This window comes from Amycolatopsis ultiminotia (assembly GCF_039536925.1).
Taxonomy (GTDB): domain Bacteria; phylum Actinomycetota; class Actinomycetes; order Mycobacteriales; family Pseudonocardiaceae; genus Amycolatopsis; species Amycolatopsis ultiminotia.
In genome coordinates, this window is record NZ_BAAAZN010000027.1 from 1 (window position 1) to 55,724 (window position 55,724).

At 69.2% G+C, this 55,724-nt stretch carries 56 protein-coding genes and 1 pseudogene (1 of these 57 running past the window's edge); 28 read left to right on the plus strand and 29 right to left on the minus strand.

Features of this window, described 5'->3' with window-relative positions:
* Positions 1-217: 217 nt before the first annotated feature.
* A complete protein-coding gene (locus ABD793_RS38560) occupies positions 218-895 on the minus strand; it encodes a response regulator (protein WP_344868511.1) in 678 nt (225 codons plus the stop codon).
* Positions 896-2,080, minus strand: coding sequence for a sensor histidine kinase (locus ABD793_RS38565; RefSeq protein WP_344868512.1), 1,185 nt, complete (start codon positions 2,078-2,080; stop codon positions 896-898).
* 191 nt (positions 2,081-2,271) lie between these two features.
* Here ABD793_RS38565 and ABD793_RS38570 point away from each other — a divergent pair, with 191 nt between their 5' ends.
* Together ABD793_RS38570 and ABD793_RS38575 are read left to right on the plus strand one after the other, a co-directional pair.
* Positions 2,272-2,538, plus strand: a complete 267-nt coding sequence (locus tag ABD793_RS38570) for a hypothetical protein (protein WP_344868513.1) — start codon at positions 2,272-2,274, stop codon at positions 2,536-2,538.
* 27 nt (positions 2,539-2,565) lie between these two features.
* Entirely contained in the window at positions 2,566-3,996 is a 1,431-nt protein-coding gene (locus tag ABD793_RS38575) for an alpha/beta hydrolase (protein WP_344868515.1), read from the plus strand.
* Positions 3,997-4,805: 809 nt separating this feature from the next.
* On the opposite strand, the gene ABD793_RS38580 is transcribed toward ABD793_RS38575, so the two are convergent.
* A complete protein-coding gene (locus tag ABD793_RS38580; protein ID WP_344868517.1) occupies positions 4,806-5,654 on the minus strand; it encodes a TetR-type transcription factor C-terminal domain-containing protein in 849 nt (282 codons plus the stop codon).
* Positions 5,655-5,769: 115 nt separating this feature from the next.
* A complete protein-coding gene (locus ABD793_RS38585) occupies positions 5,770-6,252 on the minus strand; it encodes a MarR family winged helix-turn-helix transcriptional regulator (RefSeq protein WP_344868518.1) in 483 nt (160 codons plus the stop codon).
* A 61-nt stretch (positions 6,253-6,313) separates the two neighbouring features.
* On the opposite strand from ABD793_RS38585, the gene ABD793_RS38590 reads away from it, so the two are divergent.
* A complete protein-coding gene (locus ABD793_RS38590) occupies positions 6,314-7,162 on the plus strand; it encodes an LLM class flavin-dependent oxidoreductase (protein WP_344868519.1) in 849 nt (282 codons plus the stop codon).
* 63 nt (positions 7,163-7,225) lie between these two features.
* Here ABD793_RS38590 and ABD793_RS38595 read toward each other — a convergent pair whose 3' ends face one another.
* The 4 genes from ABD793_RS38595 to ABD793_RS38610 form a co-directional block, all read right to left on the minus strand.
* Complete coding sequence (locus ABD793_RS38595) at positions 7,226-8,182, minus strand: VOC family protein (protein WP_344868520.1); 957 nt, start codon at positions 8,180-8,182, stop codon at positions 7,226-7,228.
* A gap of 19 nt (positions 8,183-8,201) precedes the next feature.
* Complete coding sequence (locus ABD793_RS38600; protein WP_344868521.1) at positions 8,202-9,269, minus strand: 4-oxalomesaconate tautomerase; 1,068 nt, start codon at positions 9,267-9,269, stop codon at positions 8,202-8,204.
* A complete protein-coding gene (locus tag ABD793_RS38605) occupies positions 9,266-9,970 on the minus strand; it encodes a 4-carboxy-4-hydroxy-2-oxoadipate aldolase/oxaloacetate decarboxylase (protein ID WP_344868522.1) in 705 nt (234 codons plus the stop codon). The genes ABD793_RS38600 and ABD793_RS38605 overlap by 4 nt, the downstream gene beginning before the upstream one ends.
* 111 nt (positions 9,971-10,081) lie before the next feature.
* The gene (locus ABD793_RS38610; protein WP_344868524.1) at positions 10,082-10,759 is read right to left on the minus strand and encodes a GntR family transcriptional regulator; all 678 of its coding nucleotides are present in this window, start codon (positions 10,757-10,759) and stop codon (positions 10,082-10,084) included.
* A gap of 75 nt (positions 10,760-10,834) precedes the next feature.
* Here ABD793_RS38610 and ABD793_RS38615 point away from each other — a divergent pair, with 75 nt between their 5' ends.
* The 7 genes from ABD793_RS38615 to ABD793_RS38645 all read left to right on the plus strand — a co-directional run bounded on the left by ABD793_RS38615 (position 10,835) and on the right by ABD793_RS38645 (position 17,648).
* Entirely contained in the window at positions 10,835-11,602 is a 768-nt protein-coding gene (locus ABD793_RS38615; RefSeq protein ID WP_344868525.1) for an NAD(P)-dependent oxidoreductase, read from the plus strand.
* 83 nt (positions 11,603-11,685) lie between these two features.
* On the plus strand, positions 11,686-12,996 hold the full coding sequence (locus tag ABD793_RS38620; protein ID WP_344868526.1) for an MFS transporter: 1,311 nt from the start codon (positions 11,686-11,688) through the stop codon (positions 12,994-12,996).
* Positions 12,997-13,095: 99 nt separating this feature from the next.
* Entirely contained in the window at positions 13,096-14,121 is a 1,026-nt protein-coding gene (locus ABD793_RS38625) for an amidohydrolase family protein (protein WP_344868528.1), read from the plus strand.
* Positions 14,118-15,032 (plus strand): amidohydrolase family protein, encoded by a 915-nt coding sequence (locus ABD793_RS38630; RefSeq protein ID WP_344868529.1) that lies wholly within the window; start codon positions 14,118-14,120, stop codon positions 15,030-15,032. The genes ABD793_RS38625 and ABD793_RS38630 overlap by 4 nt, the downstream gene beginning before the upstream one ends.
* Before the next feature lie 25 nt (positions 15,033-15,057).
* Positions 15,058-16,413, plus strand: a complete 1,356-nt coding sequence (locus ABD793_RS38635) for an MFS transporter (RefSeq protein WP_344868530.1) — start codon at positions 15,058-15,060, stop codon at positions 16,411-16,413.
* Between the two features lie 107 nt (positions 16,414-16,520).
* Entirely contained in the window at positions 16,521-17,129 is a 609-nt protein-coding gene (locus ABD793_RS38640) for a TetR/AcrR family transcriptional regulator (protein ID WP_344868531.1), read from the plus strand.
* 81 nt (positions 17,130-17,210) lie between these two features.
* A complete protein-coding gene (locus ABD793_RS38645; protein ID WP_425548842.1) occupies positions 17,211-17,648 on the plus strand; it encodes a hypothetical protein in 438 nt (145 codons plus the stop codon).
* A gap of 112 nt (positions 17,649-17,760) precedes the next feature.
* Here the strand turns inward: ABD793_RS38645 and ABD793_RS38650 are convergent, their stop codons facing one another.
* On the minus strand, positions 17,761-18,489 hold the full coding sequence (locus ABD793_RS38650) for an AraC family transcriptional regulator (RefSeq protein ID WP_344868532.1): 729 nt from the start codon (positions 18,487-18,489) through the stop codon (positions 17,761-17,763).
* A 53-nt stretch (positions 18,490-18,542) separates the two neighbouring features.
* Between ABD793_RS38650 and ABD793_RS38655 the strand changes: the two genes are divergently transcribed.
* Positions 18,543-19,829 carry an MFS transporter gene (locus ABD793_RS38655; protein WP_344868534.1) on the plus strand — a complete coding sequence of 429 codons (1,287 nt, stop codon included), beginning with the start codon at positions 18,543-18,545 and terminating at the stop codon, positions 19,827-19,829.
* Positions 19,830-19,890: 61 nt separating this feature from the next.
* Here the strand turns inward: ABD793_RS38655 and ABD793_RS38660 are convergent, their stop codons facing one another.
* From ABD793_RS38660 to ABD793_RS38685, 6 genes are read right to left on the minus strand one after another with little or no spacing between them, the layout of a single operon-like run.
* Positions 19,891-20,781, minus strand: a complete 891-nt coding sequence (locus tag ABD793_RS38660; RefSeq protein ID WP_344868536.1) for an SMP-30/gluconolactonase/LRE family protein — start codon at positions 20,779-20,781, stop codon at positions 19,891-19,893.
* On the minus strand, positions 20,778-22,259 hold the full coding sequence (locus ABD793_RS38665; protein WP_344868538.1) for a CoA transferase: 1,482 nt from the start codon (positions 22,257-22,259) through the stop codon (positions 20,778-20,780). The genes ABD793_RS38660 and ABD793_RS38665 overlap by 4 nt, the downstream gene beginning before the upstream one ends.
* Positions 22,256-23,116 carry a 3-hydroxyacyl-CoA dehydrogenase NAD-binding domain-containing protein gene (locus tag ABD793_RS38670; protein ID WP_344868540.1) on the minus strand — a complete coding sequence of 287 codons (861 nt, stop codon included), beginning with the start codon at positions 23,114-23,116 and terminating at the stop codon, positions 22,256-22,258. The genes ABD793_RS38665 and ABD793_RS38670 overlap by 4 nt, the downstream gene beginning before the upstream one ends.
* 15 nt (positions 23,117-23,131) lie before the next feature.
* The gene (locus ABD793_RS38675) at positions 23,132-24,295 is read right to left on the minus strand and encodes an acyl-CoA dehydrogenase family protein (RefSeq protein WP_344868542.1); all 1,164 of its coding nucleotides are present in this window, start codon (positions 24,293-24,295) and stop codon (positions 23,132-23,134) included.
* A 9-nt stretch (positions 24,296-24,304) separates the two neighbouring features.
* Complete coding sequence (locus ABD793_RS38680) at positions 24,305-25,477, minus strand: acyl-CoA dehydrogenase family protein (RefSeq protein ID WP_344868543.1); 1,173 nt, start codon at positions 25,475-25,477, stop codon at positions 24,305-24,307.
* Between the two features lie 3 nt (positions 25,478-25,480).
* The gene (locus ABD793_RS38685) at positions 25,481-26,671 is read right to left on the minus strand and encodes a CaiB/BaiF CoA transferase family protein (protein WP_344868545.1); all 1,191 of its coding nucleotides are present in this window, start codon (positions 26,669-26,671) and stop codon (positions 25,481-25,483) included.
* A gap of 127 nt (positions 26,672-26,798) precedes the next feature.
* Here ABD793_RS38685 and ABD793_RS38690 point away from each other — a divergent pair, with 127 nt between their 5' ends.
* From ABD793_RS38690 to ABD793_RS38725, 8 genes are all read left to right on the plus strand, one after another.
* On the plus strand, positions 26,799-27,665 hold the full coding sequence (locus tag ABD793_RS38690) for a LysR family transcriptional regulator (protein ID WP_344868546.1): 867 nt from the start codon (positions 26,799-26,801) through the stop codon (positions 27,663-27,665).
* A 91-nt stretch (positions 27,666-27,756) separates the two neighbouring features.
* Positions 27,757-29,157 (plus strand): fatty acid desaturase, encoded by a 1,401-nt coding sequence (locus ABD793_RS38695; protein ID WP_344868547.1) that lies wholly within the window; start codon positions 27,757-27,759, stop codon positions 29,155-29,157.
* Entirely contained in the window at positions 29,157-29,345 is a 189-nt protein-coding gene (locus tag ABD793_RS38700; protein ID WP_344868548.1) for a ferredoxin, read from the plus strand. Before ABD793_RS38695 ends, ABD793_RS38700 begins: the two co-directional genes overlap by 1 nt.
* A 25-nt stretch (positions 29,346-29,370) precedes the next feature.
* Positions 29,371-29,988: a TetR/AcrR family transcriptional regulator gene (locus ABD793_RS38705; protein WP_344868550.1), complete on the plus strand. Its 618-nt coding sequence runs from the start codon at positions 29,371-29,373 to the stop codon at positions 29,986-29,988.
* A 67-nt stretch (positions 29,989-30,055) separates the two neighbouring features.
* Positions 30,056-30,457 (plus strand): VOC family protein, encoded by a 402-nt coding sequence (locus ABD793_RS38710; RefSeq protein WP_344868551.1) that lies wholly within the window; start codon positions 30,056-30,058, stop codon positions 30,455-30,457.
* Positions 30,458-30,615: 158 nt separating this feature from the next.
* Positions 30,616-31,590 (plus strand): zinc-dependent alcohol dehydrogenase, encoded by a 975-nt coding sequence (locus ABD793_RS38715; protein ID WP_344868553.1) that lies wholly within the window; start codon positions 30,616-30,618, stop codon positions 31,588-31,590.
* A 12-nt stretch (positions 31,591-31,602) separates the two neighbouring features.
* Positions 31,603-32,001: a 6-pyruvoyl trahydropterin synthase family protein gene (locus ABD793_RS38720; protein ID WP_344868556.1), complete on the plus strand. Its 399-nt coding sequence runs from the start codon at positions 31,603-31,605 to the stop codon at positions 31,999-32,001.
* Positions 31,998-32,741 carry a class I SAM-dependent methyltransferase gene (locus tag ABD793_RS38725; protein WP_344868558.1) on the plus strand — a complete coding sequence of 248 codons (744 nt, stop codon included), beginning with the start codon at positions 31,998-32,000 and terminating at the stop codon, positions 32,739-32,741. The genes ABD793_RS38720 and ABD793_RS38725 overlap by 4 nt, the downstream gene beginning before the upstream one ends.
* Here the strand turns inward: ABD793_RS38725 and ABD793_RS38730 are convergent.
* The 3 genes from ABD793_RS38730 to ABD793_RS38740 form a co-directional block, all read right to left on the minus strand.
* Positions 32,724-33,689: a DNA polymerase domain-containing protein gene (locus ABD793_RS38730; protein ID WP_344868560.1), complete on the minus strand. Its 966-nt coding sequence runs from the start codon at positions 33,687-33,689 to the stop codon at positions 32,724-32,726. The genes ABD793_RS38725 and ABD793_RS38730 overlap by 18 nt on opposite strands.
* Positions 33,690-33,842: 153 nt before the next feature.
* Positions 33,843-34,640, minus strand: a complete 798-nt coding sequence (locus tag ABD793_RS38735; RefSeq protein ID WP_344868561.1) for an oxygenase MpaB family protein — start codon at positions 34,638-34,640, stop codon at positions 33,843-33,845.
* A 42-nt stretch (positions 34,641-34,682) separates the two neighbouring features.
* Entirely contained in the window at positions 34,683-35,573 is an 891-nt protein-coding gene (locus tag ABD793_RS38740; RefSeq protein ID WP_344868562.1) for a LysR substrate-binding domain-containing protein, read from the minus strand.
* Positions 35,574-35,643: 70 nt separating this feature from the next.
* Between ABD793_RS38740 and ABD793_RS38745 the strand changes: the two genes are divergently transcribed.
* A complete protein-coding gene (locus ABD793_RS38745; RefSeq protein WP_344868564.1) occupies positions 35,644-36,798 on the plus strand; it encodes an FAD-binding oxidoreductase in 1,155 nt (384 codons plus the stop codon).
* A gap of 137 nt (positions 36,799-36,935) precedes the next feature.
* Positions 36,936-38,093: an acyltransferase family protein gene (locus ABD793_RS38750; protein WP_344868565.1), complete on the plus strand. Its 1,158-nt coding sequence runs from the start codon at positions 36,936-36,938 to the stop codon at positions 38,091-38,093.
* 12 nt (positions 38,094-38,105) lie between these two features.
* On the opposite strand, the gene ABD793_RS38755 is transcribed toward ABD793_RS38750, so the two are convergent.
* A complete protein-coding gene (locus ABD793_RS38755; RefSeq protein WP_344868566.1) occupies positions 38,106-38,513 on the minus strand; it encodes a nitroreductase family deazaflavin-dependent oxidoreductase in 408 nt (135 codons plus the stop codon).
* 94 nt (positions 38,514-38,607) lie between these two features.
* Complete coding sequence (locus ABD793_RS38760; RefSeq protein ID WP_344868567.1) at positions 38,608-39,273, minus strand: GNAT family N-acetyltransferase; 666 nt, start codon at positions 39,271-39,273, stop codon at positions 38,608-38,610.
* Between the two features lie 41 nt (positions 39,274-39,314).
* Here ABD793_RS38760 and ABD793_RS38765 point away from each other — a divergent pair, with 41 nt between their 5' ends.
* On the plus strand, positions 39,315-40,157 hold the full coding sequence (locus ABD793_RS38765) for a PaaX family transcriptional regulator (RefSeq protein ID WP_344868568.1): 843 nt from the start codon (positions 39,315-39,317) through the stop codon (positions 40,155-40,157).
* Here the strand turns inward: ABD793_RS38765 and ABD793_RS38770 are convergent.
* Positions 40,147-40,539, minus strand: coding sequence for a RidA family protein (locus ABD793_RS38770; RefSeq protein WP_344868569.1), 393 nt, complete (start codon positions 40,537-40,539; stop codon positions 40,147-40,149). The two genes, ABD793_RS38765 and ABD793_RS38770, sit on opposite strands and share 11 nt — an antisense overlap.
* A 66-nt stretch (positions 40,540-40,605) precedes the next feature.
* On the opposite strand from ABD793_RS38770, the gene ABD793_RS38775 reads away from it, so the two are divergent.
* On the plus strand, positions 40,606-42,954 hold the full coding sequence (locus ABD793_RS38775; RefSeq protein WP_344868570.1) for a bifunctional salicylyl-CoA 5-hydroxylase/oxidoreductase: 2,349 nt from the start codon (positions 40,606-40,608) through the stop codon (positions 42,952-42,954).
* Complete coding sequence (locus tag ABD793_RS38780) at positions 42,954-44,093, plus strand: acyl-CoA dehydrogenase family protein (RefSeq protein WP_344868571.1); 1,140 nt, start codon at positions 42,954-42,956, stop codon at positions 44,091-44,093. The genes ABD793_RS38775 and ABD793_RS38780 overlap by 1 nt, the downstream gene beginning before the upstream one ends.
* On the opposite strand, the pseudogene ABD793_RS38785 reads toward ABD793_RS38780, so the two are convergent.
* A pseudogene (locus ABD793_RS38785) lies at positions 44,068-44,737 on the minus strand (integrase core domain-containing protein). The gene ABD793_RS38780 and the pseudogene ABD793_RS38785 sit on opposite strands and share 26 nt — an antisense overlap.
* A gap of 232 nt (positions 44,738-44,969) precedes the next feature.
* Positions 44,970-45,551 carry a TetR/AcrR family transcriptional regulator gene (locus ABD793_RS38790; RefSeq protein ID WP_344868572.1) on the minus strand — a complete coding sequence of 194 codons (582 nt, stop codon included), beginning with the start codon at positions 45,549-45,551 and terminating at the stop codon, positions 44,970-44,972.
* A gap of 164 nt (positions 45,552-45,715) precedes the next feature.
* On the opposite strand from ABD793_RS38790, the gene ABD793_RS38795 reads away from it, so the two are divergent.
* Positions 45,716-47,176 (plus strand): MFS transporter, encoded by a 1,461-nt coding sequence (locus ABD793_RS38795; RefSeq protein ID WP_344868573.1) that lies wholly within the window; start codon positions 45,716-45,718, stop codon positions 47,174-47,176.
* A gap of 38 nt (positions 47,177-47,214) precedes the next feature.
* Entirely contained in the window at positions 47,215-48,669 is a 1,455-nt protein-coding gene (locus ABD793_RS38800; protein ID WP_344868574.1) for a carboxylesterase/lipase family protein, read from the plus strand.
* Positions 48,670-48,833: 164 nt separating this feature from the next.
* Here ABD793_RS38800 and ABD793_RS38805 read toward each other — a convergent pair whose 3' ends face one another.
* Entirely contained in the window at positions 48,834-49,850 is a 1,017-nt protein-coding gene (locus ABD793_RS38805) for an Lrp/AsnC family transcriptional regulator (RefSeq protein WP_344868575.1), read from the minus strand.
* Between the two features lie 83 nt (positions 49,851-49,933).
* Here ABD793_RS38805 and ABD793_RS38810 point away from each other — a divergent pair, with 83 nt between their 5' ends.
* Positions 49,934-50,650: an SDR family NAD(P)-dependent oxidoreductase gene (locus ABD793_RS38810; protein ID WP_344868576.1), complete on the plus strand. Its 717-nt coding sequence runs from the start codon at positions 49,934-49,936 to the stop codon at positions 50,648-50,650.
* Here ABD793_RS38810 and ABD793_RS38815 read toward each other — a convergent pair.
* A complete protein-coding gene (locus ABD793_RS38815) occupies positions 50,632-51,306 on the minus strand; it encodes a GntR family transcriptional regulator (RefSeq protein WP_344868577.1) in 675 nt (224 codons plus the stop codon). The two genes, ABD793_RS38810 and ABD793_RS38815, sit on opposite strands and share 19 nt — an antisense overlap.
* A gap of 84 nt (positions 51,307-51,390) precedes the next feature.
* Between ABD793_RS38815 and ABD793_RS38820 the strand changes: the two genes are divergently transcribed.
* On the plus strand, positions 51,391-52,362 hold the full coding sequence (locus ABD793_RS38820) for a YbhB/YbcL family Raf kinase inhibitor-like protein (protein WP_344868578.1): 972 nt from the start codon (positions 51,391-51,393) through the stop codon (positions 52,360-52,362).
* Between the two features lie 57 nt (positions 52,363-52,419).
* On the opposite strand, the gene ABD793_RS38825 is transcribed toward ABD793_RS38820, so the two are convergent.
* The 4 genes from ABD793_RS38825 to ABD793_RS38840 all read right to left on the minus strand — a co-directional run.
* Complete coding sequence (locus tag ABD793_RS38825; protein WP_344868579.1) at positions 52,420-53,055, minus strand: DUF2306 domain-containing protein; 636 nt, start codon at positions 53,053-53,055, stop codon at positions 52,420-52,422.
* A 202-nt stretch (positions 53,056-53,257) separates the two neighbouring features.
* Entirely contained in the window at positions 53,258-54,685 is a 1,428-nt protein-coding gene (locus tag ABD793_RS38830) for a GH1 family beta-glucosidase (protein WP_344868581.1), read from the minus strand.
* Positions 54,686-54,698: 13 nt separating this feature from the next.
* Positions 54,699-55,715: an ABC transporter ATP-binding protein gene (locus tag ABD793_RS38835; RefSeq protein WP_344868582.1), complete on the minus strand. Its 1,017-nt coding sequence runs from the start codon at positions 55,713-55,715 to the stop codon at positions 54,699-54,701.
* Positions 55,712-55,724, minus strand: the 3' portion of a protein-coding gene (locus ABD793_RS38840) for an ABC transporter permease (RefSeq protein WP_344868583.1). Its footprint extends 986 nt past the window's final position; the window shows 13 of its 999 coding nt (coding positions 987-999); its start codon lies beyond the right edge, outside the window; its stop codon occupies positions 55,712-55,714. Before ABD793_RS38840 ends, ABD793_RS38835 begins: the two co-directional genes overlap by 4 nt.

The window sequence follows — 55,724 nt, forward strand, 5'->3', positions numbered from 1 at the left end:
GTCCTGGCCTCAAACACCATCCCGTTGATCACCCGCCGGTCATCCACCCGAGGACGACCCCTCGCCCCCGACACCGGCAACAACGCCCCAATCACCAGCCACTGGTCATCAGACAACTCATGCCTACGCCCCGCAACCATGATCAAACCAGACCAGCCCCACCCGCTTTGCGGACCGGCCCCAGGGGCGACAAACCCGCTATCGGGTCGGACAGGACCTAGTCGTCTGCGTCGCGGATCAGTAGGGCGATCTGCACCCGGTTCTCGAGCGTCAGTTTGGCGAACAGATTGCCGATATGTGCCTTGACGGTCGCGACGCTGATGTGCAGCCGTTCGGCGATCTCGGGGTTGCCCAGCCCGTCCGCGACGGCTCGGGCGGTGTCGAGTTCTCGTTCGGTCAGCGTGGACAGTCGTTTCCGTGCGGCCTCGCGGGCGGAGTTGCGAGTCCGGGCGGAGTCCGGTCCGGTCGCCGCGGCGATCACCCGTGCCGTGGCCGCCGGGGACAGTACCGGGTTTCCGGCCGCGACCGTCCGCACCGCGTCCACGATCCGGGCCGGCGGAGTGTCCTTCAGGACGAACCCGAGTGCTCCGGCACGCAGGGCCCCGAGCACCAGATCGTCGGAGTCGAATGTGGTCAGCACGAGCACCCGCGGCGGCACCGGCCGGGTCAGGAGTTCACGGGTCGCGCTGAGGCCGTCCCGACCGGGCATCCGCACATCCATCAGCACGACGTCCGGCCGGTGTTCGTCCACCGCACCGATCGCGGCGTCCCCGTCGGCCGCCTCCGCGACGATCGTCAGGTCCGGTTCGCCGTCGATGACGAGTCGCAGCGCCATTCGTACCAGCTGGTCGTCGTCGACGATGACGACCCGGACCGGCTCCGGTTCGCTGTCCACTCATGCGCTCTTTTCGTGCTCTTGGCTTGGCCAGGGTAGTTGTGCGGTGAGCAGATATCCGTTGTCCGCGGTCGGGTGGTGGTCGAGTTTCCCACCGGCGAGGGTGACTCGTTCGGTGAGGCCGAGCAGCCCGAACCCTGACGTCGGCGTCCGGCCGCTCACCGTGGTTGCCGGAGAGCTGTTCCGAACGCTGACGCGTAGTTCGTCGCCGGCTGTTCCTTCGAGGAGGATGCGCACGCGCGCGCCCGGGGCGTGTTTGGCTGCGTTGGTCAGTCCTTCTTGGACGATCCGGTAGCAGGTCCGCCCGATGACCTCGGACGGGGTGCCCGGCACGGTGTCGGTGAGCGTGACGTCCATTCCGGAGGTGCGTGCATCGGCCACCAGTTCGGGAATCCGCTCGAGCGAGGGTTGCGGTGGCTCCGGGCGGCCCGGCTCGGCTCGGAGCACGCCGAGTACGTCGCGGAGTTCTTCCAGCGCCTGGTGGGAACCGTCGGCGATGCCCCGGATCAGCACGCGGTTCTCCGCGGCGGTGAGGTCTCTGCGGTGGTCCAGCACGCCGGCTTGCATCGCGACCAGGGAGATCCGGTGCGCGAGCACGTCGTGCATCTCGCGGGCGATCCGGTTCCGTTCCATTGTCCGTACCTGTGCCACTCGCGCGGCCTGTTCCCGCTCCGCGCTTTCCGCCCGGTCTCGCAGGGACCGCACTTCCACGCGCCGCGCGCCGATCGCCACGCCGACGGCCACCGCGACGCCTCCGATCAAGGTCGCGAAGGCCAGTTGCAGCCAGGTCGCACCCGGCGGGCCCGGCACCGGGTAGACCCCGCCGGTGAGCTGCGACGCGGTCAGGAAGCCCAGCCCGATGACCCCGATCTCCACCGGACGGCGACGAGTGGAGACCGAGCACAGAGCCAGCAGTGCGGCACCGAGGGCAAGGGCCGAGACAGCCGACGCGATCACGACCGTCATGGCGACGGCCAACGGGAATCGGCGCCGCCACAGAAGCACCGTCAAACAGCCGAGGGCCACCAGCGGATCGCCGACGACGTACCAGAAAGCCGGTTCGGTCGCAGGATCGTGCAGCAGCACACCGGTCAACAGCCACAACGGCACGCCCAGTCCCGCGGCCGCCGCCAGCGGCCAGGTCCGGTGCCACCACCCGTGCCGTGCCGCGACGTCTGAGCTCACCTGCCCATTCTCGCGATGTTGTGCCGCCGGCGCAGCAGACCAGCGGCGGTGGCGCCCCCGACCCTGGTCGAAGGCACTACCTCGCCTCTGGTCGAGGTCGATTCGAGCCGCCGGGCCGATGTGCCGGCGGCGCCGAGCGGAAAGACTCGTGCTCGTACCGAAACAACCGGGACACGGGGGAAGGGGACGCGATGAGCAAGCGTGGCTACCGGGCACTCGAGGCGGTCGCATCGGTGATCGCCGCAGTGGCCGCCCAGGCAGTGATCCGCAGCCTGTTCAAGCAGGCCACCGAGCCGCTGTGGGGAATCCTCGACGGGCTCCTCAGCGACCGCACCGGCCAGCTGGTTCTCCTCGGATTCGTCGCACTCGCCGCAATGGCGTTGGCCGGCTGGGCGCATACCCGTCAGAAACCGCGCACCGCACAGCCCGGCGAAACCCACGACCGGGAAACGGCCTGACCACCCCGCCCTTGATCAGGAGGACACATGCGCAGAAGCTTGTCACTGGCGGTCATCGCCATCGCGGTGGCGGCCACGCTACCGGGAGTGTCGACGGCGGCGGAAACCGTGCAGTGGGGCCGGTGCTCGGAAAAACCCGGCCCGACCCGTCTGGAGTGCGCGACGCTCGAGGTCCCGCTGGACTACCGGGATCCGGATGGCAGGCAGATCGAAATCTCGATCTCCCGGGTGGCGAGCGAGAAGCCCGCGCAGCGCCGCGGGGTGCTGCTGACCAACCCCGGCGGGCCCGGTGTCACCGGACTGGGTTACCCGGCGGTACTCGCGGCTTCCGGGCTGCCGCAGGAAGTGCAGGACTCCTACGATTTGATCGGCTTCGACCCACGTGGCGTCGGCCGCAGCGCGCCGGTGACCTGTGATCTGACACCGGAGCAGCTGACCCGCGGCGGCCTCGCGCCATACCCGCACAACGCGAGCGACGTCACGCGGGCGGCGGGGAACGCGCGGACCATCGCCGAGCAGTGCGCCACTTCGCCGACGTCGTGGATGCTGCCGTACATCACCACCGCGAACACCGCACGTGACATGGATCGGATACGGGCGGCGCTGGGCGAGCCGAAGCTCTCCTACCTCGGCGCTTCCTACGGCACTTCCCTCGGTTCGGTGTACACGACGCTGTTCCCCGGGCAGAGCGACCGGATCGTGCTGGACAGCAATCTGGGGCCCGGTGGTTACGACTACGCGGCCAACCGGTTGTTCGCGCGCGGGATGGAGGACCGGTTCCCGGATTTCGCGGCGTTCGCGGCCGCGCATCCCGAATACGGTCTTGGCAGCACACCGGAGCAGGTGACCGCGAAGTACTTCGAGCTGGCGAAACGGCTGGACGAGCGACCGATCGGCAGTTTCGACGGCGCGACGTTCCGTCAGATCACCTTCGAAGACCTCTACCGCGACCTGCCCCCGTTGGCCAAGGCCTGGCAGGCCCTCGACCAGGACGGCACGCCACCGCCCGTTCCGCCGATGGACGAGAACGCGACGGCCAGTCGTTTCTACGTCGTCTGCGGTGATTCGCGGTGGCCGGGGACAATTGCGGAGTACCAACGGAATGTCGCGGCCGACCGGCTGCAGTACCCCATGCTGGGCCCGGCCATGGCCAACATCGGACCGTGCGCATTCTGGCCGCACGAACGGGTCGAGCCGCCGGTACGCATCGGTGACCGGGGTCCGTCGAACGTGCTGATGGTGCAGAACGAGCGTGACCCGGGAACACCGCTGTCCGGCGCCGAGAAACTGAGGCGGGCCTTCGGAAAACGGGCCACGATGGTGACCGCCGACCAGGGCGGGCACGGCGTCTACCCCCTCGGCCGCAGCACATGCGCGAACAACGCGGTGACGAAATTCCTGACCACCGGCCACCCCCCGACGCACGACCTCACCTGCGCGGCAGAGCCGAACGAATAGCCGGGACCGAAGCCGGGGCCACGGACGGCAGGTCCGTGGCCCCTTTCCGGACCAAGCCTGCTCGCGAAACCTCTTGGCCACGTGTAACAGGCCCTGCCTGGGAGTCGATACCGATGCATCGATCCTCGCGGGGAGGACGCCTTGAAACACATCCTTATCGCAACGGTTTTGTTGCTCGCACTGCTCGGGGTCGCCTGCGCTGCCGGCACGGAACCCATACCGACGAAACCTTCGCTTCCCCAGGCGACATCGTCGGCGGCTCCGAGCCAGCGTGCACCCAGCACAACCGCTTCAAGCCCGAGTAGCACCTCGCGGCCCGCGGCAGCGAAGACCGGGACGACAAAGTCACGGCCTCCGAAGCGGTCTGCTCCGACTGCCGGCTACCAGTGCCGCGACGGTGACGAGGTGGTCTATGCCGTCTGTGCCGGCCACAAGGATTGGGTTGATGGACAACGTGAATTCGCGGCGTGCGTCAGTGGCGGCGGCGATTGGGACCAGCAGCTCCAACGGTGCATCTCTCCATCACGCACCAAGACGTCGAGTCCCGACGGTACGCGCTCCAGCGACCACGGGTACCGCGAAGCCGACGGCGAAACTTACGACTGCGCAAGAACCGGTCAATCCGCGGACAGCTGCGCAGCGGGCTGACCAGAACGCATACGGGTTTCAACCACTCCGGTCGCTGCTGTTCGCCGGCGAGCAGGTGCAGCAGCTCACCGGCCCGCCGGAGGGCGCTGGCAGAACGTAGCCGGACACGAAAACCTCCTGAACTCGACCGATCGAATGTTCGGTTGAACGATTGGGTCCAGTCAACGCGTGGCGCGAACCAGGTCGAGTGCGAAGCCGACGTACTGGCGCGCGACCACCTCGGGAGACAGCCCTCCTTTCGGAGACCACCAGGTCGGCAGCGCCGTGCACATCGTGACGACTGCGCGCGCCGCTTCCTTTGGCAGTGGCGCGTGCATCAGCCCACGGCGGCTGCCCTCGATGACCTCGTCGTCGAGCATGTGCTGAACGTCCCTGCGCGCCTTGGCAATCCGCGTGCGGTGCGGTTCCTCGACGCTACGCATCTCACTGGCGCCGATGAAGCCCAGTTCGCGCCGGTGCGTGTGGTACAGCGCCAGGCATTCGACGAGCCGGGTGAACCGCTCGACCGGCCCGTCACCCTCGGCACGCGCCGCGCGGCAACGTGTCTGCAGATCGTCCATCGCCAGGTCCAGCAGTTCCACGAGCAGGGCCTGTTTGGTCGGCCGATGGTGGTACACACCGGCGACCGACAAGCCCGCGCGCTGCGCCACGTGCCGGATGCTCGCACCGTGGTAGCCGAGTTCGACGAACGCCTCCAGCGCCCCGGCCAGCGGCGGAAGGAGGTGCAACGGCGGGAAATCGCGCCACGAAACGTTTTCACCGGGCACCGGGTCGCGCAGCACCGCACCCTCGGTGCCGAACAGTACCGCCGCGAGGTTCAGCCGGTCCTCGGTAATCCGGGTGAGCCCGTTCTCCACGGCACTCCAGGTCCCAGTGCTGACACCCAGTTCCTTGGCGACATCGCGCAACGTGAGCCCCGCCTCGCGGCGTGCTTCGCGCAGCCGCCGCCCGAGCAGCTCGCGTTCGGCATCCGGCAATGCGTGCTCCCCCACGTCGGCGACCTCGCTCATGCCTGACAGCGTGGCCATTGCCCGGCCACGGTACCGCCACTTGTTCAGTATTACCAATCATCAGCTCGGTGAACCCGAGGGGTTCCGCCGCGGTGATCGCAGACCGCCCAGGAAGTCAGGGCAGTTCCTCTTCGAGTCGGCGGTGTAGTTCGTGGAGAGTCTCGCGTACGAGCTTGAGCCTCTCGGGATCCAGGCCGTCGACGGCGCGCAGGGCGAGATTGCGGTAGGCAGCCTGCATCCTGTGCAGTGCCGCGCGGCCGGTGGACGTGACTTCGAGCAGTTTGGCCCGCTGATGGGCAGGATTGGGACGGTACCGGCCGAGTTCCTCATCGACCAGGAGATCCGCAACGCGCTGGACGCTCTGCCGCGTGTGGCCGAGCCGGCAGGCGATGGCCCCGACCGGAGCGGCTTCGTCCTCGACCTCCGCCAGGACCTGCCAGCGCGCCAAACTCTGCCCGGTGGGCCGGGCGATGCCGTTGCCGACCGCTTCGATCACGTCGGCGAGCCGGACGACCTGGTCGACCAGCGCACTGTAGGCGTCACAGGCCTGCCCGCCATCCTTGACAGCATGCTGTCGTATCACTACCTTGTCAGCCATGACAGTATGCTGTCATGCGCCGGCGTGACCGGCAAATCGGCTCGGGAAAGAGAACTCACTCATGCACATCGGTATCGGACTTCCCAATCAGGTACGTGACGTCGCCGCGTCAGTCCTTCCACAGTGGGCGGAGCAGGCCGAACAAGCCGGGTTTTCCACCCTCGCCACGACTGGGCGTTACGCATACCCGAGCGTGAGCGACACGGTTGCACTGGCGGCCGCCGCGGGAGCGACCACCACGATCGGCCTGCTCAGCGCGGTCCTGCTGGCCCCGACCTGGCCCGGCGCCTTACTGGCCAAGGAGATCGCGGGCATCGACGGTGTTTCCGGAGGCCGGCTCACGCTCGGCGTCGGAGTCGGGTCCAGCAAGGACGAATTCTCCGTGCCGGGACACGGAATCCACGGCCGTGGCGCGCGATTGGACGCCGACCTGGCGACCTACCGCGACGTGTGGAACGGCGAGCCGGTCGGCGGCGGGCCGAATCCGGCCGTGCCGTCGGGAACCCGGCAAGTCCCCCTGTTGTTCGGCGGTTACTCCGCTTCCACGCTCCGCCGCATGGTGCGCTGGGGCGACGGCTACATCGGCGGTTCACTCCCGCTCGCCATGACGTCGCCCAGCTTCGAAGCGGCGAGACGAGCCTGGCAGGAGGCGGGCCGCAATGGCAGCCCGAAACTCGTCGTACTCGCCTACTTCGCACTGGGTGACCGCGAAACCGGCCAGGCAAATATCCGCGACTTCTACCGGCTGGCGCCCGCGGAAATCGCCGCGAACGCGGTACTCTGCACCACCCCTGAAATGATCAAGCAGCTTATCGCGGACTACTCCGGCCTCGGCGTCGACGAGATCATTTTCGTCCCCGCCACCGACAACCTCGACGACCTCACCCGGCTCGCCGATATCGTCGGGTGAACAGCCGGCCGATCCCTTGTGCGGCGCTCGGTCCTGCAGTTTTTCGTGGTTCTCCCGCCGGAGTCATGCCACCGGCGGGGTGCCGTGGGTGTGGAAGGACTCGATCGTCTTCAGGCCCCATGCTTGGCCCCTTGCCCGCTCGGCTTCGGTCCAGGTGACCGGTTCCCAGTCCGGGGCGGTGACCAGCCTGGCGGTCGGGTTGCACAGTTCGACGCGGTTGCCGCCGGGTTCGTAGAGGTACAGGAAGAACGTTTGCTGGATGGCGTGTTTGTGCGGGCCGGTCTCGATGTGGACGCCGCTGTCCAGTGCGATGTCGGCCGCGCGCAGGATGTCGTCGCGGGTGTCCGCGGTGAACGCGATGTGGTGCAGCCTGCCGTTCGAACCCGTCCAGTCGTTGGTGTAGACGATGTCGTAGGACTTCTGCGCGAAATGCGTCCACTGCCCGGAGATCACGCCGGTGTCGAGCCTGATCTGCTCGGTGACCCGGCCGCCGAGTGCCTCGCAGATGAACTGCCCGTTGACTTCCGATTCCTGGGCCAGGTAGTTGACGTGGTCCAGGCGGCGGACGCCGACCCCGCGCCCCGGGTAGGCCTGCGCCTGGTTTTTCAGCGCCGGCCGCAAGTGCTCCGGCGGATCGTAGCGCTCGGTTTCCCAGTAAAGCTCGAGTTCGTGCCCGTCCGGGTCGCGGAACACGTACGTGGGTCCGATTCCGGTGTCGCCGTCGGCCCAGCCGACGCCGAGGCCCCGCTCCTCGAGCGCCAGCACGCGCCGGTTGAGTGCTTCCTCGCTGGAGGCACGCAACGCCGTGCGACCGACACCGGACGTCGCGGCCGCGGTGAGTTTGAGGCTGTGGTGCTCGTAGTCGTCCCAGGTGCGCAGGTACACCGAATCGCCGTCGGTTCCGTTCTCGGTCAGTCCGAGCACGTTCACGAAGAACTCCAGGCTCTGCTCCGGTGCCGGGGTGAACAGCTCGACGTGACCGAGGTGCGCGATCTCGTGACGCAGCGCGGACTGGGGCATCGCAGCACTCCTTGTGAGATCAGGGACGGGGGAAAACCGCGCCGTCGAACAGTTTCCGCGCCGTGCGAAGCACCGTCGACCGGCGGACGCGCGGGGTGGCGGCGTCGGGGTCGAACTCGATGCCGATGGCGAGCTTGCCGCTCGCGTGCTCGATCTCGACCGGCGCACCGGCAGCCGGGGCCACCAGGAGATCGCCGCCGACCGCGCCGTCGAGCAGCAGTGCGGTCACGACGCTGACGCCGCCGAGGACGCCGATCGAGGTGTGCGGCCGGACCGGGATGAACGTGCGGGTGCAGATCGCGCCGCCCGCACGAGGCGCGGCGACGAGCGTGGTTTTGGGCACCGACGTGGATTTCACGTCGCCGAGGCCCATCAGCTTCCCGGCTTCGATGCGCAGCGCGTCGATCCGCTCGGCGAGTGCGGTGTCGGCCGCGAGCTCGTCGACGGATTCGTGGCCGCTGACGCCGAGATCGGCCGCGCGCGCCACGACGACCGGCATCCCGTTGTCCACACAGGACACTTCGATGCCGCCGATGTCGTCGCGGACGTTGCCGGTGGGCAACAGGCCGGCGCACACCGAACCCTCGGTCTCGGTGAAGTCGAGTTCGACCGGTGCCGCGGTGCCGGGTACGCCGGAGATCGCGGTATCGCCGCGGTAGTCGACTTCGCCACCGGGAGTGGCGAAGGTGGCCACGGCGATGGTGCCGGTGTTGAGCAACCGCACCCGCACGGTGGTCCGGTCCGGTCCGGCCGGGACGAGCCCGCGTTCGACGGCGAACTGCCCGACCCCGGCCAGCAGGTTGCCGCAGGTCTGGCGATCCGAGACGGTCGGCTCGTCGACGCCGAGCTGCAGGAACAGATAGTCGATGTCGTGGCCGGGATCCTCGGCCGCGGACACGATCGCGACCTTGCTGGTGAGCAAGTGCGCACCGCCGACGCCGTCGATCTGGCGCGGGTCGGGGGTACCCATGATCCGCAGCAGCAGGTCGTCCCGCGCGGCCGGGTCCGCAGGCAGGTCATCGGCCAGGAAGTAGGCGCCTTTGGAGGTGCCCCCGCGCATGAGCATGCAGCGCACGCCGTCGGTCATACCTGCTCCTTCTCGTACTCCTCGGCGGTCAGGTAGCGGACGCCGAGGCTGTCCAGCTTTTCGCGCAACCGGTAGCGGTCAAGGCCCAGCTGTCCGCCCTCGAACGCTTCCCGCGCCGCGGCTTCCTTCTCCAGCCGTGCCTGCGAAGCGTCCAGTCCGGTTTGGACATCCTCGCGGCGCACGCGCAGCACGCCGTCGTCGTCGGCGAGGACCACATCGCCGGGACGGACGAGCTGCCCGCCGACGACGATTGGCACATTCACCGCGCCCGCGGTCGCCTTGACCGTCCCTTGTGCGCTCACCGCGGCCGACCACACGGGGAAACCGAGCGCGCGGAGGTCGGCGACGTCGCGGACCCCGGTGGTGGTGACCAGGCCCCGCACCCCGCGACGACGCAGCGCGGTGGCGAACAGCTCACCGAAAAGCCCGTCGTGGCAAGGGGAAGTGGTGGTCACGACGAGGAGATCGCCTTCCCGGCACTGCTCGACGGCGGCGTGGATCATCAGGTTGTCACCAGGCCAGCACAGCACGGTGACGGCGGTGCCGCCGGCGCGCACGCCCTCCTGGATCGGCCGGAGTTCGGGGCCGAGCAGCCCGGAACGGCCGAGCGCCTCGTGCACGGTGGCGACTCCGTAGTCGGCAAGACGCGTCGCCTGCTCCAGGTCGGCACGCGGCGGATCGGTGACGATGACGGGCTTCATACCGCCACGGTAATTTTGGTCGACGAAATTGTCAACAATTTTGGTGCACAGGAGGCGCACAGCAGACGGCCGGCCAAGGGCGCCAGGCGGACCTGCCAGGTACCCACCCGGTCAAGCGTGCAGTGGTGCGGCCTCTGCGGCATCGGCCGCCTTCAGTGCTTCGATCACGCTCGTCAGGTGGGTCCGCGCGGCCTCCGCTGCTTCGTACGAGTGGTGCGCGCAGATCGCCTCGATGATCGCCAGGTGCTCCGGCAGCGAGACCTGCGGACGGCCGGGGCGCATTGCCAGGCGGAACTGGTGGCGCACGCTCTGGCCGCGCAGCCGTTCCAGTACCTGCTCCGCGGTGCGCTGGCCGCTGATCTCGCGGACCCGCCGGTGCAGCTGCTGGTTGAGACCCGAGTAACCGACCACGTCCCCGGCCGTCACCGCGGCGCGCATCGCTTCGCCCAGCTCACGCAGCTCGCCGACCTCGTCGTCGGTCACCCGCTCGGCCGCCTTCGCCGCGCACAGCGATTCCAGCGCCATCCGGACCTCGGAGATCTCGACGGCCTCCTCCAGCGACACCGCGCGGACCCGGGCACCCCGGTTCTGCACCCGCTCGACCAGCCCCTCGTTGGTCAGTTCGATCAGCGCGGCACGCACGGTCGCGCGGCTCGCGGTGAACTGGGCGGACAGATCCGCCTCGACCAGCCGCTGGTTGGGCACGAACTCGCCGCGGACGATGGCGTCGCGGATGGCCGCCACCACGGAACGCTCCCCCTGCTGCCGATCCGCAGCACTCTCGGTCATGCCTCGGCTCCATTTGTTGACAATTTTGTCGAGCACATCGTGTACTCGATCGTAGCTTGCAGGGAGGATTCTGCTATGAACGCAACCATCGCGGTACTGGGACTCGGCGAAGCAGGCAGCGCGCTCGCCCGCGACCTGGTCACCGCCGGGGCCGTCGTGCGCGGCTACGACCCGGCCGTCCCCCGGGTCGAGGGCGTCGTCGCCACCGGTTCCGAAGCCGAGGCCGCCGACGGCGCCGAGCTGGTACTCAGCGTCAACAGCGCTTCGGCAGCCGTCGACGCGCTCGAAGCCGGCCGCACCGGCCTGCGGGAAGGCGCGGCCTGGGCCGACCTCAACACCGCGTCGCCCGGCACGAAACGCACGCTGGCCGGGATCGCCGCCGAACACGGCGTGCCGTTCGCCGACGTCGCGATCATGGCGCCGGTGCCCGGACGCGGCCTGCGGGTGCCGATGCTCGTCACCGGGATCGCCGCGGAAACCGTGGCCGGCACGCTGAATCCACTGGGTGCCGCGGTCGAGGTCATGTCCGGCGACGCCGGGCTCGCCGCCGAACGCAAGCTACTGCGCAGCGTGTTCTTCAAGGGCATGTCGGCCGCCGTGGTCGAAGCGCTCCAGGCGGCGCGCGCCGCGGGCTGCGAGGACTGGCTGCGCAAGATCATCGTCGACGAGCTCACCGCCGCCGGCGCGGCCACCGTCGACCGGCTGGTCGACGGTTCGTACCGGCACGCCGTCCGCCGCACCACCGAGATGGCGGCCGCCGCGGAGATGCTCGGCGAGCTGGACGTCCGCGCCGACATCGCGGCGGCCGCGCGGGACCAGCTGGCCACTCTCAGAGATTGTTAACAATCATGAGTTGAGTATTGTGTTCAATATCTCAGCCGATGTACCTTCGGACGCCTTCGCTGCCCCCGAGGGAAGGGACGAGGATGTCCGCATCGGAACCCAGCGCCGGCACCTCGGTCCGGCTCTCGATCCGGGTGACCGCGTTGTGCTGGGTACTCGTCCTGCTCGACGGGCTCGACCTGTTCGTCTACGGAGCAACCCTGCCGGGCGTGCTCGCCGACCGGGATTTCGGCCTCACCGCGGTGAGTGGCGGCGAGATCGGCAGTCTGACGACCTTCGGGATGATGCTGGGCGCACTCGCGTCCGGCATCCTCACCGACCGCACCGGACGCCGGAAGATCATCATCACCGGGGTCACCGTCTTCTCGCTGGCGGCGGCCGTCTGCGCCATCGCGCCGACGGTGGCGGTCTTCGGTGCGGCACGCCTGGTCGCCGGCATCGGGCTCGGCGGCCTGCTGCCCTCGGCGATCGCGATGGTCATGGAGTACGCCCCGGCCTGGCGCAAGAACCTGGCCGTCACGGTCGTGATGACCGCGCACCAGGCGGGCGGGGCGCTGGCCGGTGCACTGGGTATGACACTCGTCGAGTCGATGGGCTGGCGCTCGGTGTATTGGCTGGGTGCGCTGCTGCTCGTCGTCGTAGTTCCTGCCGTGGTGCTTCTGCTGCCGGAATCACTGACCTTCTTGCTCGCCAAGGGAAAAACCGAACGGGCCGAGGCGATCGCAACCAAGTTCGCGGTCCCGCTCGAACAGTTCGCGCCGGAGCCTGCGGCGCAGCGGCGTGGCGGGCTGCGTGGCCTCTTCACCGCATCGATGCGCCTGACGACACTGCTGTTCTGGATCGCATCCTTCGCCGGGCTGCTGCTGGTGTACGGCGTGAACACGTGGCTTCCGACGATGATGCGCGGCAGCGGCTACAACCTCGGCTCGGCGATCAGCTTCCTGCTGGTGATCAACCTCGGCGGTATTGCGGGCATGCTGGTCGCCGGCCGGCTCGCGGACCGCTTCGGCGCCCGGCCGGTCGCGATCATCTGGTTCGCGCTGACCGCCGCCGGCGTCGGCCTGCTCGCGCTGCATCTGCCACTTGCCGTGACCTACCTGGTGGTGTTCCTGACCGGTGCGTGGTTGTTCAGTGCGCAGACGCTGATCTACGCAGCTGTCGGCGCCTACTACCCCGCCGACAGCCGGGCAACGGCGCTCGGCTGGGTCTCCGGCGTCGGCAGGCTGGGCGCGGTGTTCGGCCCGTGGCTCGGCGGCGTACTGGTCGCGAGTGGACTGTCGTCGTTCGGCTTCGTCGTCTTCGCGGTGGCAGGCCTGCTCGGCGCGGCCATGGTCGCCCTGGTGCGCAAGGCCGGCGTCCCGCGGCCGGATCTCGCCACGCCGCGGGCCGCTTGACGCATCCGGAACCGGCGATCTCGTCACACATATTGTCAACAATTTCATCGACGATTAGAGTGCGCGTATCGAGCGAAGCCGCGTGAAGAGGAACGACCTTTGATCATCGACTGTCACGGCCACTACACGACCGCGCCGCCCGCCCTCGCCGGGTGGCGTGAGCGGCAGATCGCCGCCCTGGAGGGCTCCGGTGCCACGCCTGCGCGCAGCGACCTGCGGATCAGCGACGACGAGCTGCGCGGGACGGTCGAGGAGAACCAGCTGCGATTGATGGACGAACGCGGCATCGACCTGACGATCTTCTCGCCGCGCGCGTCGTTCATGGCCCACCACGTCGGGGGCTTCGAGACGTCGGCGGAGTGGGCGTCGATCTGCAACGAGCTGTGCTACCGGGTGAGCACGCTCTACCCCGAACGGTTCGCCCCGGCCGCAATGCTCCCGCAGTCGCCCGGCGTGGATCCTGCCACCTGCATCCCGGAGCTCACCCGCTGCGTCGAGGAGTACGGCGCGGTCGCGCTGAACCTCAACCCCGATCCGAGCGGCGGGCACTGGACGGCGCCCCCGTTGACCGACCGTTGCTGGTACCCGATCTACGAGAAGATGACCGAGTACGACGTTCCGGCGATGGTGCACGTCAGCACCAGTGTCAATCCCGCGTTCCACACCACCGGCGCGCACTACCTCAACGCGGACACCACGGCGTTCATGCAGCTGGTGCAGGGCGATCTGTTCCGCGACTTCCCGACCCTGCGGCTGATCATCCCGCACGGCGGCGGCGCGGTGCCGTACCACTGGGGCCGGTTCCGCGGACTGGCGATGGCACTGGGCAAACCCGAACTGGAGGAGCACGTGCTGAACAACGTCTTCTTCGACACCTGCGTGTACCACCAGCCGGGTTCGGACCTGCTCTTCGACGTCATCCCGGCGCGCAACATCCTCTTCGCCTCGGAGATGATCGGTGCGGTCCGCAGCGTCGATCCACGCACCGGTCAGCACTTCGATGACACCCGCCGGTACGCCGAGGCGGCAAAACTGTCCGAAGAGGACTGGTCGGCGATCCGGGAGCACAACGCGCGATCCGTCTACCCCCGGCTGGACGCCCTGCTGAAAGGCCAGGGCCGGTGACCGCGCCCAAGACCCCCGGCTGGCTCGACTGGTACGCCAGTCCGTCCACACCGGACTTCCAGCTGCCACCGGGCACCGTCGACGCGCACTGCCACGTGTTCGGCCCGCAGCGCGAGTTCCCGTTCGCGCCGGAACGCAAGTACACGCCCTGCGACGCAAGCAGAGACGAGCTTTTCGCGCTGCGCGACCACCTCGGCGTGACACGCAACGTCATCGTGCAGGCCACCTGCCACGGTGCGGACAACTCCGCGATGCTCGACGCGGTGCGCGCAGCCGACGGCCGGGCACGGGGTGTCGCGACCGTCCGTGCCGACATCAGCGACGCCGAGCTCCGCGAACTCGACGAAGCAGGTGTACGCGGGGTGCGGTTCAACTTCGTACGGCGACTCGTCGACGCCTCACCCAAAGAGGACCTGAGCACGATCGCGAAGAAGATCGCGCCGCTGGGCTGGCACGTCGTGCTCTACTTCGAGGCCGCGGACCTGGCTGAGCTGGCAGGCTTCTTCTCGTCGCTGCCCGCTCCGCTCGTGATCGACCACATGGGACGCCCGGACGTCACCGAACCCCCGGACGGCCCGCAGTTCGCACGATTCCTCGACTTCGTGGGACACAGCGACGTCTGGGTGAAGGTGAGTTGTCCCGAGCGGCTCAGCGTCACCGGCCCGCCAGCGCTGGACGGCGAACGGCACGCCTACACCGACGTCGTCCCGTTCGCCCGGCGGGTCCTCACGGAGTTCCCCGACCGGGTGCTCTGGGGCACCGACTGGCCGCATCCCAACCTGACCGCCCACATGCCCGACGACGGCCTGCTGGTCGACTACGTGCGGCAGGTGGCCGAAACCGCCGATCTGCGCCGGAAACTGCTCGTCGACAACCCGATGCGCCTCTACTGGCCCGGCGAAACCGCCTGATTCCCCGTCCCCCGAAGGGCATGCAATGCAGCACGCCAACGCGCTGAACCGGCTGAACCGCCTGCCGATCAGCCGGTTCCACAAGGTCACCTTGCTGGCCGTCTCGTTCGCCTATTTCTTCGAGTTCGCGGACATCAACAGCTTCGCCACCACTGCGCCCAAGCTGATCAAGCTGTGGGGCGTCACGGTCGACCAGGTCGCGTATGTGACTTCGCTGTCGTTCGTCGGGATGTTCTTCGGCTCGATCGTCGCGAGCACGATCGCCGACCGGTGGGGCCGCAAGAACGCGCTGATGTGGACCACGCTGTGGTTCGGCATCTTCTCGCTCGCGGCAGTGTTCTCCTGGGACATCGTGTCGCTTGGCGTGTTCCGCGTGCTGACTTCGGCCGGTCTTTCGGCGATGACCGTCGTGGCCGTCATCTACGTCAGCGAGCTGTACCCCGCGGCGAACCGGGGCCGGTACCAGGCCTACGCGATCGTGATCGGCATCTGCGGCACGCCGGTGACCAACCTGATCGCGAGCCTGGTGGTGCCGCTCGGCAGCTGGGCGTGGCGGCTGGTGTACCTGTGGGGCGCGCTCGGTGTCCTGCTGGTGCTGTTCACCCGGCAGCTGAAGGAATCGCCCCGGTGGTACGAAAGCCGCGGCGAGCACGTGAAGGCCGACGCGGTGCTGAGAGAGATCGAAAAGCGCGTCGCCGCGGAGAAAGGACCGCTGCCGGAGCCGGCGCCGCCGGTCGAGGAAGCCCCGGTGGCCAAGGCTCCGCTGCGGTTGCTGCTGCGCAAGAAGTACCTGCTGCCGACGTTGCTGCTGACCGTCGTGTGGGTGACCCAGACGATCGGGTTCTTCGGGTACTCGAGCTGGGCACCGACGCTGTTGGCCAAGGAAGGCTTCAGCGTCGAGAAGTCGGTGTTCTACATCGCGCTGACCACCGTCGGCGCACCGCTCGGCTCGTACCTCGCAGCGCTGGTCACCGACCGTTTCGAGCGCAAGTGGTGCCTGGTCGCGTTCGGCACGGTGATCGCGTTGTGCGGGCTTTTGTACGGGCTCACGTTCAACCCGGTGCTGATCGTGGTGTTCGGCTTCCTGGTGAACATGTTCGAACGCGGCTACACGGCACTGGGATACGCGTATTCGCCGGAACTGTTCGACACCCGGGGCCGCTCATTGGGCACCGGCGTGTCGTACGGCCTCGGCCGGCTGTCCAACGCGGCAGGCCCGCTGATCGTGGCCGCCCTCTACAACGGCAGCGGCTACCAGAGCGTGTTCCTGTTCATCGCAGGCACGTGGCTGGTCGGCGCAGTGGTGCTGGCGGTGTTCGGGCCACGGACCCGGCAGGCGAGACTCGAACCGGCCACCCCGGCGTCCGCGCCGGCCACGTAACGAACTCAGCCGCCTGCCGGTGCCCCCGGATCTTCCCGGTGGCTGTCAGCGTCTGCCAGGTTGCGCGGTACTGCCTAGATGGCATCGGCACAGCTAGAGTGGTCGCCATGGAGAAGACGACCCCGCCGACGCTGTGGGACCGCTCACGGCTGATCGCGGTGCAGACGATCCTCGACGTCGCAGTCCGGCTGTTTCTCGAACAGGGCTACGAGCAGACGACGATCGCGCAGATCACGCGAGAGGCGGGAATCTCCCCACGTTCGCTGTTCCGGTACTTCGGTTCCAAAGAGGACCTGGTGTGCGGAGAGCAAGAAGCACTCGGCGAGCTGTTGCGTGCCACGGTGTCCGGGCAACGTGGCGAGGTGTCGGCCTGGGAAGCGTTGCGAGCCGGGTTCCTCGCCATCATGACGGCCAATCACAGCCTCGAGCGGACCTACGAACTCACCACGCTGATCTTCACCACCCCGTCCCTGCACGCCAGTTACCTCACCAAGAGACTGCGCTGGCAGAAGGACCTGCTGCCGTGCATCCAGTCACGCATGGGCCTTGCCGAGGACGAACACGACCCGCGCGCCAGTGCGATCATCGCCACCGCGTTCGCCTGTCTCGACACCGCCACCGAGATCTGGATCGCGGGCAACCGGAAAGCAGATCCGGTGGCGCTCTACGACCGGTGCGTTGCGGCGGTTCGAGATGCCGACCCGCCGACGGTGTGACCGCCGCTTCGCGGCCGGGAGCTCCGCGGATCGGCGCGGGTAATGTCCGGGCAGGTAATCGAACCGGGAGGTTTTCCCGCCGTGCACGACACTTCCACCGCGTTGATCGAGGCCTTCGCCTGCACCTGGTTCGGGATGGTGGCTGCGATCTCCTTCCTCGAGGCGCCGCTCAAGTTCCGGGCACCCGGGGTCACCATCGCGATCGGGCTTGGCATCGGCAGGCTCGTCTTCCGCGCGCTCAACCTCGTCGAGGCGGTGCTCGCGGTGGCCCTCGTGGTCACTGTCGCAGTGGGACGGCCGGAGACCGCGGCCACGGTGCTGGCGGCGGTGGCCGTGGTGACGCTCGTGATCCAGCTCGTCGGGATACGACCGGCGCTGAACCGCCGGACCGACCGGGTGCGCACCGCCGCTGATCCGGACTCGGTACCGCGTTCGCACACCCATTTCGCCTACATCGCAACGGAACTGCTGAAACTGGGGGTACTGCTGGCGCTCGGCGTGGTGACCGTGGCCGGGTGAACGTATCGCGGACCGGCAAGCAAACGATCCGGACGTGGTCGACGGTGCTGCCGCGGCGGCCGGCCCTGGCGCGGTCGAACTCGGACCACGGCACGCCAGTCATGCCCCTGGGTCAGCTGCCGCTCGGTGAGGCGGACCGGTACGCGCCGGGGGTTTGGCCCATGGTGCGGGCGAAGGTGTCCACGAAGGCACTCGTCGTTGCCCAGCCGCAGCGGTGCGCGGTCTGGGTCACCGTTGCGCCTGCGGTCAGTTCCAGCATTGCCCGGAACACCCGGACGTTCGTGCGCCATTGGGGATAGGTGGTGCCGAACTCCGTGCGGAAGAGGCGGGCCAGATGACGTTCGCTGGTCCCGGTTTCGCGGGCCAGCCAGGTGATCGTCCGTGCACAGCTCAGATCGTCCTGCACCAGACGGCAGGCGTGTGCCAGCCGGGTGTCGTGCGCAACCGGCAGCATCAGCGGGGTCAGATGGGCCCGGCGGAGCCGGTCGCGGATCACCGAGCGCAGGCGGCCACGCTCCGCGGCGGGAAGGTCGGGTTCGGTGCAGGCGATGACGAGCTCGCGCAGGAGCGGGGACACCGCAATCACGGTCGGTGAAGCACCGGGGAAAAGCCTGCTGGACAACGGAAAAGCCAGGGTGTGTACCTCGGCGCGGCCGTGCACCCGGTGTTCGTGCCAGCTGCCGGCGGGGATCCACATGCCGCGGTGTGCGCCGGCGACCCAGGTGCCGTGCCCGGTGTGCACGGCGAGGATTCCGCTGCTGACGTAGAGCAGCTGGTGGTCGTCGTGCCGGTGCCGGGCGATGACGTCACCGGCCGCGTGCTCATGGCGGGTTTGCGACACAGTACGACAGTTTATCGGAAGTCCGAAGATCCTGCGCGGGGCATCGTGGAAGGATGACAGACGGCAAGCCCACCGGCCTGCGGAACCGGCTGCGGCACGCGGTCGCGGACACCCGGCCACTGCGCATTCCGGCGTTCCGGCGCACCTTCCTCGGCCAGGGCACGGCCACGGTCGGCATGGTGATGACCTCGGTCGCCGTACCGGTGCAGCTGTACGGGCTGACCGGATCGTCGTTCGTCGTGGGGCTCGCCGGTCTGGTCGGACTGGTCCCGATCGTGGTGTTCGGGCTGTACGGCGGCGCGGTCGCGGACGTGGTGGACCGGCGGAAACTGTACCTGGGATCGGCGCTGCTCACCTGGGCGGTGACGCTCGCCTTGCTGGTCCACAGTGTACTGGACCGGCACTCGCCCGCGCTGCTGCTCGGACTGATGGCCGTCCAATCAGGAGGATTCGCCGTGTCGTCTTCGGTGCGCGGTGCAATCGTTCCGCGGCTGGTACCGGCTTCGCAGATCCCCGCAGCCAACGCGCTGAACTACGCGATCGGCGATGTCGGGCAGGTGCTCGGGCCGCTGATCGCGGGCGCGCTGGTCGGGCTGCCCGGCGGCTTCACCTACACCTATGCCGCGGACGCGGTGCTGTTCACCGCGGCACTGTATGCGGCGTTCCGGCTGCCGTCCTTCCCCGCGGCCGAGCCCGCCGGACGGCCAGGACTGCGCTCGGTGTTCGAAGGGCTGCGATTCCTCCGCACGAAGCCGGTGCTGATGATGTCGTTCGCGGTGGACGTCGCCGCCATGGCGCTCGCGACGCCACAAGCACTGTTCCCGCAGGCTGCGGCCACTCAGTTCCACGGCGGAGTGGGACCGCTGTACTCGGCGATCGCGATCGGCTCGGTGCTCGCCGGGCTGTTCAGCGGGTGGATCGGCCGCGTGCGACGGCAGGGGGTCGCGCTGGCGTTCGCCGTGGTCGTCTGGGCCGCGGCGATCGCGGTCGCCGGGTTCGTGCACGATCTGCGGGCCGCCGTGGCGTTGCTCGTCCTCGCCGGGGCGGCCGATCTGGTCAGCGCCGTCTACCGCCAGACGATCCTGCAAAGCTATGTGCCCGATCGGATGCGCGGCCGGTTGCAAGGCGTCTACACAGTCATCGTTTCCGGTGGTCCGCGTCTCGGCGACCTGCGGGCCGGCGCCATGGCGGCAGCCACCACACTCACCATCGCCTGGTCCGGCGCGGCGCTGGTGTGCATTGCACTGGTCCTCCTCGGCGCGGTGAGTGTCCGGTCGTTTTGGCGCTACGACAGTACACTCACGCCGCCACCGAGCAGCGAGCCGCCGAGCCGGGTGTGACGCCCGGCCGGCGGTTGCCGAAACAAGATGCTCCTGGTCCGGGTCAGACCGGGCGCAATCGTCACCCGATCCCCGCGATACCGGACAGCCGTTCGCCCAGCTCGGCGACCAGCCGGGGTTCCCCGCCACCGGCCTCGGGGAGCGGGACGGCGGTGATGCTGCCGCCGAGATCGGACACGTAGACCACCTCGTCGTCCACCGCCAGGCCGATCGCCTCGGCGAAACCGCCGGCGAGGATCTCCGGCTTGCCGCCCTTCTCTCCCGGCGCCGGGAGCAGCGCGCGGTTCACCGTGTTCCCCTGCGGGGCCGCGCCGCGGTCGGTCCAGTAGAGGTATCCGCCGTGTGGTTCCAGATCGATCGGTTCCGGGAGGTGCTCCCACAGGGTCTCGACGTCCGAACGGTCGCGTGCCGACTCACCGGACGGGATTTCCAGCCCAGCGCGGAAAATCCGGCCCTCGCCACCCTTCGCCGGGCCCTTTTGGGTCCAGTACAGGTGGTCCCCGTCGACCGCGACGCCGACACATTCCTGCGTCCAGCTCTCGTCACGGTCGTTGACCACCAGGTCGGTCAAGCCGGTGCCGTCCGTGCGCACCCGGCAGACGCGGCAGCCTTCACGGTCACTCCAGTACAGGAAACCTTGGCAGGTCAGCTGTTTCCCGGTAGTGATCACCCCGGACGGGACGATCTCACGTGGCTCGAGGCCGTTCAGGCCGACCGCGTGCAGACCACCGTTGCGCCGCGAGTAGTCCAGGCCCGCCTCCCCCGGCACGTCGGGATCACGCAACGGCAGGCCCATCGTGGTCCAGTAGATCGTGCCGTCGGCAATGGCCACCCCGTCCGGGGAAGCACCTGCCCGGTCGTAGATCGTGGACACCGCACCGTCGGTGAGGTTGACGCGGTAGATCTTCCCGGTGCGGATGCCCAGCACCACCAGTGCACCGAACACGGTCATTTCCACTCCGGACGGTGCGACCCGCGCGGGATCAGCGGATTGGTGTAGTAGCCGGGGGTTTCCGACATCCGGATCTGCTCGGTGACGCCCTGGTAGCGGCCGAGCGGAGTGTCCGCGGTGAACGTCTGCGGGTCGAAGTACTCGTGCCCCGGCGCGGATCCGGCGACATCCGCGGCGTACTCCTTGTCGAAGATTCCCAGGCTCAGCAACCACAACGCGACCCGCGTGAGCGACACCGTGACCCGGTAGGACCCGCCCTCCGACGCCCGCAGCATCAACGCACGCAGGATGCCCAGCTGCAGGAACCAGGACGTGATGTAGTCGTTCACCACCGGCACCGCGGGCAACGACGGAACGCCGTTTTCCCCTTCCAGCAGCATGACCCCGGCCAGGCAACCGGCGGTCTGGTCGAAGCCGACTCGCGCCGACCACGGTCCGGTGTCCCCGTTCAAGGTCACTGTGGCGTGGATGATGCCCGGCCGGACCTCGGCGGCGGTCTGCGCGTCGAGGCCGCGCCGGGCGAGGTAGCCCGGACGACGGTTGGCGTAGAAGATGTCGGCACCGGACAGCAGTCCCCGGATGACTTCCCGGTCGCCGGGACGGCCGAAGTCGAGCCGAGTGGATCGAACGCCCACATTGGACGTCGAGTAGAGCAGCGGCAGCTCGTACTCGTTCGGGTCCCACACGTTCAGCACGTCGGCGCCGTGCAACGCGAGCGCCCGGCCGCAACCGGCACCGGCGATGATGTGCGCCCGGCCGAGCGCGCGGATGCCTTCCAATGGCGCGGAAACGCCACCGGACAACGGTTCCGGCGAGCTGTCGCCGATCTTCTCGACCACCACCGGCGGCATCGTCGCCAGCACCTGCCGGTACTGCGGTGTGGCCATCAGTTCTCCGGTGGTCCGCACCACCGGCATGATCACGCCCGCGGCCTCGGCGGCTTCCTCGAGTTCGAACGAGTTCCGGCCCGCGATCGCCTGCCGTGCCGCGTCGTCGCGTTCCGGCACTCCGAGCAGCGCCGCCGCATCGTTGCGCAGCTTGGGATACGGGCTGATCGGGTGCACCCACCGACCGTCCGAAGTGGAGTAGAACCGGTCGGTGCCGAATGCCTGGGTGACCCGAGCCGGATCGCCCGGCGGGTACCCGTCGAGCAGTTCCCACTTCTTGTCGTAGAACGGGCACAGCCGGTGCGGCGCGACCCGCAGGTCCATCGAGATGTCCTGGCCACGGCCACCACGCAGCTGCCAGATCTTCGCCACTGCCACCGATTTCGCAGCGAGTGCGATCGACGTCGCACCGGCCAGCCGCAGCGCACCGGGCAACACCGGATCGGCGCCGGTGAACGAGACCGCACCGCCGGCGTCGGCTGCGGAGAGCCCGACCGCGGACAGCAGCTCACCCAACGGGGTGTGCAGGTCGTACTCGTCGGTGGTGGCCGGCTTCGCGAGCGCGGCTTCGAGCTTCTCGGTCAGGCTCATTTCTGCTCCAGCGCGTCCAGTACGGCGCGGGTCCGACGGTCACGCTCGGCCGCCCGTTCGCGGTCGCTCTGCTCACCGGTGCCGTACGCGGCCTCGACCTCGCCGAGGACGTCGTCGAGGTGCTCGCGGTCCGGGCGGCCGATTTCAAAGGTCATCTGCGAACCGACGTGGGTCACCAGATGCCGCATCCCCTCCGGTCCGCCGCCGAGGTGCATGCTCTCGAACGGCCCGATCGTCGCCCACCGCAGCCCGAGCGACACCTTGACCAGCTCGTCGAGGTCCGGTGCGGTGATCACGCCCTGCTGCACGAGGTGGATCGCCTGATCGTTGAGCACCTTCTGCAGCCGGTTGCCGACGAAGCCGGGGATCTCCTTCTGCAACGTGATCGGCACCTTGCCGAGCGCGCGGTAGACCTCGACCGCACCAGCCACGGTCCCGGCCGAGGTCTCCGCACCGGGAACCACCTCGACCAGCGGCATCAGCTCGGGCGGATTGAACGGGTGCCCGATCACGATACGGGCCGCGGCCGCGTTGCCCGCCGCGATCGCAGTGGGCAGCAGCGACGACGAGGACGAGGCCAGCACGACGTCGTCGCGGGTGTTCGCGGCGAGCGTCGCGAACATCTCGTGCTTCAGCTCGATCCGCTCCGGACCCGCCTCCTGCACGAAGTCCGCGCCGTCCGCGGCCGCCGCGAGGTCGGCGACCGCGGTCACCGGCAGCCCGGCCAGCTGCCGCTCGACGATCTCGGCCAGGTCCGGCCGGGGATCGCTGACCCGGACCTGCCAGCCCGCCCCGGCGAACAGCCGGGCCCAGGACACTCCGATGACTCCGGCACCGACGATCGCGACGACCGGCATGGTCCGTTCCTCCTTTTACGCGGTGACCGCGTCTGCGTTGTTGAGCAGCGCGCTGGGCGCACGCAGCAGGGCCTCCGACGCGATCGCCCGGCGACGGGCCGCGCTCACCCCGCCGAAGCTCTCCGTGATGGCGATGAGCCGGGCGGCGTGGTGCGCCACCTCGGACTCGTAGGTCATGCCGATCCCGCCGTGCAGCTGGATGATCTCCTCGGCCACCGCGGTCGCCGCGTCACTCACGAACACGAACGCGTCGTCGGCCGTTGCGGACAGCTCGACCGCCGAGCCGCTGTCGTGTGCCTCGACCGCGGCGGTGGCCCACAACGCCATCGACCGGGCCAGCTCGACCCGCGCGTAGACGTCGACGGCCCGGTGCACGAGCACCTGGAACGTCGCGAGCGGAACACCGAACTGCTTGCGGGTCTTGAGGTACTCGACGGTCATCGCGAGACCGGTCTCCATCAGCCCGATCGCCTCGCCGGTGACCGCGACCCTGGCCCGCGCGAACGCGCTGCGCAGCGCGGCGTCCGCAGCCACACCGTCGCCGCCGAGCCGAACCGCCGGCGTACCGGTGAACTCGACCTGGGAGGTGTGGCCCCAGTCCGCGGCGCGGCCGTCGGCGCGGGTGATGCCGTCGGCGGTCGCCTCGACCAGGTACACCCCAGTGCGGCCGGCATCGTCGACCGCGGTGACGAGGAACTTGTCGGCCTGGTCGGCACCCCGCACCGGCGATTTCACCCCGGTGAGGGAGCCGTCCGCGGCCGCGGTCACGGAGGGGGCGCGGCCCCACGGCCTGCGCGGCTCGGCGTGCGCGACCGCGATCGTCGCGCTGCCCGTGGCCAGCACCGGCAGCAGCTGCTTGGCCTGCTCGTCCGTGCCCAGCTCGGCGATCAGCCAGGACGGGAGGAAGACGGCGTCGAGCAGCGGTTCGGCCGCGGCGTGCTTGCCCATCGCCTCCAGCGTCGCGTAGACCTCCACCGGACCGGCGTCCGCGCCGTCGTGCTCGGCGGAGATGGTCAGCCCGGTCAGGCCGAGCTCGCCGAGGGTCTGCCAGACCTGATCGGACCAGCCCAGTTCGGTGCCGGTGACGGCTGCCCGCCCGCCCGCCGGGTAACCCCGGCCGACCGCCTGGTCCACGGTCTCGAAGAGCAGCCGCTGATCTTCGTTGAATTCGAGGTTCATGGTGGTTCCTTAGAGGCCGAGGATCGTCTTGGCGATGACGCCGCGCTGGATTTCGTTGGAGCCGCCGAAGATCGACAGCTTCCGCTGGTTGAGGTACTGCGTGGCGGCAACGGCTGCCGCCTCGCTCGCCACCACCTCCGCCTCCGTGTCCAGCAGCATGCCGTCCGAGCCCGCGGCGCGCATCCGGAGCTTGATCAGCTCCTGCAGTGCCTGCGTGCCCTCCATCTTGAGCAGCGACGACACCGGGCTGGCCTTGCCGTTCTCGGACGCGGCGGTCACCCGCAGCTGGGTGGCCTCCAGCGCCAGCAGCGCGGTCTTGGCGGTGTGCAGGGAAGTGCGGAACTGCGGATCGTCGGCGAGCGGGCCGTCCTCGGTCGGGATGTCCGCGGACGCCGCCGCGAGATCGGCGTAGATCCGCTGCCCGGTGCCGACCTGTGCGATGCCGTTGCGCTCGTTGCCGAGCAGGAACTTCGCGTAGCTCCAGCCCTTGTTCTCCTCGCCGACCAGGTTCTCCAGCGGGATGCGCACGTCGTCGAAGAAGAACTCGTTGACCTCGGCGCTGCCGTCGATCAGCTTGATCGGCCGTCGCTCGATACCCGGGGTGGTCAGGTCGAGCAGCAGGAACGACAGGCCCTGCTGTTTGCGCGGCGCGTCCGGATCGGTGCGCGCGAGCACGAACATCCAGTCGCCGTACTGGCCGAGCGTGGTCCAGGTCTTCTGGCCGTTGAGCACGTAGTGGTCGCCGTCGCGGCGCGCGGTGGTGCGCAGCCCGGCGAGGTCCGAACCGGCCTCCGGCTCGGAGAAGCCCTGCGACCACCAGATGTCGAGGTTGGCGGTGGCGGGCAGGAACTGCCGCTTCTGCTCCTCGTTGCCGAACTCGGCGATGATCGGGCCGACCATGCTCACGTTGAACGCGAGTGGCTGCGGCACGCTGTTTCGCTGCAGCTCCGAGGAGTACAGGTGCGACTGGGTCGGCGTCCAGCCGCGACCGCCCCACTCCTGTGGCCAGTGCGGCACCGCGAGCCCGTTCTCGTTGAGGATGCGCTGGCTGGTGACGATGTCCTCGCGGGTGGTCTCGCCCAGCGCGGTGCGCCGCCGGATGTCCTCGGGAACCGCCCCGAGGAACACCTCCCGCAGCCCGTCCCGGAACGCGACGTCCGCTTTCGAGAGTTCCAGATCCATCTGTCAGTTCCCTTTCGGCGACGGTTGGCTGCTGCGCGCGGCACCGAGCACCTCGGCGGTGCTCGCCCCGGCACGTTCGGCATGCCTGCGGAACCCGGCGGGGGTCCGCGAGAAGTGCACCGGGTTCTCCACGACGCGGATGGTGCCCTCGGTCGGGTGCTCCCGCTCCTTGATCAACCCGACCTCCCGAACATAAGGGTCGGTGGGCAGATCCGCGATGTCGACGACGACCGCGTACGGCAGGTCGTGCTCGGTGAGGTACTCCTCCCATTCCGCAGTCGTGCGGTTCGCGGAGTTGGCGAGGACCTTTTCCACCCCCGCGGTGAAGATCTCGCGGTCGATCACCGGGGAGTCCCAGGCCGGATCGGCCGCGGCGTCGGTGAGCCCGGCGCCGATCAGCAGGATGCGGACCGCCTCGTTGGTGTAGGGCACCGCGGCGATCGCCCCGCCGTCGGCCGTGCGCATGGCCGCATGCGTGGTGCTCAGCGACAGCGGGTTGCCCACGTCACCGGCGGCAGGCACGAACACGTCGCCCGCCAGGTGCTCGACCAGGTTGACCGCGATCATCGCGTCCGCCATGGCCAGTTCGACGCGCTGGCCCTGCCCGGTGCGCTGCTGGTCGAACAGTGCCGCAAGGACCCCGTTGAGCAGGTACAGCGCGGCGGTCTTGTCCGCGATGTAGGTGGGCACGAACTGCAGCGTGCCGCCGGCGCGGTCCTGGAGGCTGACCAGCCCGGAGGACGCCTGGATCACCTCGTCGTAGGCAGGCCGCCCGGCGCGCGACGATCCGACCGCGAAGCCCTGCGCGTGCGCGTAGACCAGCCGAGGGAACCGTTCCCGCAGGTCGTCGTAGCCGAGCCCGAGCCGGTCCAGCGCACCGGCGCGCATGTTGGTCACGAGGACGTCGGTGTCGGCGAGCAGCGCGAACAGCTCGTCCCGGCCGGCCGGGTCCTTGAGATCGAGGCCGACGCTGCGCTTGTTCCGGTTGACCTGCAGATACAGCGGCGCCATGCCGGGGCTGCGGGCGATGTTGGCCGGGGAGACGCGGGCGACGTCACGCAGTGGTTCGACGCGGACCACGTCGGCGCCGAAGTCGCCGAGGATCTGGGTGGCGTACGGGCCCATCACCGCGGAGGAGAGGTCGACCACCCGCACTCCGGCGAGCGGGCCGGCGGAACCGTCGGGCGAGGTCATCTTGGTCCTTCCTGTACCGATCAGTGCTTCGCCTCCGACGCTATTGAGCCGCGGCGGACAAGGGAATGACCGAGTTCCTCAGAGCGGTGTGACCACGGTGATAACACCGTCGCCTAGGCTGCCTGCCGTGGAGATCCACCACCTGCGGTACTTCCTCGCGGTCGCGCGTGAGCTGAACTTCACCCGCGCCGCGCGGTCGCTGAACATGTCGGTGCCCCCGCTCAGCCAGCGCATCCGGGATCTCGAACGGGAACTCGGCGAACCACTGTTCGACCGGTCCACCCACCACACCCGGCTGTCCGCGGCGGGCGAGGCACTGCTGCCGCTCGCCGAATCGGTGCTCACCGGCTTCGACGCCATCCCCGGCCGGATCCGCTCACGAGACCGGCGGACCGACGTGCGGCTCGCGGTGCCCGACGTGCTCAACCCCGCGCACCGGCGCCGGCTCAGCGAATCGATCCGGTCGCTCGAGCAGCACTACCGGTTCGGTCTCCGCCAGATGCCGTCGCTGGAGATGGAATCGGCGCTGTTGAGCAATTCCCTCGATCTGGCGATCTCGCACCTTGGCACCAGCGACGAGCGGCTGTCCACGATCGTGCTCTACCGCGAACCACTCGGCGCGGTGGTGGACACCTCCCGCTTCCCCGGCCGGACCTCGCTGACCATGGCCGATCTGCGCGGTTTCCAGTACCTGCAGGGCCCGCGGCACTGGGACCTCGGTTCGCGCCGGGCCGAGCAGCTGGCCGCCCGCGGGGTGCTCGCCGATCCGGACGCGCAGTTCTCCGACCTCAGCGGGCTGCTGATCTTCCTGCGCAGCACGAAGAGCTTCACGCTGGCGCCGGTGGAATCGACCACCGCGCTGGCACTGGACCCGGCCGAATGCGCGGTGCTGCCGATCGAGGACCTCACCGCAACGCTGACCACGTTCCTGGTCCGCCGCACCGCGCAGTCCGGACTGGACCCGGTGGTGGAGGTTCTGCGGCACGCCCGCTGAGCCAATCGGTTCTTTACATCTGACTAGCTCTTGTCAACCGGCCTGTACATCACGTACCTTTCTGTAAAGCCAGCCGACGGAGGAGGGCGTGATGAGCGAGATGACCGGCACGGTGCCACTCGGCTCGACCGAACGGTGGACCGACCGGAAGCGGTACCTGTGGCTGATCGGGCTCGTCGTGCCCTCACTGGCCTTCCTTGCGATCGGCCTGCACGCGGCGACCGGATGGGGAGCCTGGTTCTGGATCGGGCCGATCGTGATCCTGGTGATCGTGCCCGCAATCGACCTCATCGCCGGGCTGGACCGCAGCAATCCGCCGGACGACGTCATCGAACGGCTCGAGCAGGACCGCTACTACCGGTGGATCACCTATCTGTTCCTGCCCATCCAGTACGTCGGCTTCGTCTTCGCGTGCTGGCTGATCGCGCGCGGTGGGCTGTCCGTTGTGGACAAGATCGGGCTGGCCGTCTCGATCGGCTGCATCGGCGGTATCGGCATCAACACCGCACACGAACTGGGCCACAAGAAGGAAAGCCACGAGCGCTGGCTGTCGAAGATCGCGCTGGCACAGAGTTTCTACGGGCACTTCTACATCGAGCACAATCGTGGTCACCACGTGCGGGTGGCGACACCGGAGGATCCGGCCAGCAGCCGGGTCGGGGAAAGCTTCTACCGGTTCTGGCCGCGTACCGTGTTCGGTTCGCTGAAATCCGCGTGGCGGCTGGAACGCAAGCGGTATGCCCGCCGCGACCGGCATCCGTACCGGATCGGGAACGACGTGCTCAACGCGTGGCTGATGTCCGCGGTGCTGTGGGCGGCGCTGATCGCGTGGCTGGGCGTCGCCATCCTGCCCTACCTGGTGATCCAGGCCGTGGTCGGTTTCTCGCTGCTGGAAGTCGTGAACTACATGGAGCACTACGGGATGTTGCGCCGCCGGGTCGGCCCGCCGGACCGGCGCCGTTACGAGCGCGTGGATCCCAGCCACAGCTGGAATTCCAACAACATCGCGACCAACGTCCTGCTGTATCACCTGCAGCGGCACAGCGACCACCACGCCAACCCCACGCGGCGCTACCAGACCCTCCGGGATTTCGCCGAGTCTCCGGTGCTGCCCACCGGATACGCCGGGATGATCGTGCTCGCGCTGTTCCCGCCGTTGTGGCGGCGGGTGATGGACCCGCGCGTGCTCGCACACTTCGACGGTGACCTCGGCCTGGCGAACATCCAGCCGGGTAAACGCGCGAAAATCCTTGCCCGCTACCACACTTCGGAACCGGAACCAGTGACCGAACTGTCCGATGTGCACGGAGACGCGGCGGAAGGCGGGATGTGCCCCGGCTGTGGCTACGTCTACGACGAACAGCGCGGTGACCCGCGGGAGGGATTCCCGGCAGGCACCCGATGGTCGGAGATTCCGGATTCGTGGTGCTGCCCCGACTGCGGAGTACGGGAAAAGGTGGATTTCGTGGCACCGGGAAGGATGCGTGCGTGATGCGGATCGAAGCGGATCTGACCCGCTGCGAAGGACTCGGCATGTGCGAGACGATGGCACCGGACTTCTTCGAGGTCAGCGACGAGGGCACGGTGGTGATCCACGATCCGAGCCCCGGCGAGGAACACCGGCAGGAGCTCACCGCGGCGGTCGACGCGTGTCCGGTGCTGGCGCTCAAGCTGCAGTGAACCCCGTTTCCGCCGCGAAGCTAGTATGACTGCCATGAGCGTGCTTCCGGTGCCGTCGTCCGAAGGTGGCCAGTACCGGCAGCCGATCATCACCGCGGCGATCGGGCTGACCGCGCGTTCGGGCTGGTCGACGGTGACCATGGCGCGGCTGGCCGAACTGGTCGGTGTCAGCAGGCAGACCGTGTACAACGAGATCGGCTCGAAGACCGCGCTGGCCGAGGCGATGGTCACGCACGAACTGGGCCGGTTCCTCGCCGTCGTCGGCTCGGCGTTCGAACAGCACCCCGGCGATCTCGTGGCCGGGATCCACGAGGCGGTCCGCGCGGTGCTCGAACTGGCCGACGACAACCTCCTGCTGCGGGCCATCGCCTCGGCCACGCACGGCACGGACACCGAATTCCTCCCGTTCCTCACCACCCGCGCCGCCGCCCTGCTGACCGAGGCGAAGACCGTGCTGGCCGAACGGGTCCGCGGTTACGCACCACCGCTGGACGACGACCGGCTCACCGTGGTGATCGACCTGGTCGTGCGCGCGGTGCTGAGCCACGTGATGCAGCCCTCCGGTACCCCGGCACACACTGCCGAGGGACTGGCCTGGGTCGCGGCACGTCTGCTGGACACCACGCCGCCGCGCTCCTGTTGACAAAACTACTTGCCACTGCGAGGTTCGACCCGTTCGTACCCGAGTGCCCGGAAGGACGCGGCGAACCATGTCCGATCTCGTCCCTTTCCTGATGTTCCAGAAGCGCGACGCAGCCGAGGCGATGGCGTTCTACACGTCCCTGCTACCCGGCGACTCGGTGCTGTCCGAACAGCGCTACGGCCCGGAAGGCCCCGGCCCCGAAGGCACCATCGTGATGGCCGAGTTCACCGTGGCCAGGCAACGAGTCCGGTGCAGCGACAGCCACGTCAAGCACGGCTTCGACTTCACGCCTTCGCTGTCGCTGTTCGTCACGTGCGACTCGCAAGCGGAGCTGAAGCGGCTGTATGACGCCCTCGTCGACGGCGGCGGAGCCCTGATGCCGCTGGACGACTACGGCTTCGGCCCGTTCGGCTGGGTCAACGACCGCTACGGCGTGTCCTGGCAGCTGAATGCCCCCGCGGCCGGCTGATCCGAAACCCGGGGTTTCGCCCGGACCGCGACCGCGGCACGCGGACTCGGCCCTCGAGTGCGTGGGCCGCAGCGCGCGGTTGAACCCACCGCGGCCGGTGGTCGGGTAGAGGTGGGGGGAGCGATTTCACCTCGTTTCCGCGACGGAGGAGGACGACCGTGCCACGGACGGCGGAGGCCTTCTGGTTCACTTCGGCTGCGGGCGGGCAGATCCGGCCGGTCGGCGTCGCTCCGCCCGGCTCCGGCGAAGTGCTGGTCCGCACGCGGTTTTCCGCGCTGAGCCGGGGTACCGAAAGCCTGGTGCTGCGCGGCGGGGTGCCGCCAGGCCAGCAGGACGTCATGCGCGCGCCGTTCCAGGACGGCGACTTTCCGTGGCCGGTGAAGTACGGGTACCTCAACGTCGGCGAGGTCGTCGCCGGGCCGCCGGAACTGGCCGGGCGGACCGTGTTCTGCCTCTACCCGCATCAAACCGAGTACGTGGTCCCGGCGTCGGCGGTCACCGTGGTGCCCACCGGGGTTCCCGCGGAACGCGCGGTGCTGGCCGGGACCGTGGAGACCGCGGTGAACGCGCTCTGGGACGCGGCGCCCCTGGTCGGCGACCGGATCGCGGTGGTCGGAGCGGGCATGGTCGGCAGTGGTGTCGCCGGGTTGCTGTCCCGGTTTCCCGGAGTCGACGTGCAGCTGGTCGACCCCGACCCGGCACGTGCGGCGGTCGCCGAGGCGTTCGGCATCCGTTACGTACCACCGGAAGACGCCGAGGGCGAACTGGATCTGGTGGTGCACGCCAGTGCCACCGAAGCCGGTCTCGCCCGTTCGCTGGAGCTGCTGGGTCCGGAGGCCACCGTGGTCGAGCTCAGCTGGTTCGGCGACCGCCGGGTGTCCGTGCCGCTCGGCGAGAACTTCCACTCGCGACGGCTCACCGTGCGCGGCAGCCAGGTCGGCACCGTCTCCCCCGCCCGTGCCGCGCGGCGGACCTACCACGACCGGATGGCACTGGCGCTGCGGCTGCTCGCCGACCCGGCGTTCGACGTGCTGGTGACCGGGGAAGCGGCGTTCGCCGAACTGCCGGACGTGATTTCCCGCCTCGCCGCCGGGGAACTGCCAGGGCTCGCGCACCGGATCACCTACCCGTGAAGGAGAAACTCCTTGTTCACTGTGACCGTACGCGACCACATCATGGTCGCGCACAGCTTTCGCGGTGCGGTCTTCGGACCGGCACAGCGGCTGCACGGCGCGACGTTCGTGGTCGACGCCACCTTCCGCCGCGCCGAACTCGACCAGGACAACCTCGTGCTCGACATCGGACTCGCCACCCAGCAGCTCGGCCAGGTGCTGGCCGAGCTGAACTACCGCAACCTCGACGAGGAACCGGATTTCGCGGGGGTCAACACCTCCACCGAGTTCCTCGCCAAGGTGATCGCCGACCGGCTCGCCACCCGCGTGCACGCCGGGCAGCTGGGCGAGCACGCCGGCGGGCTGTCCGGAATCTCGGTGACCCTGCACGAATCGCATACCGCGTCGGCAGGCTACCAACGCGAGCTATGACCACAGTGGACTCTTCCGGTTACGCGCCGGAATGGCTGCGGCTGCGGGAACCGGCCGATGCGGCAGCCCGTGCGGGCTCACTGGCCGCACGGCTGCCGGCCGGCACGGAGACCGTGATCCGGGATCTCGGCTGCGGCACCGGCTCGATGACCCGCTGGCTCGCCGGCCGGCTTCCGTTGCCGCAGCACTGGATTCTGCACGACCGTGACCCACTGCTGCTGGAGATCGCGGTGTCCAACCTGCCCGCGCGAGTCACCGCCGAAGCGCGAACCGGCGACCTCACCCAGCTCAGCGACTTCACGCAGACCACGCTCGTGACCGCATCGGCCCTGCTGGATTTGCTGACCGCGCAGGAAGTCCGGCGCCTCGTGAACGCTTGCGTCGAGGCCGGCTGCCCGGCACTGCTCACGCTTTCGGTGACCGGCGACGTCGAGATCACCCCCGCTGAGCCCGCCGACGGCGCGCTGCTGGAGGCCTTCAACGACCATCAGCGCCGGGAAAGCCGGCTCGGGCCGGACGCCGCCGTCTTTGCCGTCCGGGAATTCGAGAGTCGTGGTTGGACAGTCCACACACGACATTCTCCGTGGCGGCTCGGATCGACGCAGGATGCCCTGATCCGGGCCTGGTACCACGGATTCACCACGGCAGCACGAGAGCAGAACCGCCGGCTCCCGGTGCCGGGCGAGCGCACCATCACCGCGGTGACCGTGCACCACCTGGACCTACTCGCGCTGCCCTGACTCCCGGCGGGCCTTGGCGCGGCGCTTACCTTCGTGCATCGCCGCCACCCTTGCCACCGGGATGGTGTGCCCCTCGGCCACGAGTTCGTCCGGAAGCTGTTGTGGTGCAGGTAGTTCAGCCGCCCACGGATCGGCGTCGCCGAGCCGGTCGAGCGCGGTCCGCACGGTGAACTCCGCCGGAGTCACCTCGTCCGCGTCGGCCCAGCGGATCGGGAACGAAACCGGTGCGCCGGCACGGAACCGCGGGCTGTACACGGCGACCACCGTCGCACCGCCTGCCCGGGTCGAGTCCAGGAAAACCTTGCCCTGGCGGTCCTCCCGGATGAACGCCGTGGTCGCGAGGTCCGGATCGAGCCGTTCCGCCCGCGCCCCGACCGCCCGGGTGGCCGCTGCGACGTCCTCGAACGACTGCCCGGCAGCCAGCGGCGCGAACACGTGCACTCCCTTGGCCCCGCTGGTCTTCAAGGCCCCCGAGAGACCTGCGTCGGCCAATACCCGGCGCACCAGCCGGGCCGCGGCGACGGCGGACGCGAACGGTGCACCCTCCGGCGGATCGAGGTCCATGACCAGATCCGTCGGCCCGTCGTGGCCGACCCGGGTCAGCGCCGGATGCAGCTCCACCGCACGCTGGTTGCCGAACCACACCAGCGTGCGCCGGTCGTTGCACAGCCCGTAGGTGACCGAGCGGTGAGCACTCTCCGCCCACAATCGCTCCCGCGGAACCCACTCCGGGGTGTACTTCGGCAGGTTCTTCTGCATGAACGCGTCCTGCCCGCGCAACACCCGCACCACCGACAACGGACGATCGGCCAGCACCGGCAACAGCCGATCCGCAACCGCGTCGAGATAGTCGATGAGGTCGCGTTTGCACACCCCGGCACCGGCGAACAACTCCTGGTCGAGATGCGTGAGACGGACACCGTGGCGCTCCTGGTCGGCAGTGCTCATGGCGCCTCCGCGGCAGGAAGTACGTCGGCTGCGTTCATGGCGCCTCCGCGGCAGGAAGTACGTCGGCTGCGTTCATGGCGCCTCCGCGGCAGGAAGTACGTCGGCGCTGCTCATCTTGCCAGCCTTGCCGATCTGGGCATGCCGGTCAACCGCTCAGACGAGGGGTTGACCGTTCCGGCGACGGTGCCGGAGGTCGGCTAGGCAGGCGCCGAACGGGAACCGCCGGGCGGATGGCGGCAGGTGTTCGACCACCCGGCCGATTCCGCGCATCAACCGGTCGAACCTGCGCTGGTCCGCGGCCGACCACGGCAGCCGCAGCTGCTCGCGGAACTGCTCCGGAAGGAACCCGGCAGTCACGAATCGATGCAATCGTCCGAAAAGGACGCTCCACGGACGAGACAGGAACCGCAGTTCCACCAACGTCGTGAGGTACTCGCGAAGCCGGTCGTCTATGTCCACACTGGACAGTCCGGCTGCCCAGTATTCGTCGAAGGCGGCGCGATCGGCGGGCCACTGTCCTGGCCGCACCTGCAGCGTCGTGCCGAACACCGCCGCCTCGGCATACAGGGCTTCCGGAGCGGGCCGCCCGAGCACGATCCGGTGCACGTCCTCGAGCCCGCGGTACAGGCAGGCCGCGACCCACAGCTGCAGCTCGGGGTCGAAAGCGCGGTACCGCACCGGACTCGCGCCGGTGGAGCGAACCTGGGCATGCGCGGTGTTGACCGCCCGCCGGTACGCCGCGCGCTCGTCATCGGTGCCGAGCGCCGCGACGGCCAGGTAGGTGTAGGTGGTGCGCGCGCGTTTCACCGGATGCCGGAAGAGGTTTCCGGACTCGACCGGGCTTTCCACCACACCGTAGCCGACCTCGGGACGGCTGAGCTGCATGATCACGTTCGCACTCCCGGCGAGCAGCCCGACCCCGAGCAAACAGTCCCCGAGCGCGTCGCCCATCTCCCGCCTCCTCGTCCGGCTCCACCAGGGAAACCCGGCTTTTTACGGTTCGTCAAGAGCAAGCTCGGCCCTGGCGAACCCGATCAGCGCACGGGCCGCCGGACCGGCCGGGCCGCCGGAGCGCCACGCCAGCGCGAGCTGGCCACGCAACGGCGGCCGCAACGGCAAGGAGTGCAGCTCGGCGCCGTAGTACTCGGCGAGCGAGGCCGGCACCATCGCCACGCCGAGATCGCGCATCGCCAGTTTCGCCAGCACGTTCGGATCGCTGGCCTCGATCGTCACCCGCGGATGCAGCCCCTCGGCCGCGAACGCGTGATCCAGCACGCCGCGCAGCCCGGTGCCCTTCGGCAGGCAGATGAGCGCCCGTCCGGCGAGTTCGGCGAGCGTGATGCCGTCCCGCCCGCTGAACTCGTCCCGCAGGCCGGTGACCGCGACCAGCGCCTCGTCGAGCACCACCTGCGTGGTGAGCCCGGCGGGCACGCCGTCGGCAAGGCCGATCACCGCGACGTCGAGCCGTCCTTCCCGCAGTGCCTCGATCATCACGTCGGAGTTGGCCTCCCCGAGTGTGATCTCCACACCGGGGTAACGCTCGGCGAAGCCGGCGAGGAACTCGGGCAGCGCGACCGGCCCGGCCGAAGTGACCATGCCCATCGCCACCTGGCCGCGGACCAGCCCCTCGTGCTCCGAGACCGTCTCGCGCACCGCCTCCACCGCGGCGAGCGCGGCCCGTGCGTGCGGGAGCGCGGCAGCGCCGACGTCGGTGAGCCGCACGGTGCGCCCGGAACGGTCGAACAGCGACTGCCCCAGCTCGCGTTCCAGCCGGCGGACCTGTGCACTGACCCCGGGTTGCGCCACGTGCATCCGCGCTGCGGCCCGCGTGAAATTGGCTTCCTCGGCCACCGCGACGAAGTACTCGAGCTGGTGCAGTTCCATAACCAGAAATTCTAGCTCATGGAACGTGCATCTCTTGGACTTCTTTACCCAGCTCCCGCACGCTTGCCGCATGCAGACATTCGCTCCTGGGCAAGACGGTTACCGCGAAGAGATCGCCGGGTTCCAGACCGGCGTCCAGTCCACTCCGCAACTGGTCGTCGCCGCGGCCGACGCCGACGACGTCGCGGCCGGAGTCCGATACGCCGCCGCGCATGACCTGCCGGTGTCGGTACAGGCCACCGGCCACGGACTGCGCACGCCTGCCGAGGGCGTGCTGATCTCGACCCGGCGGATGACAGGTGTTTCGATCGACCCGGAACGTGCGGTGGCACGTGCGGAGGCCGGAGCGACCTGGGGCACGGTCGTCGAAGCCGCGGCGGAGCACGGTCTCGCCCCGTTGAGCGGCTCGGCACCGGGCGTCGGCGTGGTCGGCTACACCCTCGGCGGCGGGTTCGGCCTGCTCGGACGGCACTTCGGCCAGGCGTCCGAGCACGTGCGGTCCGCCGAGGTCGTGCTGCCCGACGGCACAGCCGCCGGCGGCCCGCTCGACGCGGGCGTCGTGACCGCGCTGGAGTTCTCGCTCTTCCCGGTGACCACGCTCTACGGCGGCGGCCTCTACTTCGACACCGCGAAGATCGCCGACGTGCTGTGCACCTGGCGCGACTGGACAGCCGACTTGCCGGACACCGTCGGCACCTCGGTGGCGCTGGTGCCGTACCCGAACCTGCCGGTGGTGCCTGAACCGTTGCGGGGCAAGCACATCGCGCACGTGCGCGTGGCAAGCCTCGGCTCCGCCGCCCAGGGCGAGCGGCTGGTCGCACCGCTGCGCGCCCTCGGTCCGCTGCAGGACACGCTCAGCACGATGCCGTTCACGGACTCCGGCAAGATCGCCGCCGAACCCCCGCACCCGCACGCCTACCTCGGCGACAACCGGGTGCTGCCCGCCCTCCCGGACGAGCTCCTGACCACGGTGCTCGACCACGCGGGCCCTGGCGCCCCGGTGCCGACCGTGCTGATCATCGACCTCCTCGGCGGCGCCTACCGGCACACCACGGCTGCGGACTTCACGCCGGACTCGCGCTACACCGTCCGGGCGCTGTCCGTGGTCGAGCCGGATCCGGCCACGGTGCAGGCCGCGCACGCGAAGCTCTTCGCTCCGCTGGAACCGTCGTCGACCGGGCGGCTGCGGAGCTTCGTGTACGGCAGGCCGCTCGCGAGGGCTTAGCCGCCGGTCAGCGCCCGTTCGCCGACGCCGCCGCGGGTTACCCCAGGTCAGCGCATCGGAACCGGGATCAGGCCGAACGGCACGTCCGGCTTATACTCGCCCCGAAACGGGCGAAGGGGTCGATTTTCTTGCCGACGATGAGCCATGACGAGTACCTCGGCATGCGCAGGTTCCCCGGCCTCGACGGGCTGCGGGCGATCGCCGCGACCATCGTCATCTTCTTCCACTTCGCCGGGCCGAAGTTCACCTGGCTTTCCGGCTGGGTGGGCGTCTACGTGTTCTTCGTCCTGTCCGGCTTCCTGATCACCACGCTGCTGCTGCGCGAGCAGGACCGCACCGGCCGGATCTCGCTGGGCGAGTTCTACCTGCGCCGGGTGTTCCGGATCCTGCCGCCGTATCTGGTGATCCTCGGCGGGATCATCGCATTCGTGCTGCTGCGCGGCGAATTCCTCGCCCGCGATTTCCCGCACGCGCTGAAGTACTACCTGAGTTTCCTCAACGAGTTCTTCCCCGGTTCGGACGGCAACGGCAGCGACAACTTCTTCTCCGGCTCGTGGACGCTCGGCATCGAGGAGAAGTTCTACCTGTTCTGGCCGTTCCTGCTGGTCGCGGTGGGGATCGGGGCGGCGCGGCGGAAGTTCGGGCTCGCCATCGCGGCGATGGCGGTGCTGCTGGTGCTCGTGCCGGTGACCACCGGCGGCTGGGTGCTCGACGATTCGAAGACCGCCATCTACCGCTCCAGCCTGCACTACTTCATCCTGCTCAGCGGCTGCCTGCTCGCCATCGTGGCGCACTACCGGCGCAGCTTCGCGGTGCTGCGGCCGCTGACCCACCCGCTGGCGGCGGTCCCCATCGTGGCCGGGTTCCTCCTCCTGCACACGAACCTGGACACGCTCTGGAACGACACCCGGCAGAACGTGCTGCTGCTCGTCGGCTACACCGGAGCCACCATGGCGCTGCTCGTGGTGCTGCTCTCGCCGGGCCCGGCACGGTGGCTGCTCTCGACCGCGCCGATGCGGTTCGTCGGCGAACGCTCGTACTCGCTGTACCTGTTGCAGGGGCCGGTGCACTTCGCGGTGATCCAGGCGGTGCCGCAGCTGGCCGAGCAACGGTTCCTCTCCGCGCTGACGGTGTTCGTGGTCGACCTGGCGATCTCGGACCTGATCCACCGCTGGGTGGAACAGCCCATGATCCGCACCGGCAAGCGGCTCATCGCCAGGCGGCACGCCCGTACCGGGCGCAAGACCGCCCAGCCGGCGGCGGAGGAACCTCGAGTGGAGGCTGCCGTCGGCTGAACGGCCTGCCGCTCAGCGCTCCAGCACGAACACCGGGATGAGCCGCGTGGTCTTCTTCTCGTAATCGGCGAAGGCGGGCTGGTGGGCGACCATGCCTGCGTACAGCCGGTCGCGCTCGGCGCGGTCGGTGATCTCGGTGGCGGTGGCCTCGAAGGTCTCGGTACCGATCTCCAGCGTGACCCTGGGGTTCGCACGCAGGTTGTGGTACCAGTCGGGGTTGGTGTCGGAGCCACCCTTCGAGGCCACGATCACGTACCGCGAACCATCGGTGGTGTACACCAGCGGCAGGACACGTCGTTTACCGCTCTTCGCCCCGGTGTGCGTGAGCAGCACCAGGTTCTTGCCCTCGAACGGCTCGCCACCCACCTTGCCACCGTTCGCGTGGAACTCGTCGATGACCTGCTGGTTGAAGTCCGGCATGCAACTCTCCAGGGTTGTTGGCGTTGACCACGAAACGTCGTTTCGGGTTCGACCGCCCACAACGCCTGCCGCCACGGCCGCATTCCGGGGCGGTTCAGGCGAGCCACTTCGCCTGCGGGCCCGTGCACCGGTGCGGCCACGGCACGTCGTGCTGGTACCACCAGGCTTCGCCGACCCGGCCGTTCGGCAGCGTGTACCGGGCGGGCCCCGGTGCCCGGCGCATGCCTGCGGCGGCGAGCGAACGGCCGCTGGCGACGTTGCCGATCTCCGCGCCGGCCCGCACCCGGGTCAGGCCGAGGTGCTCGTGGGCGAGCACCAGCCCTGCGGTGAACAGCTCCCGGCCCCGTCCCCGGCCGCGGTAGCCGGGGGCGAGGTAGCCGCCGGTCTCCGGACTGCCGTCCTCTCCCGCGTGCACGCTCACCAGGCCCGCGCAGCGGCGGGCGGCGAGGTCGATCGCGACCACGTCCACCGAATGCGGATCCGGCGTGGTCCACTCCGGTCCGGTACCGGGGACCACCCGCAGTGCCTCGGCCCGCATCGGCTCGGCGACCACCGAATCGGGCAGCCAGCCCAGCCACCGCTGTGCCGCCGGATCGCTGCCGCCCGCCACCGCGGCCGCGTACTCCCATGCGGTGGGGGTGCGGAAGAGGAACCCGCCGAGCACGAACGCGTGGCACCGGCGATCGCACGTGCGCTTCGCCATCAGCCTGCCGCGGCGGGTCAGCCTGCTCAAAAGGGGTGCTGCGGACGTGTTGACCATCGCGGGCGAAATCCTACCCGGGACCTTGTTATGGTGACCGGATGACGGCCGTACCGGAGGCGACCGACGCCGGGCGCGCCGCGCAGCCCCGGCAGCTCATCGTGTCGGTCTACGGGTTCCACCACCGGACCGGCGGCGGCTGGCTGTCCGTGGCCACGCTGATCGAACTGCTCGCCGACGTCGGCGTGGACGAACCCGCGGTGCGTTCCTCCATCTCCCGGCTCAAGCGCCGCAGCATCCTCGAGGCGGTGCGCCGCGACGGCACGGCCGGGTACGAACTGTCCGGCACGGCGCTGGAGATCCTCCGCGAGGGTGACGAGCGGATCTTCCGCCGCGAACGGGCCACCCCGGACGAGGGCTGGCTGCTGGCCGTGTTCTCGGTGCCGGAGGCCGAGCGGCACAAACGGCACGTGCTGCGCACCCAGCTGGCCAGGCTCGGGTTCGGCACCGCGTCGTCCGGGGTCTGGATCGCACCCGCCCACCTGCACGAGGTCACCGCGGCCACGCTGACCCGGCTCGGCCTGGCCGACTACGCCGACCTGTTCCGCGCCGAGCACCTCGCCTTCGGCGACGCCAGGGACAAGGTCCGCGAGTGGTGGGACCTCGACCAGCTCGACGAGCTGTACACCGCGTTCCTCGACGAGCACGAACCGGCGCTGCGGCGCTGGCAACGGCGCCGCAGCACGCCGGCCGACGAGGCGTTCGCGGACTACCTGCGTGTGCTCACCGGCTGGCGCCGGATGCCCTACCTGGATCCGGGCCTTCCTGCCGAACTGCTGCCGCCCGGCTGGTCCGGCATCCGCGCGGCCGAGGTGTTCTTCGCACTGCACGACCGGCTGGAGACCGCAGCACGGACGCACCTGCGGCAGGCGCTCAGCGGCTGAGCACCGCGAAGCCCTGGACCTCGACCAGCGCCTCGACGTCCCACAGCCTGCGCACTCCGACGCCGGCCATCGCCGGATAGTCCGCGCCGACGAGCCGTTTCCACACCCGACCGATCTCGCGCGCGTGGGCCCGGTAATCGCCCAGGTCGACCGCGTACACGGTGAGGCTGCACAGGTCCGCCGGTTCCCCTCCGGCCGCCCGCAACGCGGTGAGCAGGTTGCCGAGCGCGCGTTCGAACTGGGCCACCACGTCCTCGCCGACGATCCGGTTGCCCTCGTCCAGCGCGGTCTGCCCGGCGAGGAACACGAACCGGCCCTCGGCGGTCACCGCATGCGAGAAGCCCGACGGCCGCGCCAGCTCGGGCGGATTGATCCGTTCCATACCGGGAGGGTAGCCCATCTATCGTATTCTTGACGATCGTACTTGTAACAACATAACCTGAGTGGCGTGCGAATTTCGGTTCTCGGTGGCGGCCCGGCGGGCCTGTACTTCGCCGTGCTCGCCAAGCAGCTCGGGCCAGAGCAGGAAATCACCGTGTGGGAGCGCAACGCACCCGATGACACGTTCGGTTTCGGCGTGGTGTTCTCCGACGAGACGCTCGGCGGGATCGAGCACGCCGACCCGGCCGTGCACGAGGCGATGAGCCGCGAATTCGCCCGCTGGGACGACATCGACGTGCACTACCGCGGCACCGTCACCACCTCGGGCGGGCACGGGTTCGCGGCGATGAGCCGCAAACGGCTGCTCGCGATCCTCCAGCAGCGATGCCGCGAACTCGGCGTGGACGTCCGATTCCGCACCATCGCGCCGGACACTGCCGAACTGGCCGCGGAATACGACCTGGTGATCGCCGCGGACGGCGTGAATTCCACCGCACGCGCCGCGTTCGCCGAAACGTTCCGGCCGACCGTCGAGACCCGTCGCTGCCGCTACATCTGGCTCGGCACCGACCTCGTCTTCGACGCGTTCAAGTTCCACGTGCTGGAAACCCCGCACGGGGTCATGCAGATCCACGGCTATCCCTACGGCCGGGACGGCAGCACGTTCATCCTGGAGCTGCACGAGGATGTGTGGCAGCGCGCCTTCGGCCCGATCGCGGCGGACGGGCTGGCTCCCGGCGAGAGCGACGAGAAGTCGATCGAGCTGATCCGGACGCTGTGCGCCGACGTGCTCGACGGGCACCAGGTACTGGCCAACAACTCGAAGTGGGCCACTTTCGGCACGGTGCGCTGCGAACGCTGGGTCCACGACAACGTCGTGCTGCTCGGCGACGCGGCACACACCGCGCACTTCTCCATCGGATCCGGCACCAAACTCGCTATGGAGGACGCCCTTGCCCTCGCGGCGTGCCTGCACGAACAGCCGAGCGTGCCGGAAGCCCTTGCCGCGTATGAGACCGAACGGCGGCCGGTGGTCGCCTCCACCCAGCGGGCCGCGCAGGCGAGCCTGGAGTGGTTCGAAAACCTCGGGCAGTACACCCATCAGGAACCCGAGCAGTTCGCGTTCAACATCCTCACGCGCAGCCGTCGCGTCACCTACGACAACCTCAAACTGCGGGACCGCGAGTTCGCTGCCGAACTGGACCAGTGGTTCGCCCGCAGCCTGGGCACTTCCGTCGCGCCGCCGATGTTCCAGCCGGTGCGGATCGGCTCGCTGGACCTGCCGAACCGGGTCGTGGTGTCCCCGATGGACATGTACTCCGCGGTCGACGGTGTGCCGGGGGAATTCCACCTGGTGCACCTCGGCGGCAAGGCGCTGGGCGGCGCCGGGCTCGTGATGACGGAGATGATCTGCGTGTCCGCCGCGGGCCGGATCACCCCGGGTTGCCCCGGGCTCTACACCGCAGAGCAGGAACAGTCGTGGCGGCGGATCGTCGAGTTCGTGCACCGGGAGACGCCCGCGAAGATCGGTCTGCAGCTGGGACATTCCGGCCGGAAGGGCTCCACGAAGCTGATGTGGGACGGCATGGACGAGCCGCTGCCGGACGGCAACTGGGAGGTCTGCGGCCCCTCGCCGCTGCCGTACTCGCCGAAGAGCCAGACACCACGGGAGCTTTCCGTCGAGGAGCTGGGCGAGATCCGCGAGCAGTTCGTTTCGGCCACCCGCGCGGCCGCGCGGGCCGGGTTCGACCTGCTGGAAGTGCATTGCGCGCACGGGTATCTGCTTTCGTCGTTCCTCTCTCCGCTCACCAACCACCGCACCGATTCCTACGGCGGTTCCCCGGAAAACCGGCTGCGGTTCCCGCTGGAGGTGTTCGACGCGATGCGGCAGGTGTGGCCTGAGGACCGGCCGATGACCGTGCGCATCTCGGCCACCGACTGGTTCGAGGGCGGCAACGACGCCGACGAGGCAGTGGCGATCGCAGCGGCGTTCGCCGAACACGGGGCAGCGGCGATCGACGTGTCAACCGGGCAGGTGGTGAGCGAGGAACAGCCGAAGTTCGGACGCAGCTACCAGACGCCCTACGCCGATCGCATCCGGAACGAGGTCGGCAGGCGGTACGGCACCGCAGTGCTCGCGGTCGGCGCGATTTCCTCCTACGACGACGTGAACTCGCTGATCCTGGCCGGCCGCGCGGATCTGTGCGCACTCGGCCGCACGCACCTTTACAATCCACAGTGGACGTTGCAGGCAGCAGCCGAACAGGGCCATCCGGTCGACTGGCCGAAACCGTGGGCGGCCGGGAAGCGGGCCCCGCAGACCGGGCGCACCGACGGGCCGCAGCCACGGCTGGAGCTGGTCCGCACCGGTGGGCAGCAGACCGCGCACGCCCGCTGGCGACCGGGGAGCGCCTGATGAACGCCTTTGCACTGACCGCGGAACAACGCGCGTTGACCGATTCGGTCCGGAGGATCGCGGCCGAGCAGCTCCGCCCGTTGGCTGCGGCGGGTACCGAGGGATCGGTGAACCGGCCGTTGCTCAAGGCGATGGGCCGGCACGGCCTGCTGGCAAGGCTGTTTCCCGGGGTCGAAAGCGGACAGCCGACACGCCAGGCCGCGGCCACCGAACTCTGCCTGCTCCGGGAAGCACTGGCCACGCAGAGCACCGAGGCCGAAACCGCGCTTGCGTTGCAGGGGTTGGGAAGTTACCCGCTGCTCCAGTCCGGAGTGGACGAACAGGTCGCCCGTTGGCTGCCCGCGGTGGCCGCCGGTGACGCGGTGGCCGCGTTCGCGCTCACCGAGCCCGACGCCGGTTCGGACGCGGCCGCGTTGCAGCTCACCGCCGAGCCCGACGGCGACGGCTGGCGGCTCAGCGGCGAGAAGATGTGGATCTCCAACGCACCGGAAGCCGATTTCTACACGGTGTTCGCCCGCACCACTCCCGGTGCGGGTGCCCGCGGCGTGAGCGCGTTCGTGGTCCCCGGCGACCGGACCGGGCTCAGCGGGGAACACCTCGACCTGGTGAGCCCGCATCCGATCGGCACGCTGGTGTTCGACGGCGTACCCGTCCAACGTGCCGAGCTGCTGGGCGAGGAGAACCGTGGTTTCGCCGTCGCCATGCGGACCCTCGACCTGTTCCGCCCGAGCGTCGGAGCGTTCGCGGTGGGGATGGCGCAGGCCGCACTGGACGCGACCGTCGAACACACCGGCGAGCGCGAAGCTTTCGGCGGACCGCTGGCGAAGCAACAGACCGTGGCCCACACGCTGGCAGAAATGGCCACCCGCACCGAAGCCGCGCGACTGCTGGTGTACGCGGCCGCATCGGCGTACGACGCGGGAGAGCAACGCCTCGCCGGCCGCGCCGCGATGGCCAAGCTGTTCGCCACCGAAGCCGCGCAGTACGTCGTCGACTCGGCAGTACAGCTGCACGGCGCCCGCGCACTCCGCCGAGGCCACCTGCTCGAACACCTCTACCGCGAAGTCCGAGCACCCCGCATTTACGAAGGGGCTTCGGAAATCCAGCGCACCATCATCGCCCGCTCCCTGCGGGACTAGGTGTAGTGATCTGGGGTGGCTGGCCGCGGTGATGATTGTAGTTGTGTAGCCATGGCGGGAACGTGTCGCGGCGTTCGCTTTCCGACTGGCAGGAGTGGGCGTAGGCCCATTCGTCGATCAGAGTTCGGTTGAAGCGTTCTACTTTGCCGTTGGTTTGGGGTCGGTAGGGTCGGGTGCGTTTGTGGGTGATCCCGGCGGTGGTGAGGGTGTCACGCCAGAGGCGGGACATGACTGTTGCCAGTGCCATCGAGCGTGTTGCCCGGAGTCGGTGTGGGTGGCGTTGCCCGGTCTGGCGGCCAACGGCCCGATGCCCGCCCCCGTCGGGGATGTTGCCGAGTTTCTTGATGTCCACGTGCACCAGTTCGCCAGGGGCGGCGCGCTCATAACGTCGCACCGGCAGGCCGGTGGCCGTGCACCACGGAGGGATTGAGCCCCAGCAAGAACGCGATCCGCCCCGGCCCCCACCGCCGCAACAGGCCGACCTTGACAATCCGCCGCTCGGTACGGGTCGGTGTGCGACAAGGGCTGAAACACGGACACCGACAACGCTCGGCAGCCCGCCTCAGCGGCCATTCATCATTCACGACACAACGGGCCACACGCAGTCGGCCAGTCGGACTCAACGGGGCATTACGGTGTGCCACGAGGACCTCCGTGGCGTGGCGCAGATTGTGGTGATCCACACCAAACCCGGAGGCCCTCCCTCACACCAAGATCATCCGATCACATGTCACCACGTGCACAACCGCCCCGGGCAGCACAGCTAGGGCCGGTCCGACCGAGGTTTCAGTGGTGGTCCGGGGAGTGCGCCGGGCGAGCCGGCGGTGCAACGGCCAACTTTGTCCATTGCTGAACCGCGGAACCGATCCGAACCACCTACGTCCGGGTGGGGTGCTCGGCGGTCCGGAGGGGGAGCCCGTCGAGCATGATCTGGATGATCGGTTCGAGGTAGTCCCGGGTGCCGGGGATCTTGGCAATGGCGACGATCATGTCGAAGACCTGCTCCAGTGTGACGTCGTCGCGGACTTCACGGGCGCGCTGTGCGGCGGCCAGCAGTGGACGGCCGGCGTCGAGCGCCTGCTCGCGTCGGCTGGCCGGGCCGTCCCCGTCGGTGTGCGCCAGCAGTTCGGAGACGATGAGACGTTTGTGGGAGATGAAGTCGACCTGCAGGCGCAGCCAGGCGTTGAGGGCCGCTCCGGGCGTCTGCCCGTCTTCGATCACCGCGGCTTTGCAGATGGCCTCGACCTCATCGGCGTAGAGGGCTTCGAGTAGTTCCCGCCGTCCGGGGAAGTTGCGGTAGAGCGTGGCCATACCGACGCCCGCGCGCCGGGCGACCTCGGCCATGGAGATGCCGGTGTCGCCGTCGGCGAAGGCCGCGCGGGCCGCGGCCAGTACCTTGTCGCGGTTGCGCTCGGCGGCCGCCCGCCGGGTGGGGAAGGCCGGCTTGCCTGCGGTCATCACTGCGCTCCGATCCCTGTCGTCTCGTGCTCGGCGCCGGTCCGCACTCGGCGCCCCCTGGTGGACAGCCTATCCGGTATTGCCGTACCGTTGGTGGAGAGGTTATCCGCCATTGTCTCCGGCGGGCCTCGGCAGACATCCGGCCAGTGCGGAGGAGCTTCCCCATGCCTCGAGAACGTCTACCAGGCGCGACGGCCACGCCGCCCGGCCCGCCTGCCGCGCAGCAGGTCGCCAAACCCCGCGTGCCCCTGGCCTTCGTCGCGGTGATCGCCTGCGTCGCGCAGTTCATGGTGGTGCTCGACTCCAGCATCGTGAACGTGGCACTGCCGTCGATGAAGACCGGACTCGGCCTCTCGGCCACCGCGCAGCAGTGGGTGGTGAACGGCTATCTCATCGCGTTCGGCGGCCTGCTCCTGCTGGCCGCGCGCGCCGGCGATCTGTTCGGCCGCCGCCGTGTCTTCCTGATCGGCTTGGTCGTGTTCACCGTGGCCAGTCTCGTCGGCGGCCTGGCCACCCAGGGATGGATGCTGCTGACGGCGCGCGTGGCACAGGGAGTGGGTGCCGCGGCGCTCGCCCCGTCCAGCCTGAGTCTGATCACGGCCAGCCACACCGAACCGGCTCAGCGCACCCGCGCCATGACGTGGTGGGGGGTCGCCGCCTCCAGCGCCGGTGCGGCGGGCATCGTGCTCGGCGGCCTGCTGACCGCTTCGCTGAGCTGGCGCTGGGTGATGCTTGTCAACGTGCCCATCGGCGGCTGCCTGCTCGCGGCCGGTCTGCTCGGTCTGCAGCCCTCGGAGTCGGCTGCGACCCGTGCCCGGATGGATGTCCCGGGTGCCGTGACGATCACCCTGGCCGCGTCGGCGATCGTCTACGGCGTATCGGTCGCCCCGGACCGCGGCTGGACATCCGGGCCGGTCCTCGCGCTGCTGGCCGGGGGAATCGTGCTGCTCGCCGCGTTCGTGGCGATCGAACGGCGCACCGGCGAGCCGCTCATCCCGCCGGACGTCTTTTCGATCCGCAACGTGCGCGTCGGCAACGTACTCACCTTGTGCATGGGTGCGGTGATCACCGCACCGCTGTTCTTCCTCTCGCTGTACCTGCAGCAGGTGCTCGGCGAGAGCGCACTGAGGACCGGGCTGTCGTTGCTGCCGATGGCGTCCGTCATCAGCATCGGTGTCCTCGTCTCCCAGAAGCTGATCCCGATACTCGGCCCGCGCCCCATGGTCGTTGCCGGCTGTCTGGTCGCCGCCGCGGGGCTGGTGTGGATGGCCCGGCTGCCCGCGCACGCCGGCTACGTCGGCCACGTCCTGCTCCCCACCGTAGTCATCGGTGTCGGCACGAGCCTGACGATGATGCCGGCGATCGTCGCGGCCACCACCGGGGTCTCCCCGCGCAACGCCGGAGTCGCGTCCGGTCTGCTGAACATGTGCCGCCAGCTCGGCGCGGCCCTCGGTCTCGCCGCACTGGTCACCGTCGCCGCCACGGTCACCCACCACAGCACGGCGGCCGGCGCCACGGCCGTCGTCGAGGGCTATCGCGTCGCGTTCTACGGCATCGCCGCGATGAGCCTCGTCACCGCCCTTCTTTCGCTGCTACTCCAAGGAAAAGACGCGAACGCGCGGTGACCGAAGCCGGAAAACCCTACGAAATCGAGGAAACAGTCATGGTGGTGCACACTGAACATGGCCTGGTCCAGGGACTGGATCGGCACGGATACCAGGAATTCCTCGGCATCCCCTACGCTGCCGCGCCCTATCCGGAGCACGCGTTCGACCCGCCTCGCCCGCTCAACGCGTGGGACGGCGTCTTCGAGGCCACTGCCCCCGGCGCGACGGCAGCACACGCCCAGGTCACCCAGGATCTCTTCCCCGATCCCGTCGTCGAGGGCGTCAACCCGCTCAACCTGAACGTCTACGCGCCTGCGGACACCGGCGGCCCGTACCCGGTCCTGGTGTGGCTGCACGGCGGCGGGTTCTTCAGCGGAGGCAACGCCAGCCCTTGGTACACCGGCGAGTCCTTCGCTCGAGACGGCGTCGTACTCGTCGTACCCAACTACCGCCTTGCCGCCGAAGGGTTCATGCTCCTCGACGACAGTGTGGCCAACCGGGCCCTGCTCGACATCACCATGGCGTTGCGCTGGGTTCGCGACAACATCGAAGCCTTCGGTGGCGACCCGGCCAACGTCACTGTCGCCGGACAGTCCGCCGGGGCCACCGCCACCCTCGCCCTGTCCGGCTGTCCCGGCGCGCGGGGGCTGTTCCGCCGCCTGGCCGCGATGAGCGCCGGCATGCCACTGCTCTCCTCGCTCACCAGAACGCACGAGCTGTCCGAGGATTTCGCTGCATTGCTCGGCACTCCCCGGACACGCGCCGCGCTTCTCGGCGCACCGGTTCGGAAACGCCTGGAGCTGGAGGCCACCTGGTTGCCGCACGAAGTCCGGACACCCCCGGCCGACGCCGATGCCCGAGCCCGTCGCCTACGGCAGGATTCCCTGCGCTGGCAGCCCACTTTGGACGGAACGGTCATCTCCGCCTCGCCCTACGACGCGCTCGCCGAGGGAACCCTGGACGCGCTCATGATCGGCACCACCGCCGAAGAGTGGAACTTCATGCTCGGCCCCGGAAAACCCGCTGCCTCCGCCGAGGCGTGCCGGCAGGGGTTCGCCAACCTCGGGCTCACCGGCCAGGACCTGGCGGAGTATCTGCGCGTCCTGGAGACGGACAATCCGGGGCACGCGCTCGCGCAAGCCCTGACCGACCGCAACTTCCGCACCCCCGCACGCGAGGTCGCCGACGGCGCCGCGAAGGCCGGAATTCCCACCTATGCTTACCAATTCGCCTGGCCCGCACCCGGGCTCGGCGCTGCCCACTGTGCCGATCTCCCGTTCGTCTTCGACCACCTCGACGCTCCCGGCGCGGCCAACCTGCTGGGACCTGGTGCGCCGGCTCAACTGGCGACCGCTCTGCACGGCGCACTCGTGCGCTTCGTGTGCGACGGCAGTCCCGGCTGGAGCACCTATGACACCGAAACCCGTCCGGTCATGGTGTTCGACGAGAGGACACGGGAAATTCCCGACGCCTTCACCCTGCCACCCGACCAACTGCGGCGGACACGATGAGGGACCGCCTCGTTGCGGCGCCGGTCTCGGCCCGGCGCGCGCCACCAGCGGATCACGCCTTACCTGTCACGCCACAACGGCAGGGTCGCGCACGGCAACCGGCCCCTGGCCGAAGACGTCCTTTATGCCCGTCGATTCCGCGCCGCGACCACCTGGAGCAGCCGCTACGGCTCGACGAGTCGGTCACCGGAGAGCCGCGTGCCGGCTTGTTTCACGTGTTTGAGTATCGGGGAGACTTCCATGCGCTGGAGCCCGTCCAGCGAGCCGAGGCGGTCCGAGGTGAACTCGAACAGTTCGTCGAGGTCCCGGCAGAGCGCGACGGCGTGAATGTTGTACGGGCCGGAAACCGCTGCGGCGAAGCCGATTTCGGGTTGCTGCGCGAGAGTGCGGCCGACGCTCTTGACCGCCGAGGGATGCACGCGCAGCCAGAGGATCGCCCGTGCGTGGTAGCCCAGCGCGGACGCGGAGATCTCCACGTCGATGTGCACGACGCGACGCCGGAGCAGGCTTTGCAGACGACGTGCGGCACGGCCCGAGGTCAGCTCCGCTGCCGCGGCGAGATCGACGAGACCGGCCCGCCCGTCCGCGGCCAGCACGGCCAGCATCTTCTCGTCCGCGGGCGTGAGGTGCACGGGTTCCCGGGCGACCACCGGCATCTCCGGGAACGGAGTGCCCTCGGTGCCGAGCCGCGCCTCCTGCTCGTGGGTCAGCGTGCCGCGCAGCGCCGCCCAGTAGTGGCCGCGCCCGCCGAGGAACTGCCGGAGCATCGCGGACGCGCTGATGTCGAGCACCGCCGCCGTGCGCGGAAGCCGATGGCCCAGCAGGTCGTCGCGTTGTTCCGCGGTCCACGACCGAACCGCGAAGGTGATTTCCGAGCCCGCGGAGCCGAGTGCCACCCAGCTGACGTCCTCGCGCTTGGCGAGCGCGTCGGCGATCGCCGCAACGCTGCCGGGACGGCAGCGCAGCCGCACCATCCACCTGCTCTGTCCCAGCGCCCCCGGATCGGCGATACCGGCGACCCGGATGCTGCCGTCGGCGCGCAACCGGCGGTAACGGCGGCTCACCGCCGCCTCGGAAAGGCCGAGCACGTTCGCGATCACGGCGAACGAAGCCCGCGGAGCAATCTGGAGCGCGCGAATTATTTGCACATCTACCGGCTGCAGGGAGACGGATTCGGCCATATGCCCTCCTCAGATTGCGATGATTCCACAAAACGAGCCCTTCGACACGTCTCGAAGCCCGACCTCCGGTGAAGATGTGCAGCATGACTTCGAACGATTCGGACCAGCACACTCCGACCGCCTTCATCGCCGGGGCGTCTCGCGGCCTGGGCCACGCGATGGCGGCTGAACTCCTCGACCGCGGATGGCACGTCATCGGCACGGTCCGGGACATCACCGCCCGTACGCCCTTGCACGAGCTGGCAGACAGCGCCGGCGGACGCGTGTCCGTGGAACATCTGGACATCAACGAACCCACACACCTGGCACCACTGCACGAGCGACTCGCGGACCGGCAGCTCGACCTGCTGTTCGTCAACGCGGGCACCACGAACAACACGCGGACCCCGATCGGCTCGGTCCCGACCGGCGATTTCGTCGAGGTGATGGTCACCAATGCGCTGAGCCCGATGCGCGTTCTCGAGGCCTTCGAAGACCTGGTGTCGCCGGCCGGACTGATCGGCGTGATGTCCTCGGGGCAGGGCAGCATCACGAACAACACGAGGGGCGGCGGCGAGCTCTACCGGGCCAGCAAGGCGGCGTTGAACATGTTCATGCGCAGTTTCGCGGTCCGGCAGGCCGAGACGGACCGCGCGTTCGTGCTGATGGCGCCGGGCTGGATCCGCACCGGCCTCGGCGGACCGGATGCGCGCTACACGATCGAGGAGAGCATTCCGCTGGTGGTGGACGTTCTGCTGTCGCGGATGGGCAAACCCGGCCTCGAATACCTGGACCGTTTCGGTCAGACCGTGCCTTGGTGAACACCGTCGACGAGCGCAGCCGCAGTGAGGCCGAGATGCCGCACCAGTGCCCCGGCCGCCCGTGCGCCGTCGCGCGCCAACGCCATCCGCTCCAGTTCCGCGTGCTCGGCCAGGTGGTCGCGCGCCGGCGTACTCGCCCCCGACCAACGGCGGTACAGCTCGCTCGCGGTCCACAGCCGTTCGAAGGTGTCGAGCAGGATGTCGTTGCCGCACGCTTCGAGCAGGGCCCGGTGGAAGCCGTGGTGCGCAGTGGCCCACTCGTCGCGGTAGTGGCGGTCGCCCTTGGCGTCGTGGGGCGGGGTGCCCGCCAGCCGGTGGTGCGCGGCCCGCACCCCGGCTTCCCACTCCAGGTCGCCCCGGCTGATCGCCATCCGCAGCATGACCGGCTCCACCGCGGCCCGCGCCTCGGCCAGTACCTGCCAGCGTGCATCGTCCGCCTGCGGAACCACGAAACCCCGGTTCGGCAGGCGTTCGGCGAGCCCCTCGCCGACCAGGCGCACCAGCGATTCCCGGACCACCGCGAGACTCACCCCGCGCTCGAGCGCGAGCTCGTTCGGTTTGAGCGGCTGTCCGGGGTGGAACTCACCGTGCAGGATCGCCCCGCGCAGCGATTCGTACGCGTACACCGAGGGCGCAATGCCGTCCTTCCTTGGCATGCCTTGCACGCTAGCAAGATAATCGATTATCTGTAAAGTAGTCGACGATCCGGCAGCAGTACTCAGCGGCAAGGAGACTCCCCGATGACCACCCCCGACCCGTTCGCACGCCTTCCCGAGGCACGCAGCTTCACCCTGACCAGCACGAGCGTGCAGGACGGGCAGCCGTTACCCGGCGCGCAGCTGGCCGGCGAGGACATCAGCCCCCAGCTGTCCTGGAGCGGTGCCCCGCTGGGCACGAAGAGCTACGCCATCACCGTGTACGACCCCGACGCGCCGACCATGTCCGGCTTCTGGCACTGGGCCGTGGTCAACATCCCGGCCTCGGTCACCTCGGTGCCGGCGGGGGTCGGAGCGGAACTCCCCGAACCGGCCTTCACATTGTCCAACGACCTCCGGCTCGCCCAGTACTCCGGCGCGGCCCCGCCTGCCGGGCACGGACCGCACCGGTACTTCATCACCGTGCACGCACTCGACGTCGAGGACCTCGGCGTGCCCGCGGAAAGCACCCCGGCGGTACTGGACTTCACCATGTCCGGGCACATCCTCGGCCGCGCCACCCTGGTCGGCACGGCGGAAACCCCCGGCCCCGAACGGATCGAGGTCTCCCGGCTGATCCCGGCCCCGGCCGGGGAGGTGTTCGCGGTGCTGACCGATCCGTTGGGCCACGTGGACATCGACGCGTCCGGCATGCTGATGGACGCCGAAGGGGAACCAGTGCGCCAGGCAGGCGACCGGTTCCTGGTGCACATGGACCGCGAAGCCCTCGGCGACGTCGCGCTCGGCAAGTACGACCTCGAGGTGGTCATCACCAAGCTCACCCCCGGCGAGGAGATCGCCTGGACCGTCGAAGGCGGACGGCGGCCCTACATCCGCCACATCTACGGCTACCGGCTGGAGCCCAGCGAAGGCGGCACGCTCGTCACGTCCTATTACGACTGGTCGGAAATCGACGAGACGTGGAAGGCACTCAACATCTTCCCGGTCGTCCCGGAGTCCGCGCTCAAGGCGACTCTCGGCATTCTCGAACGCACCGTCCGCCGCCGCGGCGCATGAGCAGAGGTGGCGTTCGGTGTCCCCCAGGCACCGAACGCCACCCGCGTCCCCCTCGGCTCAGGCAGCCACTGCCGGACGTGGCTTGCGGTCCAGCCAGAGCTGCGCCCCGATCAGCACCACCGTCCAGCTCACCCAGCCGGAAAGCGCGGCGATCGACTGGCTCAATGCGATCTGGCTGCCCCCGAACGTGGTGGCCAGCTGGGGTTCCAGGAATACCACCGCGCCCGCGGTGACCACCCGGTTCAGGATGATCGAGAAGGTCAGCGCGAAACTGCGGATCATCCAGCGCCGGTGGTCGCCGAACCGGCGTTCGCGGGCGGCTCGGTATCCGGCGAAGGTCGTGCCGAGCCACAGCACCGCCAGCATCACGTTGCTGGCCCTGGTGGCCGGGCCGAACGGGCTGGTCGCCCCGATCGTCAACGCCAGCACCGCGGACGGCAGGACTCCGCCGAACACATAGGCCCGCCCCGACCAGCGGTGCAGCACCGGGAACCTGCGCCGCACCCACGGCCAGATCTGCACGACCGAGGTGATCATCGCGATCGACCCGAACACCACGTGGCCCACGAGGATCCAGTAGTGCTGCGGGAAACCCTCCGGTGCGGGCACCCGCGACTGAGCCGGATCGAGCGCAAGATACGGCGGCAGCGAGTAGCCGAGGAAAGCGATCACCAGCAACGCCAGCGGTCCCACCCACGGCCGCCGCCACCAGGAGCGCCGTGCCTGCGGCCGGCCTGCCGGTGGTGCCGGAGGTTGCGCCTGAGGTGGTCGAAGCTCCGTCCCCGCGGTCATGTCCGCCACTCTCCCTCGTTCGTCCGGCTGACCCTTCCGAATCTAGGACGGACGAGGGAGCGCAACCATGGTGCGTGCTGCCGTCACCGGGGTGGGGGCAGCCCTACCCTCGGTCAGGTGATCGCTGCCGATCCCGGACGCGGCGGACGGTGTCCCGGAAGAAGTACCCGCTCTGCTTGATCGTGCGCTGCTGGGTTTCGTAGTCGACCCGGATCAGGCCGAACCGTTTCGCGTAGCCGTAGGCCCATTCGAAGTTGTCCAGCAGTGACCAGGCGAAGTAGCCGCGGATGTCGGTGCCCTGCCGGCGGGCCTGCGCGACCGCGGCCAGGTGCGAGGCGAGGTAGGCGGTCCGGCCGCCGTCGGCCACGTACCCCGTTTCGTCCGGCTGGTCGTCGAAGGCCGACCCGTTCTCGGTGATGTAGATCGGCAGGCCGGGGTAGTCCCGGCCGAGCCGGGTCAGCAGCTCGGTGAACTTGCCCGGCAGGATCTCCCAGCCCATCGCCGTGGTCGGTTCGCCGAAGGGCACCTCGCGCTGCACCGGGGAACCGTCCTGCCCGATCGTGCGGCCCTGCTCGTCGACGCCGGAGAGCTGGACGCCGAAGTAGTAGTTCACGCCGAGGAAGTCCAGCGGCGCGGAGATCACCTGCAGATCACCGTCCTGCACCGGCAGTTCTGCACCGCGCGCGGCGAGGTCGGCCTCGATGTCGGCGGGGTACCGCCCGTGCACGAGCGGATCCAGGTAGATCCGGATGCCAAGGCCGTCGGCGTTGCGGGCGGCTTCCCGGTCGGCCTCGCTGTCGGTGGCCGGATCGTTGGTGCTCATGTTGAGCGTGATGCCGAACTGCGTTTCCGGCGGCGCCGCCTCGCGCATCCGCTGCGTGGCAAGGCCGTGGCCGAGCAGCAGGTGGTGCACCGCCTGCATCCCGGCCGCGAAGTCACGGCGGCCGGGGGCCATCACGCCGTTCACGTAACCGTGCATTGCCGAGCACCACGGCTCGTTGAGCGTGGTCCAGTGCCGCACCCGGTCCTTCAGCCGGTCGAAGACCAGCATCGAGTAGTCGGCGAAGCGGTATGCGGTGTCCCTGGACGGCCAGCCACCCGCGTCTTCCAGCTCCTGCGGTAGATCCCAGTGGTACAGGGTGAGCCACGGGGTCACGTCCCGGGCCAGCAGCTCGTCCACCAGCCGCTCGTAAAACCCGATACCCGCCTCGTTGATCGCGCCCCGGCCGTGTGGCTGGATCCGCGGCCACGCCACGGAAAACCGGTAGGAGTCCGCGCCGAGCTCCGGTACCAGCGCGACGTCGGCGGGCATCCGGTGGTAGTGATCGCAGGCCACGTCACCGTTGTCGTTGTTGTCGATCGCCCACGGCACCCGGCAGAAGGTGTCCCAAATGGACGGTGTACGTCCGTCCTCGGCCACCGCGCCCTCGATCTGGTATGCGGCGGTCGCCACGCCCCACCGGAAGTCCGTTGGCAGCGTGTCGATCAGCGCCTGCTGTTCGCGGGTCGCCGCGTCGGTGGTCTCGGTCAAGGGATCTCCTTCTCTACGAGTGGACTGCGGCAGGCCGGTCGGCCGGATGCAGCCAGCACGCGACCGTGCGGCCGGCGTCGTCGCGGTCGGCGGGCACGTCCAGCACCGGGATCTCGGTGTGGCACCGGTCGAACGCATGCGGGCACCGTGGTGCGAACGCACACCCCGGCGGCAGCGCGCGCTGGTCCGGCGGGGAACCGGGAATCCCGGTCAGCTCGCGGCGCGGGCCGCGCAGCGCGGGGAACGAGTGCAGCAGCCCGTCGCTGTAGGGGTGCAGTGCATCGCGGTAGAGGTCCACCCCGCGGGCCTGTTCCACGATCCGGCCGCCGTACATGATCGCGATCCGGTCGGAGAACTCGACCAGCAAGGACAGGTCGTGGGTGATGAACAGCACCGAGAAGCCCAGCCGTTCCCGCAGTTGCACGAGCTGCGCGAGAATCTGCCGCTGCATCACCACGTCCAGCGCAGTGGTCGGCTCGTCCATGATCACCACGCGCGGTTCCAGCGCGAGCGCCATCGCGATCATCACGCGCTGGCGCATCCCGCCGGAGAGCTGGTGCGGATAGGCCTCGAGCCGGTCGACCGAGATCCCCACCAGCTGCAGCAGTTCCCGTGCCCTGGCCAGCCGGGACGCCTTGGTGCTGCGCGGATCGTGCGCCTTGAGCACGTCGACCAGCTGGGTCGAGACCTTGTGCACCGGGTTCAGCGAGTTCATCGCGCCCTGGAACACGATCGACGTCTCGGCCCAGCGGAAGGCACGCAGCTGCCGGGGGGTCATCCGCAGCACGTCGCGGGGTGGCCCGTCCTCGGGGTGGTAGAGCACCCGTCCGCCGCGGATCACCCCCGGCGGCGGAAGCATCCGGGTGAGCCCGTAGGCCAAAGTGGACTTTCCGCTGCCGCTTTCCCCGGCCAGGCCGAGCACTTCGCCGCGGTGCAGGGTGAGGTGCACGTCCTGTACCGCGTGCACGGCTTCCGCGCCGAGCCCGTAGTCGACGTCGAGACCCTGGATTTCGAGTACCGGTTCGTTCATCGCTTCTCC

Coding starts and splice junctions, on each gene's coding strand:
- ABD793_RS38570 (WP_344868513.1), top strand. CDS start 2,272: ATGAGCAAGCGTGGCTACCGGGCACTCGAGGCGGTCGCATCGGTGATC.
- ABD793_RS38575 (WP_344868515.1), top strand. CDS start 2,566: ATGCGCAGAAGCTTGTCACTGGCGGTCATCGCCATCGCGGTGGCGGCC.
- ABD793_RS38580 (WP_344868517.1), bottom strand. CDS start 5,654: ATGAGCGAGGTCGCCGACGTGGGGGAGCACGCATTGCCGGATGCCGAA.
- ABD793_RS38585 (WP_344868518.1), bottom strand. CDS start 6,252: ATGGCTGACAAGGTAGTGATACGACAGCATGCTGTCAAGGATGGCGGG.
- ABD793_RS38590 (WP_344868519.1), top strand. CDS start 6,314: ATGCACATCGGTATCGGACTTCCCAATCAGGTACGTGACGTCGCCGCG.
- ABD793_RS38595 (WP_344868520.1), bottom strand. CDS start 8,182: ATGCCCCAGTCCGCGCTGCGTCACGAGATCGCGCACCTCGGTCACGTC.
- ABD793_RS38600 (WP_344868521.1), bottom strand. CDS start 9,269: ATGACCGACGGCGTGCGCTGCATGCTCATGCGCGGGGGCACCTCCAAA.
- ABD793_RS38605 (WP_344868522.1), bottom strand. CDS start 9,970: ATGAAGCCCGTCATCGTCACCGATCCGCCGCGTGCCGACCTGGAGCAG.
- ABD793_RS38610 (WP_344868524.1), bottom strand. CDS start 10,759: ATGACCGAGAGTGCTGCGGATCGGCAGCAGGGGGAGCGTTCCGTGGTG.
- ABD793_RS38615 (WP_344868525.1), top strand. CDS start 10,835: ATGAACGCAACCATCGCGGTACTGGGACTCGGCGAAGCAGGCAGCGCG.
- ABD793_RS38620 (WP_344868526.1), top strand. CDS start 11,686: ATGTCCGCATCGGAACCCAGCGCCGGCACCTCGGTCCGGCTCTCGATC.
- ABD793_RS38635 (WP_344868530.1), top strand. CDS start 15,058: ATGCAGCACGCCAACGCGCTGAACCGGCTGAACCGCCTGCCGATCAGC.
- ABD793_RS38640 (WP_344868531.1), top strand. CDS start 16,521: ATGGAGAAGACGACCCCGCCGACGCTGTGGGACCGCTCACGGCTGATC.
- ABD793_RS38655 (WP_344868534.1), top strand. CDS start 18,543: ATGACAGACGGCAAGCCCACCGGCCTGCGGAACCGGCTGCGGCACGCG.
- ABD793_RS38660 (WP_344868536.1), bottom strand. CDS start 20,781: ATGACCGTGTTCGGTGCACTGGTGGTGCTGGGCATCCGCACCGGGAAG.
- ABD793_RS38665 (WP_344868538.1), bottom strand. CDS start 22,259: ATGAGCCTGACCGAGAAGCTCGAAGCCGCGCTCGCGAAGCCGGCCACC.
- ABD793_RS38670 (WP_344868540.1), bottom strand. CDS start 23,116: ATGCCGGTCGTCGCGATCGTCGGTGCCGGAGTCATCGGAGTGTCCTGG.
- ABD793_RS38675 (WP_344868542.1), bottom strand. CDS start 24,295: ATGAACCTCGAATTCAACGAAGATCAGCGGCTGCTCTTCGAGACCGTG.
- ABD793_RS38680 (WP_344868543.1), bottom strand. CDS start 25,477: ATGGATCTGGAACTCTCGAAAGCGGACGTCGCGTTCCGGGACGGGCTG.
- ABD793_RS38685 (WP_344868545.1), bottom strand. CDS start 26,671: ATGACCTCGCCCGACGGTTCCGCCGGCCCGCTCGCCGGAGTGCGGGTG.
- ABD793_RS38695 (WP_344868547.1), top strand. CDS start 27,757: ATGAGCGAGATGACCGGCACGGTGCCACTCGGCTCGACCGAACGGTGG.
- ABD793_RS38700 (WP_344868548.1), top strand. CDS start 29,157: ATGCGGATCGAAGCGGATCTGACCCGCTGCGAAGGACTCGGCATGTGC.
- ABD793_RS38705 (WP_344868550.1), top strand. CDS start 29,371: ATGACTGCCATGAGCGTGCTTCCGGTGCCGTCGTCCGAAGGTGGCCAG.
- ABD793_RS38710 (WP_344868551.1), top strand. CDS start 30,056: ATGTCCGATCTCGTCCCTTTCCTGATGTTCCAGAAGCGCGACGCAGCC.
- ABD793_RS38725 (WP_344868558.1), top strand. CDS start 31,998: ATGACCACAGTGGACTCTTCCGGTTACGCGCCGGAATGGCTGCGGCTG.
- ABD793_RS38730 (WP_344868560.1), bottom strand. CDS start 33,689: ATGAGCACTGCCGACCAGGAGCGCCACGGTGTCCGTCTCACGCATCTC.
- ABD793_RS38735 (WP_344868561.1), bottom strand. CDS start 34,640: ATGGGCGACGCGCTCGGGGACTGTTTGCTCGGGGTCGGGCTGCTCGCC.
- ABD793_RS38740 (WP_344868562.1), bottom strand. CDS start 35,573: ATGGAACTGCACCAGCTCGAGTACTTCGTCGCGGTGGCCGAGGAAGCC.
- ABD793_RS38745 (WP_344868564.1), top strand. CDS start 35,644: ATGCAGACATTCGCTCCTGGGCAAGACGGTTACCGCGAAGAGATCGCC.
- ABD793_RS38750 (WP_344868565.1), top strand. CDS start 36,936: ATGAGCCATGACGAGTACCTCGGCATGCGCAGGTTCCCCGGCCTCGAC.
- ABD793_RS38755 (WP_344868566.1), bottom strand. CDS start 38,513: ATGCCGGACTTCAACCAGCAGGTCATCGACGAGTTCCACGCGAACGGT.
- ABD793_RS38760 (WP_344868567.1), bottom strand. CDS start 39,273: ATGGTCAACACGTCCGCAGCACCCCTTTTGAGCAGGCTGACCCGCCGC.
- ABD793_RS38765 (WP_344868568.1), top strand. CDS start 39,315: ATGACGGCCGTACCGGAGGCGACCGACGCCGGGCGCGCCGCGCAGCCC.
- ABD793_RS38770 (WP_344868569.1), bottom strand. CDS start 40,539: ATGGAACGGATCAATCCGCCCGAGCTGGCGCGGCCGTCGGGCTTCTCG.
- ABD793_RS38780 (WP_344868571.1), top strand. CDS start 42,954: ATGAACGCCTTTGCACTGACCGCGGAACAACGCGCGTTGACCGATTCG.
- ABD793_RS38790 (WP_344868572.1), bottom strand. CDS start 45,551: ATGACCGCAGGCAAGCCGGCCTTCCCCACCCGGCGGGCGGCCGCCGAG.
- ABD793_RS38795 (WP_344868573.1), top strand. CDS start 45,716: ATGCCTCGAGAACGTCTACCAGGCGCGACGGCCACGCCGCCCGGCCCG.
- ABD793_RS38800 (WP_344868574.1), top strand. CDS start 47,215: ATGGTGGTGCACACTGAACATGGCCTGGTCCAGGGACTGGATCGGCAC.
- ABD793_RS38805 (WP_344868575.1), bottom strand. CDS start 49,850: ATGGCCGAATCCGTCTCCCTGCAGCCGGTAGATGTGCAAATAATTCGC.
- ABD793_RS38810 (WP_344868576.1), top strand. CDS start 49,934: ATGACTTCGAACGATTCGGACCAGCACACTCCGACCGCCTTCATCGCC.
- ABD793_RS38815 (WP_344868577.1), bottom strand. CDS start 51,306: ATGCCAAGGAAGGACGGCATTGCGCCCTCGGTGTACGCGTACGAATCG.
- ABD793_RS38820 (WP_344868578.1), top strand. CDS start 51,391: ATGACCACCCCCGACCCGTTCGCACGCCTTCCCGAGGCACGCAGCTTC.
- ABD793_RS38835 (WP_344868582.1), bottom strand. CDS start 55,715: ATGAACGAACCGGTACTCGAAATCCAGGGTCTCGACGTCGACTACGGG.